Genomic DNA, 57,671 nt, shown 5'->3' with positions numbered 1-57,671 from the left:
AAACACCCAAAAGCCAGCCGGGAGATCATGCGCGAGTACAAAAATGCGCTCAACGCTACCGGACTGGAAATCTCCTCGTTTATCACCGTCTATCGCTGGTCGGGACCGGATGAGCTGCGGCGCCAGGCGGCGGTGAAAAACTGGAAGCGAATGATTGAGATTGCCGTGGAGATGGGCGTGCAGGTGATCAATACCGAACTCTCCGGTAACCCGAACGAGCCCGAAATCTGCGAAGAGATGTTCTATCGCTCAATGGACGAGCTGCTGCCGATTTTCGAGCGAGAGGGGGTACGCGTGGAAATTCAGGCGCATCCGTGGGATTTCTGCGAAGAGAGCAATGAAACGGCCGATATCGTCAAGTCGTTCCGCAGCGACAACGTCAAATACATCTACAGCGCACCGCATACGTTCTACTATGACAAGGGCAAAGGCGACGTGAAGAGCATGCTGCATTACGCTGGCGACGATCTGTCGCACATGCTGATTGCCGATACCATGAACCACACCAAACACTGTCGTTACATCGTTAACCCACCGGGCGTCGATGCCACCATCCACCAGCACGTGGCCGTTGGCGAAGGTGAGGTGAATTTCGACGCGCTGTTCGAAGCGCTACGCGAGATGGATTTCGCTAACCGCCACTATAAAGTGGGCGGCGAGTCGATTATCTCCGCCGCGCTGTTTGGCTATCCGGAGAAGATGAAGTATCAGGCGGTGGAAACCCGCGAGCTGATTGAGCGCGAGCTGCTGAATCTGTAAATCGCCCGCCCTTAGCCCCTCTCCCGCCAATGACAGATGAGCGCACTATCAGCCCCCTCTCCCGCCTGCGGGAGAGGGTTGGGGTGAGGGCAAACGCCATCGCCCATTCCCCATCAAACCGTCACCCACTCCACCTCCACAAACTCGCCGCGCGTCAGCGACAGCTGCGCCGCTTCCGCGATGGCCTGCGCGCGCAGCCCGTCAATCAGCCCCGGCAGACCGGCCACTTTCTCGCCGCCAAGATGGCGCACAAACGCATCGAGATGGCTGTAATAGGTCTCCTGTACCCGGCTGAACCAGTCCGCATACAGCCCCGGCTGGCGGATGTGCTGCCCCTGATACAGAGTCGCACCGCGCACCGCCTGGCTTTCCGACGCCAGCATGCCCAGACTGCCCATCACGCTGATGCGCTCGTCATAACCGTAAGCGGTACGACGGGCATTATCGAGCTGTGCCAGCGCGCCCTGCTGCAGGCGCATAATCAGCACTGACGTATCGACGTCAATGTCGCGGATCGCCGGCATCGCCAGCGCGGCACCGAGCGCGCCCACGGTGACCACTTCATCCTCAGTTAGCCAGCGCAGCAGATCGAAAAAGTGGATGGCCTGGTCGCGCATCTGTCCGCCGGACGCCTGCAGATAGCTCAGCGGCGGCAGTTCAGAGGCGCGGCACACCATCTGGATAAGCTCGCTGCGCCCAATCACGCCCTGCTGCAGCTGGGCTTTCAGTTGTGCATGGCTGCGATCAAAACGCCGATTAAACCCTACCGTCACCGGCACCTGCAGCGGGGAGATGCTGGCTACTACTTCCCGGGCGCGCGACAGCGACAAATCGATCGGTTTTTCACAGTACACCGCTTTGCCCGCCAGCACCGCCTGCTCCAGTAGCGGAGCGTGGGTCGGCGTCGCACTGGCAATCAGCACCGCATCAATGGCCTTACTGCTCAGCGCCTGCGGCACGCTGGCGGCCCGCGCCCCAAACTGCTCTGCCAGCGCGGCGGCGCGCGCGGCGTCGATATCGCACACCAGCGCCAGCTCAACGCCGGGATGGCGCGCCAGGTTTGCGGCATGCACCTGGCCAATAAATCCACAGCCAATCAAGGCAAAACGTTGCGCACTGCGCATGATAACGCTCCTGTTGCTCACACTTCGGCATCGTCGGTCTTGTCAAAATATCGCTTTCTGGCAGGCTGTCTGAACGCGGTTTTTGATGGAATTCACTCAGATGAAAACAATGACGCTGGCCGAACTGGCTAAGCGGGTGGGTGTGGGCGTCGCCACGGTAGATCGGGTGCTGAACGACCGGGGCGGCGTGTCGCCCGCGATGACGAAAAAGATTTTACTGGCGGCGCGCGAAGCGGGTTTGAAACGCATCCTGCCGGAGGAACACCGCCACGCGTGGCAGATAGAAGTGCTGCTGAGCGGTAACGGTTCCTTCTTTTTTCAACAGCTGGCGCAGGATTTTGCCCGGCTGGCGGATGAGCTCGGCTATCGTCGCCTGCGGCTGCACCGCACGCTGATTCCGGAGCATGCGCCCGAAAAGCTGGCGGCGCATATCGAAGCCAGCAGCACAAAGATGGACGGGCTGATTGTTTTCGCCCATGAAAATCCGCTGATTTACACGGCGCTTGAGGCCTGTAAAGCGCGTGGCGTACCGGTCATTACGCTGGTGGCCGATCTGCCTGATGCGCCGCGCCTGTGTCATGTCGGTGTTGATCAGCTGAAGGCGGGACGCACTGCCGCACTGATGCTCGGCAGCATGCTGCCCGTGGCGGGAGATGTGGTGCTGGTTAGCGGTCGCGCTGATTACGCCGCGCACCGTCTGCGCATCGAAGGATTTCAGGCGGTGCTGGCGGAGCGTTTCCCGCATCTGCGGCTGCGGGAGATCATCGCAGGCCAGGACGAGCGCGAGCGCATCAGCCGGCTGCTGGAGAAAACGCTGGCCGCATCGCAGCACATTGTCGGCTTGTACAATACCGGCATGGGCAACACGCAGATTCACGAAGCGCTGGCGCGCCACCGGCTGTGCGGCAAGGTGGTGTATGTTACGCACGAACTTTACCAAACCACCCGTGAGCTGCTGGCCAAACGCGTGCTGACGCTGACGCTCGACCAAAACACCCTGCGTCACGCACAACTGGCGCTGACGCTGCTGCTGCGACATCTGGAAGAGGGTGAGCAACCAGAGACCTATCAGCCCGGCAAAGTCGACTTTATGCTGTTTACGCAAGAGAATTTTGCCTGATTCCACTTTGTCTTTTATCGCCAGCGCGGTTAAATCGGCGTGATAGGGTGCTGCTACACTCAGTAGCAGCAAAAATCTTCTCACAACAAGGCGAACGCATTATGTCGGAAAATCAGTATCAGCCCGCGAAAGTCTGGACCTGGGACCCGGAAGCCAAAGGTAACGGGGCGAAGACTAACCGTCCAACCGCCGGGCCGACGCATGAGCAAACGCTGCCGGTCGGTAAGCATCCGCTGCAGCTCTATTCGCTGGGGACGCCAAACGGCCAGAAAGTGACCATTCTGCTGGAAGAGCTGCTGGCGCTCGGCGTGCAGGAAGCGGAGTATGACGCCTGGCTGATCCGCATCGGCGATGGCGACCAGTTCTCCAGCGGCTTCGTTGAGGTTAACCCCAACTCAAAAATTCCGGCGCTGCGCGACCACTCGATCACGCCGCCACTGCGCGTGTTTGAATCCGGCAATATCCTGCTCTATCTGGCAGATAAATTCGGCCACTTTATTCCCTCTGACGTGGCGGGCCGCACTGAAACCCTGAACTGGCTGTTCTGGCTGCAGGGATCCGCGCCCTACCTTGGCGGCGGTTTCGGCCACTTCTATCACTACGCGCCAGAAAAAATTGAATACGCCATTAACCGCTTCACGCTGGAAGCCAAACGTCAGCTTGATGTGCTGGATCGCCAGCTGGCGGACCACCGTTTCCTCGCCGGCGACGAATATACCATTGCCGATATCGCAACCTGGCCGTGGTACGGCAATCTGGTTCTGAATAACCAGTACGGCGGCGGCGAATTCCTCGATGTGCAGTCGTACAAAAATGTGGTGCGCTGGGCAAAAGAGATTGCCGACCGTCCGGCGGTGATCCGCGGACGTAAAGTAAACCGGGCATTTGGCGCCGAGCCGCAGGATCAGCTGCTGGAACGGCACGATGCGAGCGATTTTGATACCAATACTGAAGACAAGCGTCAGGCGCGAGGCGAACAATAATGGCCGCATATGTCGTTATGATTAAAGACGAAACGCTGGACAAAGACGAGCTGGCCACCTATTCGCAGAAAGCCGGCGCGGCGCGTGGCGATCACCACATCACGCCACTGGCGTTTTACGGCGATCTGGAGGTACTGGAAGGGCGCGATGCTGAAGGCGTGGTGGTGCTGCAGTTTGAAGATGCCGAGGCCGCCAAAGCCTGGTACTTCAGCCCGGCCTACCAGGAAGCCAAAGCGCATCGCCTGAAAGGCGCCAACTACCGCGTACTGCTGGTGAACGGCGTGGCGTAATGGATGACGTAACCCGTTGCTAAGCACGGGTTATCCGCGGCGCGATCCCTCGCGCCGCGATTAAATCCAGCGCGGTTAATCCAGCGTAATCCGCACCACGCTATCCGGCCCTTGCGGCGAGCGATCTTTATTAAGTCCCTGCTTCACCGTCACGTACAGCGTCTGACCATCTGGCGACACCAGCAGGCTGTTAGGGTGGGTCGGCAGCGTCCAGCTATTTTTCACTGCGTAGGTCGTCGCGTCCAGCTGCAGCACTTTGCCGCCGAGTCGCTGGCTGATGTAAATCTCGTTGCGCTTCGCATTGAATTTGATGCCAAGCGAATCGCCGACATCCAGGCGTTTGATCACCTTACCGCTGCGCTCATCGAACACCAGCGTGGTTTTGCCCTTAGAATTGTCAGTGACGTACAGGCGGCCATTGGCGGCATCTTCGGCCAGATTTAACAGCAGATACTCTTTGCCATCGCCTGGCGTCCAGCGCTGCTCAATTTTGTGACTGCGCGGATTGATCACCAGCACTTCGCCGCTGCCGTTCGCCGCGTAAATACGGTCGGTTGACGCCGAATAGAGCAACCCGGTCACCCACTTACCGGCGTTTTTGATGGTGGTTTTCAGCCGCAGCGTATTCGCATCGACCACCCAAATCATCGCCGGATTCTCAATCGCACCGATGTAGAGCAAGCCGTCATGCAGCAGGATTTCACGCGCGCCAACCGGATTGCCTTTGTCGTTTTTCAGGCCAAACAGCAGACGCTGCAGCACTTTACCGCTTCTGGCGTCCACTTTTGTCACGCCACCGTCCAGCGTGTTGGTAATGTACAGCACGCTGCCGTCCGGTGAAGCCGTCATGCCAAAGTTTTTCAGATCGGTGTGGGTTTCGCCCAGCGTCGCCAGCGTGCGGGCATCCAGGCGATACAGCACGCCACCGTTGACGGTTTTAAATGCCTGCGCGCTGGCCACATACAGCGCAGCCGGATCGCCCGGCACATAGGCCATTTCATACAGGCCGTCGCCCAGTTCACGCTGCTGTACCTTCTCCGCTGCCGCTGGCTTAGCCGCGGCGGCAGGCGCTACTGATTTTTTAGCCGGCGCCTGACAGGCGCTCAGGCTCATGGCTGCCAGCAGCGCCAGAACCAGCGCGGTGGCGCGCGGGCGTAATGATGAAGTCATTGCTGTCTCCGGTAAGGACCGATGGGTTACCTGCGCGAGCAGGAAGTATAAAAAGGAATGAGAATCATACGCATTATTGTATCAGTCGTAAATGTGCCTGATCGGCGACAGCAGGCGCAGGGCTGCGCTGCGTCAATGCCCTCCCCTCAAATTGCCACTTGTAGTATGCTTGACGGCATTCCTGCCTCAGATGTTGACTTAAAAAATGATGGTTCCTGACTATTTAATCAGTGTGTTGCTAACGGCCCATAACAGTGAAAAATTTTTGCCTGACACGCTGGCGAGTTTAGAAAAGGCCTGTCATGGTGTTGAGCAGTATATTGAATTTATTCTTATCAATGACGCATCCGTCGACAACACAGCAGCGTTACTCGATGATTTTTCCCGGCGGCATCCGCAGGCGAAAGTATTTAATATTGATTACCGCAACATTGGCCGGGTGCGTAATTTTGGCGTTCAGCAGTGCAGCGGTGAATATATTACGATGCTGGATGGCGACGATCAGTTGCTGGCCGACGCCCTCGCCGATATTGTCCGCTACCTGAAAAGCCATCGTCCGGACGCACTGTTCACGGCGCTTAATGAGGTATATGAATCCCGGCCTGAGCACATCACGTGGCAGGGCCTGCAGGCGGAAACACTGTCACGGCATCAGGCCATTGAAAAATTCCTGATCCATCGCGATTTGCAGGCACACTTTATCGGTCAGTTTATTAAGCGCACCATGCTGCTGGCACATCCCTTCCCGGATTATACCTGCTACGAGGACGCCTGGCTTTTCCCGGAAATCCTGGTCAGCAGTGATGCAATCGCTTATAGCCGCCAGAGCCCTTATCTCTATTTTAAACGCGGCAACAGCTTATCCAGCCAGCTGGATAAACACAAAATTTCACTCTTAGTGAGCGCAACGCAGCATATGGATGAGGTGTTGCAGGAGCGCTATCGCAATCTGCTATCCTGCCACTGGATTAATATTGCACATAAACATCGGCAAGCCCTGGATAATCCTGACGACAGAAAGCAGGTTATTGAGGCGATCACTAAAATCAGGCCGCTGTCTTTTCTTTTCGATAGTAAAATCAGAACCAGCTTTAAAAAGAAATATCTGGCTCTGAAGTTAAACAAACCGCTGTAACTACCGGGCGCTATGGCAGCGCCGGTTTATCAGGACGATGCTTTCTCAGGCGGATGAATCATGGCATAGCTGATGATAATCGCCATCACCAGGATTAGCACCGAACCACTCTGAATTAACACCGTGTCGGTCAGCCCAAAGATGATAATTGACAGCGGCAGCAGCGTTAATCCGGCGACGCCGCGGCGTGCGGCTACTATCAGTAGCACCAGGTAAAAAATCAGCAGGGAAAGTGCGCCAGCGATCCCCTGCAGCGAAAGCGTTTCAAGGAGATCATCGTGCAGGTGATACATGACGTTTTTATACGCTTCGGGATTGTGGCGCTCATGCTGCGTGATGTATTCCCGCGCTTTTGCCGTGCGCTGATCCGGACTTTGCCCCAGCAGCGACCACGAAACGCTGTGCCAGCCGCCTTTCCAGATAGAGAAACGGGCACCAATCGAGGTGTTGTTGTTGGTTTGATAAGTATCGACTTCATTGTGGATGCTGTCTAAGCGCTGCCAGACGCTGCCCGGCATAAATAAAGCGCCCACGATAATAAACAGCGCTAACACCACCAGCGAAATTTTACCCGCCCAGCGATGGGTAAAATAAAACCAGGCCAGATAAATCAGTGGCAGGGTTAATACGCCGGCGCGTGACTCGGTCAGAATCATCAGCATCATATTCACGACAAAAACCGCACTGAATAAGATCATTTGTCCGCCGCGATGGGTGATGACCTGGTGGCCGGTATACAAAGTACAGAGCGCCAGCGCGGTAATCAGATAAGAGACGGTACCGGCGGAGTCGGTCAGCAATCTGATGCGGGTCAGCGTTTTTGCGTGTTCACTGATAGCGAAACCTAACGTCACCAGCAGCCCGACAAACAAGATGGCGCTGCAGGTTATCAGGAGTGGACGGCTAAGATAGTGGCGCCAGGCGACGATAAAATAGCTGAGAAAAGCCGCGATAATAAACAGCTTACCGCCCTGGAAGTAGTTATTCACCACATCACTGAATTCAGCGTGGGAAAACATCTTTGCCCAGATGAGCCTGACCAGCCCAATGAACAGCAGCGGAAGCGCTACCGTTATGGCCGTTTTATCTGTTAGCCACTGTTTTTTCACCGCCAGAATTACTAAATACAGAGCCACCAGATAACTGGAAAAATAGAATATTTTGCGCGGTAAGGCTTCAACCACCAGTGACGACGCCAGCGCGATACTCAGCAGCATAAAACAGAGCTGGTAAATATTTTTTCCCGTCATCAGCTGGCGAAAAGCGTGAGCTTGCACTTAACAATACCTCATCTTGATATGTTTCAGGCGCCACAGCATGGCCTGCCACCATCTTTTTTGACGAAAAAGCGACTTATACATTCTTTTTGCCTGCTGCGCATTGGCTGGCTGGTCAAACGCCATGGTGGACAGCGGTGAATCCTGATAAATATCGCGATAATGGTGAACCACAAACTGTTGATTCCATACCTGCCAGGGCTTATCCGCACCGGCATAATGAATCAGGCAGGTTTCCGCCGGCACGTCGAGCGTATAACCACGATCGTCATGGGCCAGCATGGTCAGGGTATTGAAGCGAGGAGAAATAAAGGTCACTTTATCTTCCAGTAAAATATTCAACGCATCCTGGTCGAGATACTGGAAGTTTCGCCCGTGTTCGGACAGTAAAGTAAACGCGCGTTCGCTAATATTGTCAGCGCGCCATTGCGCTACATCAATCAGCATCATGCCGGCGTTAAAATAGCGCTCGCCGCGCAAGCCGGCATTCTTCGCCAGCACCGGCTGCAGCGAGGCAATTTCACCGACCACCAGCGCAACCGCCTCGGGGCCGGTCGGGATCTGCCACAGTTCATTGAGCGGATTAATGCACACCATATCGGCATCAAGATAGAGCAGTTTTTCCGCCTGCGGCAAAATCAGCGGTGCCAGAAAGCGATAGTAGGTCGCACGGGTAAAAAGTTCGGTGACCGGCAGCGTGGCAAATAGTTGATCCGGCAGATGATGCAGCGTCACGCCGTGGCGCGATCCCTGAAACAGCCTGGCGAGTCGGGGGTTATCGGCCGGTGTCAGTTCTGACGAGATCAGATGGAAATGATACACGCGGTCTCCGGCGTGTTTCATGATCGACAGAATCGTGATTAGCGCATGCGCTTTAAACTTTCCGTCAACGCCAAAAACAATATGTTGATCGCTCTGTACCGGAAAAAGTGGTTCGGCGTTTATTTCCTGAAGAACATCATGATTCATTGCGCGCTTCTCTGCTGCGGAGCGCTACACTCCGTAACCACTTAATATGTAGACAATAAAATTGGGTTTACCAAAACGGTGAAAAGATTACCATTTTGGTAAACCCAAAGAAAGCGTAGCACGATAAGCCAGGAGTTTTCGCAGACGAGACATAATCAGCCTCTCCCAGCCTGTTTTTTACGATGGGAGAAGCACGCTGGAGAATAAAACTACAGCGACGCGCCGCCGCAAATTACCAGCTCCTGTCCGGTAATGGCAGCGGCAGCCGGCGACAGCACAAAACCAGCCAGCGCGGCCACCTCTTCGGGATGGATATAGCGTCCGATAGGCGGCAGTTTCGGCGGCGAGCTGGCGCGGTCCGGCTGCAGCAGCATCGGCGTGGCGGTGGCACCGGGAGCGATCACATTGACCGTAATGCCCTGCGGAGCCAGTTCGGCGGCCCAGCTGCGCGCCATGCCAACCATCGCCGCCTTGGTGCTGACATACTGGCTGCGATTCGCCGCGCCGCGTGATGTACGGCTGCCGAGCAGCAGGATACGATCGCCGTGGCCCATCTGCGGCAGCAAGGTGTTGGCCATGATTTGCGCCACCTGCACGTGCAGATACCACAGCCGCGCCCCCTGCTCTTCCTCCAGCTCACCCAGCGGCGCGGCCAGCATCATGCCTGCCGCGTGCACCAGTGCATCCACTTTCGCCAGCCCGGCCAAAGCCCGTTTCAGCTGACCGGCGTCAAACAGGTCGACGCTGACGGAGGTAAACGCCGAATGATCTTTCTCCACCGGCGTACGGCTAAAACCGGTGACCTGCCAGCCCTGCGTCAGCAGCTCATCGGCAATGGCCGCACCAATGCCGGAACTGACACCGGTCACCAGCGCGTGGCGGCTCATGCTTTGTCCCTCACCCAGCTCTCCTCCACGCGCACGTACTTGATGGCCTGGCGAAAATAGGTGTAGGCAATGTGCAGTGCGCCGTCCGCGCTCTGCTTAATGCTGGGATAGGAGAACTCGCGGTTCAGTTTCTGCTGTGAATTGTTGGTCATGCAGTAGCCATCCCCCTCATCCAGATTACGCTGCCACGGCCAGCTCACCCCGCCATCGGCAGAAATAGCCAGCGTCATCGGTGCGCGCGGAGCCCCCCAGAAGGCGGTGCGTGCGCCCTGAACCACCGGCTGCGCCGCCACGTCCACCGCAGCGTCATCTTCGTCTTCGATTTCGTCGTACAGTGACAGGCGACGCTCGCTGGCATCACGTGCGCTCATGGCATTAAACACCAGCGCCAGATGGCCGTTGTGCAGCGTAGTCACCTGAATCGATGAGTTATTATTTGGCAGATCGGTTGCCTGCGGCGTGCTCCAGCTTTCACCGCCGTCGTCCGAACGGCTCTGGTAGATATAATCAGCCCAGCGGCTGCGATACAGCGCCAGCAGGCTGCCATCCTGCAGCAGCGTAATGTTCATGTGCACGCAGCCGAGGCTGTCCGGCACCGCCACATCGCGCCAGCTCTGGCCTTTGTCACTGGAGATTTTTACCGCACTGATGTCATCGTTGCCCACCCATTTCACTCCCGGCTGGGTGCGACAATAGAACACCGGCAGCAGCCAGTTACCGTTCGGCAGCACCACCAGCGGCTGGCGGATAAACGTGCCCGGCTGATCGAGCAGCGTATCGATGGCACTCCAGCTGTGACCCAAATCGTGTGACTGGCGATAGCGCACAATCGCCGTGTCCTGATTACCGGACTTCTGCGCGGTCCACAGCAGCCACAGCACGCCCTCGGGATCGAGGAACAGCACCGGATTCTGTTCCGATCGCGCCGGATCGTCGGATAACTGCAAGGGATCGCTCCACTGCGCGCTGCCCTGCGCCAGCCGTGAGCACCACACTGAAATATCCGCGATGCCTTCCTGCGTGCCGCCAAACCATACGCACAGCAGATCACCGTTCGGTAACGGCAGCAGATTAGCGGCGTGGTTCTGCGGACAAACCGAAGGCAGCATCGCCGTGAGCTGCTGCGCGTCCTGCGCGTGCGGATGAAGCTTACCGTTACGTTCGACGGTAATGGTTGAGTCGGTCATGTCAGGCTCCACTGTTTTGCATTGATGAATCAGGTGCATTTTTGCGCTGCGGCTGGCGTGACGGGATCAGGCGGTCAATCAGCATGATCACCGCCGGTGTGACCAGCGCGACGTACATATTGTTGATGCCGAACGGATCGCCCAGCAGATACCACAGCGAGGTCATGACGCAGGCACCAATCAGGCCGGCGTTCGCGCCGCGCGTACTTTTATAAAACGGCAGGTAGAAAGCGATGATCGCCACCACCGAAATTGACAGACGGATGGCGCGGGTAAAGAACGACAGCTTCAGCACTTCCGGTACGAACAGCACGAAGATCAGCGGCAGGAAACCGATCAGCAGTGACAGCCAGCGCGTCATGCGAAATTCGCGTTCCGGCGTCGGATTACGGTACGGCACATAAAAGTCCTTTACCACCAGCGAAGCGATGGCCAGCGCCACGGTGCTGACGCTGACAAAAATCGATGCCACCAGCGAGGTGGTGACAATCCCTGCCAGCCACGGGCTCATGTCCTGCAGGAACACCGGCAGCGCGTACAGGCTGTTAATCTCCGGATGCAGATACTTTGCCGCCACGCCAATCAGCGCAATGGCGATGGCAATCGGCATACAGAAGAAGAAGGCGACCCAGGTGGCGCGCTTCGCAGACGCCGCACTTTTGGTCGAGGCAATGGCCTGAATCACAAACTGGGTGCAGAAGATCGACCCGATGGTGCCAATCATCCAGGCAAAAATGGTGCTGGCGCCCACGTTACCGTCCCAGGTCCAGTAAAAGTGCGGCATCTCTTTGATCATCGGGCTGACGCCGCCGGTCATGTGCAGCGCCACGCCGAGAATGACCAGAATACCGATATATTTCAGGCCGCTGTGCAGCAGCGTCACCCAGGCGATGCCTTTCATGCCGCCGAACATAAAATAGAAGGTACTGACCAGCGCGGTGATCACCGCCGCCGTGGTGAGATCAAGGTTCAGTACCGTAGAGATCGCCGCCGCACCGCTGACATAGTTACCGACGTTCACCAGCAGCAGCGCGTAGATCATGATGATGGAAATAATATTTTTGGTGGAGTTGCCATAGCGCTCGGCAATCGCGCCGGAAATGGTAATTTTGCCGGTGTTGTAGATGCGTTTGACCAGCAGAATACCAAACAGCGGAAAGCCGATGGCGGCACCGATCACCGACCAGGACGCGGCAAAGCCATCCTCAAAAGCCGCCTGCGCCGTACCGATGGTTGACTTGGCGCCAATGTATTCAGACATCAGCATCACGCCGACCACAAACGCTGGCATCACGTTTGAACCCGCCATAAAGTCGCCGCTGTTTTTACTGCGCAACCGCCAGGTCAGCCAGGTAGTGAACAGGATGTAGGCAATGACAATCCCGACAATAATCACCATCCCTTCTGCAGAGAACTGTTTCATATTCGCCTCATTGATAACGTAGGGTCTTGGTGCGTGCCGGGCTTCACACGCACCGTTAATGAGGCGGCCATGATTATTGTTGTTGCGTCGCTGCGCTGGCTACCCCGCACCGTGCAAAATGATTTACTTCACTCAAAAATGAATAAATTTACGCACAGGCAGGGCAATTTATAGATTAACTGGCGCTTAATTAGTTTGATCATGCTCACAAACAGTCAAATGTGATTAATAATAATCAAACCTGGCTGTGTGAGATAGCGAGGCAGACTGCGTACCTGGTCACGGCCACCGCGCCGGGCAGCCGCGAACGTCAGGCGAGACTGTCGTTTTCCAGTTTCTGCCGTTTGCGCAGATGAGGGAACAGCGCCATCCACAGCGCCACGACCACCAGGGTGCCGACACCGCCAATCGCCGCTGCGGGCACCGCACCGAACCAAGCGGCCAACAGGCCGGATTCGAACTCCCCCAGCTGGTTAGAGGTATTAATGAAGATGGCGTTGACCGCATTGACGCGCCCGCGCATCTCATCCGGCGTGTCCAGCTGTACCAGCGCGCCGCGAATCACCATGCTCACCATATCGAAGCCGCCGAGTGCCGCCAGCGCCAGCAGCGAGAGCCACAGCTGCGTCGACAGCGCAAATACCAGCGTAGCCAGACCAAAACCGGCGACCGAGCCAAACATGATCATGCCCACGTGCTTTTCCAGCTTGTGACGGCTGAGCCACACCCCAACCAGCAGCGCCCCGACCGACGGGGCACCGCGCAGCATGCCCAGCCCCCACGGACCGGTATGCAGAATATCCTGGGCGAAGATCGGCAGCAGCGCCGTGGCGCCGCCCAGCAGCACGGCAAACAGATCGAGCGAGATCACCCCAAGCACATCTTTGCGCTCGCGGATGAAGCGGACACCGGCAAACATGGTGCTGAGGCTGGCCGGAATACGTGCCTGCGGCGGTCGTTCGTAGCGCAATCGGCTGACCAGCACAATCGACAACAGATAGAACAGCGCCGAAACACCGTACACCACCTCCGGCCCGGCCACATACAGTAAGCCGCCCAGCGTCGGACCGACAATCACCGCCGCCTGACCGCCCACCGAGCTGGCCGCCATGGCGCGCGCGAGAATGGGCGGCGGTACCAACGCTGGCAGCATTGAGGTGATTGCCGGCCACTCCAGCGCTTTGGCCAGCGAAATCAGGAATACCAGTCCCCAGATTTCAATCCGGCCCGCCCAGTGCAGCAGCGTCAGCGCCACCAGCCCGAGCAGCGCCAGCCACTCAATCAGCTGCCCCAGCAGCACGATGCGGCGACGGTCATACTGATCCGCAAGGTGGCCCGCCGGCAGCGCCAGCAATACTGAAGGTAAAAATTGCATCAGACCGATCATGCCCAGCGCCATAGCACTGTGGGTAAGCGCATAGATTTGCCAGCTGACGGCCACGGAGAACATCTGAAAACCAAACGATGAACAGGTACGCGCCAGCCAGAAGGCGACGAACGACCTGTGTCGCAGCAGCGAATCTTCCGCTGCGGTGACCGGTGAACCCATAGTTTTATCCCATCCTGAAGCAGAACCGGCCGGCGTCATGGCACCTGCCTGGTGAAAAGCCACCATCGGCTTTCCTTATGTTTTTCACGTCATAGAGTGCGATAACTGACCGGGGCAGGCAATGGCTGGATGTGCGCTGTAAAAACAGGTGCTTATCCGGATTGACAGTTAAACATGGCGTTCTGAATATTAGCAGACTGATTGTTTTACTTTGAAAATAGCCGAATCATTCCAGATAATTCAGTAAAGCGTTAATTAATGCCTGGCCAATCCTTTTTATCTCTTTATCAGAAACAGCTAAAAAAGGTGATCTTTGCCGGCGAATCGATCTATATTGCCCCCTGTGATAATCACAGCAGTCTTCCCGTCCTTATAATAATTAAGACGCTATCGTTCATTAATTTATTCATAGAGATAAATGGAAAACAATTCATACCATCCTTATGTCACTGAGCGTGTCTGTCGCTTCGACGGCACACCTGTCGGCGCATGTTATTCAGCGTCCTTAATGCATTGCGTGCCGGAGCGTGATGCATTACTTCATGAAGGCGAGATAATTACCCAACATTATCAGTCAGCGGATGCTGCGGGATTAATAATTATTCCACTGGCGGGAAATAGTGTGATGTCCTTTTTGCATGACGTTGATAATTATTCCAGCCTGCAACATGAGAATGTAAGGCTGGCGATCAACTATGCCACTTTACGTCAGGCAGGATCCGCCTTACGCGCTGTGGCGTCTCGTTTTTCCTTCTGGCTTTACGATCTCGCGCCGCCGGGAACCGAGTGGAAAAATATTACCGATTTTCCCTTCAGCGGTATTGTTCTGAGCGATGACTTCTTCCGCGAAAATTATCTCAAGTTCAGCTTTCCTTTTCTGCTCGCTTCGCTGCGGGAAACACAAGCAGAGGTAATATTACGTACGCCTCAGCTTCAATTACCGGCCGAAGATTACCTGCATTTACAGCTAAGCGGCTGGCAAACGCAGCGGAGCTGTCATCCGCTCTTCCCGGGGTAAACGTTTACACAAAATTCTGCGCGTCGGCGTTATCACCCGATTACGCCGGACAGGATGGCGCAATATCCTCATAAAATGTCGTGTCACTGCCTGATAAAAAGAGCAAAGCGCTAAAAAAATCAAACCTGTTAACGTTTTTAAGATAAAATTTAACGCAAAGGGATCATCCTGCTTAACGGAAAAGCACTGACAGAACACCTTAAGTCACTTCGTACTCTATGTCGGGATACAGCCTAATCGGTTGTTTCCTTTGATTTTATGGCAAAGAAAGAGGTCAATATTATGGGGAAAGCTTCCTCATCTTTTGGCGTAATTCGCTTCCTGACGGTGCTGTTTGCACTGCTGACGGGCGCATTTATGCTGATTGGCGGCGTTTGGTTAGCCGCCATTGGAGGTTCCTGGTACTACGTTATTGGCGGTGTGATTATGCTGATCACCGCTGTTCTGCTGTGGCGCCGTAGCGGTTCCGCACTGCTGCTGTATGCACTGTTGTTGCTGGCAACGCTGGTGTGGGGCGTATGGGAAGTCGGCTTCGACTTCTGGGCGCTGGCCCCACGTACCGACGTGCTGGTGATCTTCGGTATCTGGCTGATTCTGCCGTTTGTGTATCGCGGCCTGAATCATGCGGGTAAAGGTGCGCTGGGTGCGATGGCCGTTGCGTTGGTAGCCAGCGTACTGGTGCTGGCGTGGGCAGTATTCCACGATCCGCAGGAGCTGAATGGCAACCTGCCGGAAGCCGCTAACGTCCCGCAGGCCCAGCCGCTGAGTAACATCAACGATGCTGACTGGCCAGCCTACGCGCGTGACCAGCAGGGCACCCGCTTCTCGCCGCTGAAGCAGATCAACACCAGCAACGTGAAAGAGTTGCAGGTTGCCTGGCAGTTCCAGACCGGCGATCTCAAAACCGCCAACGATCCGGGTGAAATCACTGACGAAGTGACGCCGATTAAAATCCGCGACACGCTGTACCTTTGCTCGCCACACCAGATTCTGTTTGCGCTGGATGCGACGACCGGTAAGCAGAAGTGGAAATTCGATCCGGGCCTGAAGCCGAATCCTACCTTCCAGCACGTGACCTGCCGCGGTGTTTCATACCATGAAGTGCCTGCTGCTGCCGATGCCACCAATAGCCAGCCTGCGCTGTGCTCACGCCGCATCTATCTGCCAGTGAACGACGGTCGTCTGTTCGCGCTGGATGCCGATACCGGTGCCCGTTGCCCATCCTTTGGTAACAACGGTGAGCTGGATCTGCAGCACAAGCAGCCGGTACAGACGCCAGGCCAGTATGAGCCTACGTCACCGCCGGTTATCACTGACACCACCATCGTCATTGCTGGTGCGGTCACCGATAACTACTCCACCCGTGAGCCGTCTGGTGCCATCCGTGGCTTCGACGTCAACACCGGTAAACTGCTGTGGGTGTTCGACCCGGGCGCGAAAGATCCTAACGCGATTCCGGCTGATGAACACACCTTCACCATGAACTCGCCGAACTCGTGGGCGCCGGCGGTATACGATCCAAAACTGGATACCGTTTACCTGCCAATGGGCGTTTCCACCCCGGATATCTGGGGCGGTAACCGCACACCAGAGCAGGAGCGCTACGCGAGCAGCGTTCTGGCGCTGAACGCCACCACCGGTAAGCTGGTGTGGTCGTATCAGACCGTGCACCACGATCTGTGGGATATGGACCTGCCGTCACAGCCGACGCTGGCCGATATCACGGACAAAGACGGCAACACCGTACCGGTGATTTATGCCCCGGCGAAAACCGGTAACATCTTTGTGCTGGATCGTCGTACCGGTAAGCCAGTCGTGCCTGCACCGGAGACGCCGGTACCGCAGGGCGCGGCGAAAGGTGACCACGTGGCACCGACCCAGCCGTACTCCGAACTGACCTTCCGTCCGAAGCAGAACCTGACGGACAAGGACATGTGGGGCGCGACGATGTATGACCAGCTGGTGTGCCGCGTGATCTTCAAGCGTCTGCGCTACGAAGGTCCGTTCACGCCGCCGTCTGAGCAGGGTACGCTGGTGTTCCCGGGCAACCTTGGTATGTTCGAGTGGGGCGGCATCGCGGTTGATCCCCATCGTCAGATCGCGATTGCTAACCCAATGGCGCTGCCGTTTGTGTCTAAGCTGATTCCGCGCGGTCCGGGCAACCCGATTGAACCACCGCAGGGCGCAGAAGGCGGTTCCGGTACCGAAACCGGCATTCAGCCGCAGTACGGTGTGCCGTTTGGCGTCGAGCTGAACCCGTTCCTGTCGCCGTTTGGTCTGCCGTGTAAACAGCCGGCCTGGGGTTACGTTTCAGCGATCGACCTGAAGACCAACGAAACCGTGTGGAAGAAACGTATCGGTACCGTTCGCGATAGCGCACCGGTTCCGCTGCCGTTCAAAATGGGTATGCCAATGCTGGGTGGCCCAATCACCACCGCCGGTAACGTGTTCTTCATCGGCGCGACCGCAGATAACTACCTGCGTGCGTTCGATACCAACACCGGTGAGATGCTGTGGCAGGCGCGTCTGCCAGCGGGTGGCCAGGCTACGCCGATGACCTATGAAGTGAATGGCAAACAGTACGTTGTCATCGCGGCCGGTGGTCACGGTTCGTTTGGTACCAAGCTGGGCGATTACGTGATTGCCTATGCGCTGCCAGATGCGAAGTAATTTTTCGCACTGAAGTAAAAAAGCGGGCAATGCCCGCTTTTTTTTCACGCCGGTCAGGCATTACGCTCGATCCTGCGGTTAAGCTTTACGCAACACCCGCGCATTCAATAGCGCGCACAGCGCCATAATCACACAGGTGGCGAGAAACACCGGGCGCATGCCAAACGCGCCGCCGATAAAGCCACCGAACAGCGGGCCGCTCACCTGGCCGACATACTGGGCTGAGGTCGCATAGCCCAGCATTTTCCCGACCTGCCGCTGCGGCACATTATGACGAATCAACGCCGTCACGCAGGGCATCAGGCCGCCCAGCGCCATCCCCATCAGGAAACGCAGCACCACCAGCTGCCACGCCGCGCTAATAAACGCCTGCGGAATCAGCAGCAGCGCGCAGACCAGCAGGCCATAAATCAGCACGCGCGCATGTCCGATGCGGTCGGCCAGCCGGCCAAGGCGCGGCGCGGAGAGAATGCTGCCCAGCGCAGCGGCCGCCATCACCAGTCCGGCCGTCACCGTCACCGCGTGATCGCCGTGAACAAACTGCGCGATATACAGCGTGATAATCGGTTCAATCGACATATTGGCAAAAATCAGCAGCATGCCCGACAGCCACATCAGCCGCACCACTGGCCGGTTGATCGACGCCTCCGGCTCATCACCCTCCCCGGCTGCGGCTTTCTTCGCCGCACGTGGCGCTTCTTTCAGCAGAAAAGTGGTGGCGAGAAACGCGAGAAAAATCACCGCACCGGTGAGCCAGAAAGTGTGGCGGATACCGATCAGCGGCGGCAGCACGCCGCCCAGCAGCGGGCCGACCACGTTACCGGCCATGATGCCGGAGGACAGCACGCCCAGCGCCCAGCCGGTCTGCGCTTTCGGCGTTTGCGCCGCCACCAGTATGGTGGAACCCGACGCATAGCCGCCGAGCAGGCCGGCCAGCAGGCGCAGCGCCACCAGCTGCCACGGCGCGGTGGCCATACCAATCAGCGACATGGCGACGGCCATTCCGAGGCTGGCGCGGATCAGCATCAGCTTGCGGCCATAGCGATCCGCCAGTTTGCCCCACAGCGGTGCCGTCAGCGCCGCGCTAAGAAAGGTGGCACCGTAGGCGGCGCCTGACCAGCGCGCAATCGCGGCCGGTTCCTGCACGCCCAGCTGCTGCACATAGAGGGGCAGAAAGGGCAGCAACAGGGTCATGGCGACGATAGTGCTGAACGAGCCCAGCACGCAAACCCACAAATTGCGCCGCCAGTGTTGCTGCTCAGGCGCTAACGCGATAGAAGAATGCGACATAGTGATATCCCTGTTTTTGGCTTTTTTAGCAGGCTATCAGCGGTAGCACACAGAAAACAGGGAGAAGCGGATATTTGCCAGCCAGCGCGTTATTGTTGCCAGAAAACAACAATCACGGCGCACCCAGCGTAGTGATCAGCGCGTCGCAGAGCAAGGTGACCGGTGACGAGGGCTGCGGCTGCTCTTTCAGCAGCAGGTAACTGTGCAGGCGATCCATCTGCCATTCCGGCAGCACCTGCTGAATCTCGCCGCGCGCCAGCGCCTCCTGCGTCATATAGGCCGGCAGATACGCCACGCCGGTTCCGGCCAAGGCCGCATTGAGCAGCGCCATGCTGTTATTCGCGCGAAAGCGGCTGTGCACCTCCAGCGCCAGGCGCTGCTTATCACGGCGAAACGGCAACGCCGCCGTGTGTGCCGGGCCGTGAAACAGCAGCAGATCGTGGCGCATCAGACGTTCGGGATGATCGATGGCCGGATGCGCGGCCAGATACGCTGGCGACGCATATAGTCCCCAGTCAATGCTGCTCAGCTCGCGGTAGTTCGCCACCTCCGGCGCACGTGCGCGGATCACAATCGCCACGTCCGCACTGGGCTGCGGATCGTCGCTGGTGGTCAGTTCGAGATCGACGTTGATGTGAATATGACGGCGGATAAAGGTGTTCAGCGTCGGCACCACGCACTGACAGCCGAAGGTAATCGGCGCCTGCAGCCGCACGTTGCCGGCAGGCTGCTGATGCACCTGCTGCACAAACGCGTCGGCGCGATGCATCTCTTCCAGCATGCGGGTGCAGAACGGATAGTAAGCCTGGCCCAGCTCGGTCAGCGCCACTTTGCGCGTGGTGCGCTGCAGCAGTTTGATACCCAGCCGCACCTCCAGCCGGGCGATTTCGCGGCTGACGTGCGATTTTGATACCCCCAGCGTACGGGCCGCTTCGCTGAAACTTTGCCGCTCAACGACGCGCGCAAACAGCATCATGGCGGTGAGATTATCGCTGTTGTCCATGTTCTCTGGCTGATTTGAAAGAGTGAGAACCGCAGCTTAAAAGCAAACACGCGAATGCGCACCCGATTTCCCGTTACGCAGCGGCCACGGGAAATCGGGCGAGGGATGTCACACCGCCACCGCTAGCGGAAACAGCAGGCGGTCCGGCTCGACGCGACGCTGACGTCGCAGCTGGCCTGGCGTGACGCGAAAATAATTTTTAAAGGTGCGGGTGTAAGCCTGCTGGGTATCAAAGCCGTAGCTCATCGCCACCTGCAGAATCGCCTCGTCACTGTTGATCAGCGTGAGCGCTGACTCAGTCAGCCGGCGCTGGCGAATGTATTCTGCCAGTGAAAAACCGGTGTGCTGACGGAACAGACGTTGCAGATGCCAGCGGGAATATCCCGAGCGGCGTGCTACTTCATCCAGATGCAGATCGTGCCCTAAATTTTTTTCAATCCACTCCAGCAAACTACGGATAAATTCGCGCTGATTCATGACTTCCTCCGGCGTCGGTAAAATGTCCAGTGACGTCACTGTAGCGCGTTAAATTTATCCCTTAATTAGCAGAAAATTAGCGCAGAATTAGCAAGCAAAAAAACGGCTTTCCCGACGAAACAGCGCGCCAGGTTAATTCTGCGCTAATTATCGGGCGCTACACTGCGACAAGTTATTCAGGAGGGCATCATGCGTGTGCTGCTGGTAGAAGATGATGAAATGATCGGCGCCAACCTGCAGCAGGCGCTGGAGGCCGCCGGCTGGTCGGTGGACTGGGTGCGTGACGGCGTATTTGCCAGCAACGCCTGGCAGGAAGGCGGTTACACCTGCGTCCTGCTCGATCTCGGTTTACCGCGTGAAGATGGCATCAATGTGCTGCGCCGTGCGCGCACGCGCGGTGACATGACGCCAGTGCTGGTGCTGACCGCGCGTGATACCGTGCAGCAGCGCATCCAGGGCCTGGACAGTGGCGCCGATGACTACTTACTCAAACCCTTTGATCTTCAAGAGGTTCTGGCGCGTATGCGAGCCATCACCCGACGCCGCCACGGTGCGGCGGACTCCCTGCTGGGCAACGGCGACGTGCAGCTCGATATGATGACGCGTGAAGTGCTGTACAAAGGCCAGCGCGAGCAGCTGACCGCACGTGAATACGCCCTGCTCTATGCGCTGCTGGAACGCCCGGGCGCGATCCTGTCGCGTGAGCAGTTAGAAAACCGCATCTACGGCTGGGGCGAAGAGGTCACCAGCAACGCCGTGGACGTGCTGATTCACGGCATGCGGCGCAAACTCGATAACGAAGTGATTCGCAACGTACGCGGTCTGGGCTGGCGGGTACCGGCAATATGAGATCCTTTACGTTTATGCGGTCGCTGCGCAACAAACTGCTGGCCACGCTGGTGCTGCTGCATCTGGCGATGATCGGCGGTGTCACCTGGTATTTCTACCACTGCTATGGCGACATGATGGGCACCATGAAGGACGACCAGCTCGCCAAAATTGCCGATGCCTGGTCAAGCAGCCAGCGCATGCCGGCACTGATGCCGATGGTGATGCAGCAGGAGAAGCTGAAAAGTACCTATATCGTTCAGCTCTGGGACACCAATAATCATCTGCGCGCCAGTTCCTGGCCGGCGCTGCATGCGCCCCTGCAGAGCAAAAAAGGCTGGTCAGATTTAAAAGTTGGCGACTGCGGCGATGACTGCCAGTGGCGCGTTTACACCCGTCCCGGCGAGCTGGGCAGCGAGATCGGCAATATTCAGGTGCTGCACAACGTCGGCTACATGAAGAGCCTGATGGTGAAACGCGTACTCTCCGCCATCATTCCGCTCATCCTGATGATGCCGCTGTCGCTGCTGGTGATCTGGCTGGTGGTACGGGCCATTACGCGCGATCTGCGCGTAGCGTCGCGCCAGATTGCGGCGCAGGAAACCCTGCATCCGCACAGCGTGTCGCCGGACGGTCTGCCGGACGAAGTGCTGCCGCTGGTCGATGCCTATAACTCGCTACTGGATAAACTACGCGCGGCCTGGTCGTCACAGCGCCAGTTCCTTGAGGATGCCGCGCATGAACTGCGCACGCCGGTCACCGCCGTCACGTTACAGCTGGAGAACCTGCGTCAGCACATCCTGCCGGGCGAAGCCAGCCGCCAGTTTGATCAGCTGGAAGCGGGCGTCACGCGCACGCGCCATCTGGTGACGCAGTTGCTGAATATCTCACGCCAGGAGGATCAGTCCGTGGTCGCCAGCGTCGAGACCATTGAGCTTGATGACCTGCTGAAGGAGAGCATTGAGCAACTGATGGTGGTGGCGGACAAGCGCGGCATTGATATCGGCTTCAACGGCACCGCGCACTATCGTCTGCACGCCAGCCGATCCGATCTGCGCAGCCTGTTCGATAACCTGATCGGCAACGCCATGCTGCACACGCCGGAGGGCAGCCTGGTGGATGTGCTGCTGCATCGCGTCGGTCATCATACGGTAGTGGATATTGTCGATAACGGCCCCGGCATGCCGGAGTCGTTTATCGAGCGCGCCTTCGATCGCTTTACCCGCTCGCCGGATGTCCAGGCGCAGGGCAGCGGCCTGGGATTATCGATCGTGCGCAGCGTGGCGCAAAAGCATCAGATGCAGGTGGCTCTGTCGAATTGCCTGAACCCGCAGGGTGAAGTGTGTGGCCTGCAGGTGCGCGTTACCCTTCCCTGACGTCTTTCCTCCTCCGGCGCGTTAATCCGCGCCGGCTATTTTCTTCTCCTGCCAGTTCTCTGCGTATCCCGACAACGTAAACGGTTGCGGGGTTCCGTTCGTTACACGACCTTTATGTGATCAAGCTCACATATTTACTGAATCGAAATGCAACACTTTTTGACAAACGTGATCAAAATCTATTTTCTATCGCTCTGTTACAGGCACATTACGCGGGCCTGAAAATCCGGCGCGTCAGACCGGCGACAACAGCACACTGCCCATCCCCTGGGATCGATTTCACCCGATCGCAGCATTTGCGCGGCGATCACGAGCAAGTGGTTAAAAAATAATGAAATTTAAAACGTTGATAGCAGGGGCCTTACTGGCCAGTAGCTGGACCGGCGCCGCACAGGCGGCGGAAAGCGATCCGCAGTACCTTTCTGACTGGTGGCATCAGAGCGTGAACGTGGTAGGCAGTTATCACACCCGCTTCGGACCTCAGTTCAACAATGATGTGTATCTCGAATACGAAGCCTTTACTAAAAAGGACTGGTTTGATTTCTACGGCTACCTTGACCTGACCAACTTCTTTGGCGTGGGTAATAGCAATGCCAACGGTATTTTTGACCACGGTTCGCCGATGTTCATGGAAATTGAGCCACGCTTCTCCATTGATAAGCTGACCGGCACCAGCCTGGCGTTCGGACCGTTCAAAGAGTGGTACTTCGCTAACAACTACATCTACGACATGGGTCGCAACAGCGACAGCCGTCAGAACACCTGGTATATGGGTCTGGGTACTGACATTGATACCCATAGCGATATCGGCCTGTCACTGAACGTGTACGCGAAATATCAGTGGGAAAACTACGGCGCGGCGAACGAAAACAGCTGGGATGGTTATCGCTTCAAGGTGAAATACTTTGTGCCGATCACTGACCTGTGGGGCGGCAAGCTGAGCTATATCGGCTTCACCAACTTTGACTGGGGCTCCGATCTGCGTGACAAGTCTGACCGCTCGCGCACCAGCAACTCAATTGCCTCCAGCCACATTCTGTCGCTGAACTACGATCACTGGCATGTCTCTACCGTGGCGCGTTACTTCCACAACGGCGGCCAGTGGGCTGATGGCCAGGAGCTGAACTTCGGCAACGGTCCGTTTGAAGTGAAATCAACCGGCTGGGGTTACTACCTGGTGGTGGGTTACAACTTCTAAACCGCTTCCGGCGTGGCCGCTCACCATCGCGGCCACGCCAGTCTGTTACGCCTGTGGCTTCACCACGTTGATGCGCCATGGGATGCCAAACTTATCGATAAACATCCCGAAGCCGTTCGACCAGAAGGTTTTCTGCCATTCAGTGGTCACTTTGCCGCCCGCAGAGAGCTTATCAAACCAGGCTTTACCCTCCGCTTCATCTGGCGTGGCCAGGCTCACCGCATAACCGGCATGTTCGGACGCCGGTGGCTGGGCGGTATTGCCATCACTCAGCATCAGCTCGCCCTGACCAATGCGCAGATGCGCATGCATAATCTTTTCCGGCGGCAGCGGCGGCGCCGACTGATCGCCCACCTGCTCGCCCTGCTCCGGCATATCGCCAAACGTCATTTTTTGCAGAATTTCGCCGCCGGTGGCCTCCAGATAGAAGGCAATGGCTTCTTCACAGCGGCCGTAGAGAAATAAATAAGGACTCACCTGCATCGTAACCTCCGTTGAGAGTGCGTTAACGCGTGTCGTACACCTAAAGTGTAGACGATGCAGTTTTTCACCCGTCACGGCTGGCAGTAGCGGCGGAACAGCTGCGCCATGTAAGCGCTCATCGGCGTCAGCGCAGTGTCTTTACGCTGAATCAGATAGAAGGTGGCTTTCGGCAGCGGATCGTCGAGATCCAGCGCGATCAGCTGCCCGCCGTGCGTAGGGTCTTCAATCACGTCGCGCGCAATGATGCTGACAAAATCACTCTTTGCCACCAGGCTGGTGCAGGCCATAAAGGTCTCGCAGGTCACCGCGATTTTGGGTGCCATGCCGCGCTCACCGAACAGGTCATGCAGCAGTCGGTAATAACTGCCCTGCGGCGTCGGCATGGTCCAGTCGCAGTGTTGCAACTCGGCCAGCGAGCGCGCATGCGCCATCGGATGCCCTTTACGCATCACCACCTGATACTCGCGCTGCATCAGCCGCTCGAAAATCAGCTCCTGATCGAAGTGATGCCGGTCGTAGGTATTGATGGTGAAATCCAGCGCGCCCTGACGCAGTTCATGCACCATCGACACCAGCTGACCCTCAACGATACGCACTTTCACCAGTGGATACTCACGATGAAACTGGGTTATCACCTGCGGCATCACGGTACGCGCAATGCTGCCGCCCACCCCAATATTGACCTTGCCACCGGCCAGACCGAGCCGCTGCTGGATATCCTCCTGCGCCACGCGCAGTTCCTCCAGCACCAGACAGGCATGACGAAAAAAGGTTTCACCGACATCGGTCAGCATCACGCCCTGCTGACGACGCTCGAACAGGCGCGCGCCCAGCGCCAGCTCCAGTTCCTGAATCGCTTTGGTTAATGCCGGCTGCGACGGGCCCGACAGCCGACTGGCGGCGCGAATACTGCCCTGGCGCGCCACGTCAACAAAGGCGCGCAGCTGATGAAGTTTGAGATTGGCCGCCATGATCAGGTGATAACCATTATCTATCGGTCACAAGATATTCGCATCTTATGCGCCCTAATACCATTGTGTAGATTCGGTTGAATGCATAAAAAACCAACACTAAGGAACAGCCGATGAACACCCTTTCCGACCTCGTCAACGCGCGGATACCGCAGATGCAGACATGGCGCCGCGACCTGCACCATTATGCTGAATCCGGCTGGCTGGAGTTCCGCACCGCCACGCTGGTAGCGGAAGAGCTGCATCGTCTTGGTTATCAGCTGCAGCTGGGCCGTGAGGTGATTGATGCCGATGCGCGCATGGGTCTGCCGTCTGCTGAAGTGCTGGCGCAGCAGGAAGCGCGTGCGCTGCAGCAGGGCGCGCTGCCACAGTGGCTGCCCCACTTCTCCGGCGGTTTCTGCGGCGTGGTGGCAACGCTGGACACCGGACGTCCCGGTCCGGTGATGGGCTTTCGTGTTGATATGGACGCGCTCGACCAGACGGAGAGCGCCACCGCCGATCACCTGCCGACGCGCGAAGGCTTCGCCTCGTGCAATCCCGGCATGATGCACGCCTGCGGCCACGATGGTCACACCACCATAGGTCTGGCGCTGGCGGGCGTGCTGATGGCGATGAAGCACCAACTGAGCGGTCGCATAAAACTCATTTTTCAGCCGGCGGAAGAAGGCGTACGCGGTGCCAAAGCCATGGTGGCCGCGGGCGTGCTTGATGATGTCGATCTGTTCACCGCCATTCACCTTGGCACCGGCGTGCCGCCGGGCGAGATCGTCTGCGGCAGCGACAGCTTTCTCGCCACGACCAAACTGGACGTGCGTTTTACCGGGGTCGGCGCGCATGCCGGTGGCAAACCGGAAGAGGGACGCAACGCGTTGCTGGCGGCGGCGCAGGCCACGCTGGCGCTGCACACTCTGCCGCAGCACAGCGGCGGCGTGGCGCGCGTTAACGTTGGTGTCTTACAGGCCGGCAGCGGACGCAACGTAGTGCCGGATGTTGCGCTAATGAAGGTGGAAACGCGCGGCGCGAGTAATCAGGTCAACGACGATATTTATCAGCAGGCGCTGCGCGTGATTGCCGGTGCCGCGGCGATGTACGGTGTTGAGCACGAGGTCACGCTGATGGGCGGTGCACGCAGCTGCACGCCGAGCCCGGCGTGGGTCAGTTTTATCCATCAGCAGGCCGAAGCGCTGGGTCTGTTCAGTTCGGTGATAGACAGCAAACAGCAGGCGGCCGGTTCCGAAGATGCCACCTACATGATGGAGCGCGTGCAGCAGCGCGGCGGCCAGGCGTCTTACGTCATCTTCGGCTGCGAGCTGGCGGCGGGCCACCACAATGCGCGGTTCGATTTTGATGAAGCGGTGATGGCTACTGCCGTGCAGATGCTGGCTACGCTGGCGCTTAACCAGGCGCAGTTCGGCGGTGCCCGATGAGCGCACACGACTATATCGATCGCTACATCGACCAGCATCAGGCGCGCTTCAGTGCCCTCAGCGATGCCATCTGGGACGTGCCGGAAACCCGTTTCGAAGAGACGCAATCGTCTGCGCTGCTGGCCGATGCGCTGGCGCAGGAGGGGTTTGAGGTCGAGCGCGGCGTTGGCGGTCTCGACACTGCGTTTATCGCCTCAATCGGCCACGGCCAGCCGGTGATCGCCATCCTCGGCGAGTTTGATGCGTTGGCCGGTCTGAGCCAGCAGGCGGGCTGCGCCACGCCGAGCCCGCTGGTGGAAAACGGCAACGGTCACGGCTGCGGCCACAACCTGCTCGGTACCGCCGGCCTGGCCGCCGCTTTCGCCATCAAAGCCTGGTGGGCAGAACAGGGCGGACGCGGCACGCTGCGCTTTTACGGCTGCCCTGGCGAGGAGGGCGGCTCGGGTAAAACCTTTATGGTGCGCGAGGGGCTGTTTGATGATGTCGATGCTGCCGTGACCTGGCACCCGGAAGGCTTCAGCGGCATGTTCAACCTCAGCACCCTCGCCAATATTCAGGCGGCGTTTCACTTCAAAGGCGTGGCAGCGCATGCCGCTAACTCGCCGCATCTCGGGCGCAGCGCGCTGGACGCGGTGACGCTGATGAACACCGGCGCGAATTTTCTGCGCGAGCACATCGTGCAGGAGGCGCGCCTGCACTATGCGGTCACCCAAACCGGCGGCGTATCGCCCAACGTGGTGCAGGCCGATGCCGAAGTGCTGTACCTGATTCGCGCGCCGCAGCTCGACCAGGCCCAGGATATCTACCAGCGCGTGATCAACATCGCCAAAGGCGCAGCGCTGATGACCGATACGCAGATGACGGTACGTTTTGATAAAGCCTGCTCCAACTATGTGCCCAACCGCGCGCTGGAAGCGGTGATGGAACGTAATTTGCACCATTTCGGTCTGCCGCACTACAGCGCGCAGGAACAGGCATTTGCGGCAGCGATCCGCGCCACGCTGAGCAAAGACGATCTGCGTAACGCGCGACTGAATGCGGCGCGCACCGGCGGCGAAGCGGGCATCGCCTGGGCTGAGGCGCTGGGGGATAAAGTACTGATGGATGAGGTAGCGCCGTATGCGGTCACGCGCGAGCTGCTGTACGGCTCAACCGACGTTGGGGATGTGAGCTGGGTAACGCCGACGGCGCAGTGTTTTGCCCCCTGCTTTGCCTTCGGCACGCCGCTGCACACCTGGCAGCTGGTGGCACAGGGCCGCACGCCGATTGCCCACAAAGGGATGTGCCTTGCCGCCAAAGTGCTGGCCGCCACCGCGCTGACGCTGTTGCACGATGATGGCGCGCTGGCGCGCTGTCGTGAAGAGTTTGACCGCGTGCGCCGCGAGCAGCCGTACGTGTGCCCGATTCCGGCCGGCGTGCAGCCATCGACATTATAAAGCGAAGCGCACTGGCCCGTAGCGGCGCGATTTATCGCGCGGGTTTAACAAGACGCGCAATAAATTGCGCCGCTACAGGCTGGTGTGAAAGGTCACTCCGCAACACATGCGGAAGCAGTAAATAAAAAAATAAAAAATAACAGCCCTTCCGGGCATGCAAATACAACATGACGAGGATCTACCGATGGAAGTGATGACTGAAAATCGCAGCCCCGGCAAGCTGTTCAGCTGGATTGAGCGGGTCGGCAACAAAGTGCCGAACCCGTTCTTACTGTTTGTCTACCTGATCGTGGTGCTGATGATCGCCACCGCGCTTCTCAGCAGCCTTGATGTGGCCGTTAAAAATCCGGCCAATGGCGAACTGGTGCGGGTCAATAACCTGCTCAGCGTGGCGGGCATTCAGTGGATCCTGCCCAACATCATCAAAAACTTCAGCGGTTTCACCCCACTGGGCTCCATTCTGGCGCTGGTGATCGGGGCCGGGCTGGCGGAAAAAGTCGGGCTGCTGCAGTCGCTGATGGTGAAGATGGCGTCGCGTGTCAGCCGTCGCTACGCCAGCTATATGGTGCTGTTTATCGCGTTCTTCAGCCATATCTCTTCCGATGCCGCACTGGTGGTGATGCCGCCGCTCGGCGCGCTGATCTTCCTTGCCGTCGGGCGTCATCCGGTGGCGGGCCTGCTGGCGGCGATTGCCGGCGTCGCGTCGGGTTTTACCGCGAATCTGCTGATCGTCACCACCGACGTACTGCTCTCCGGCATCAGTACAGAGGCCGCCAAAGCGGTCAGCGACACGGTCCACGTCAGCGTGATCGATAACTGGTTCTTCATGGCCAGCTCGGTCATCGTACTGACCGTGGCCGGCGCGCTGCTGACCGATAAATTTGTCGAGCCGCGCCTGCCCGTCTGGAACAGCGGCCACCACGATCGCCTGCCACCACTGACGGCGCAGGAGAATCGCGGCCTGAAGGCGGCCGGTCTCGCCGCGCTGGTGTTTATCGGCGTGATGGCGCTGCTGGTGGTGCCGGAGCATGCGCCGCTGCGCAACCCGAAAACCGGCGGCATCATCCCTTCGCCGTTTATTCAGGGCATCGTGCCGATCATCATCCTGTTCTTCTTTGTGGTGGCGATTGCCTATGGCGCGGTGACACAGCAGATTCGCCGCGCTGACGACATCCCCCGACTGCTGGTGGATCCGATGAAGAGCATGGCCGGCTTTATCGTCATGGTGTTTCCGCTGTCGCAGTTCGTGGCGTTCTTCAACTGGAGCAACATGGGCAAGTTTATGGCCATCGGCCTGACCGATATGCTGGAGAGCGCCGGCATCAGCGGTGCGCCGGCCTTTCTCGGCCTGATGTTCCTCTCGGCATTTCTGTGCATGTTTATCGCCAGCGGCTCGGCGATCTGGTCGATCCTCGCGCCGGTGTTTGTGCCGATGTTTATGCTGCTCGGCTTTCATCCGGCGTTTGCCCAGATGATTTTCCGCATCGCCGATTCCGCCGTGCTGCCGCTGGCGCCGATGTCGCCGTTTCTGCCGCTGTTCCTCGGTTTCCTGCAGCGCTATCAAAAAGACGCGCAGCTCGGCACCTACTACGTGCTGATCTTCCCGTATCCGCTGGTGTTCTTTGTGACGTGGATCGCGCTGCTGCTGGTGTGGTATCTGCTGGGCCTGCCCATCGGTCCGGGCGTTTATCCGCATCTGCCCTGACCTGGCGCCATGGACGGCGTACCGCTTTCTGTGAACTGCAACGCACGTTGCCAAAATGTCACCGCTGCGCCTCTCGGCAACCCCGGACGAATTGATTATTCTGCTATTTCTTCGCTTGCTAACGGTTAATGATTTCTGACAAACCACCACCGGGCGGATCCTGCAAACACCGAGGTAACAATCATAATGACAACCACCTATTCGACAGGGGTGGCGACCGATCGCATCGCGACCGAACGCCAGACGCTGGCCGGGCGCATCGACGCTCTGCCCTCTTCCGCCGGGCTGTGGCGCTTTATTACGCTGCTGGCGCTCGGCGGCTTCTTCGAGCTGTACGATCTGTTTGAAACCGGCTACATCAGCGCCGGGCTGGTCGCCGCAGGCGTGTTCCACACCGGCGCCGCGGGCGTGTTTGGTATCGCCGATCAGGCGGCGTTCGCCTCGGCGACCTTTCTCGGCCTGTTTGTCGGTGCCAGCCTGCTGACGCCCTATGCCGACCGCTTCGGCCGTCGCCTGACCTTTATGTGCGCGCTGGCGTGGTACGGTGCGTTCTCACTGCTGATGGCGTTCCAGCACAGCGCGGAGATGATTATTCTGTGCCGCTTCCTGGTCGGAATCGGTCTGGGCGTCGAGCTGGTGACCATCGATACCTATCTGTCGGAGTGGGTGCCGGCCCATCTGCGCAGCCGCGCATTTGCCTTCTCTTTTTTCATTCAGTTCCTGTCGGTGCCGACGGTAGCGCTGATGTCATGGTGGCTGGTACCGCAAACCCTGCTCGGCCTCGAAGGCTGGCGCTGGGTCGTGATCGCCGGTGCGCTGTGCTCGCTGGTGATCTGGTTTATCCGGAAAAACCTGCCGGAGTCGGCGCGCTGGCTGGCACAGCAGGGGCGGCATCAGGACGCGCACCGGGTGCTGAGCGAGATGGAAAAACGCTGCGGCATTGCGCCGGGAGACGATTTCTCTCAGCGCGATGCGGCGGCACAGCTGCCGAAAAAAGGGCGTTTTAGCGAGATCTGGGCACCGGCTTATCGCCAGCGTACGCTGATGCTGGTGGTGATGAACTTCTTCCAGGCGATTGGCTTCTTCGGCTTCGGTAACTGGCTGCCGGCGCTGCTGTCCGGCAAGGGGGCCACCGTCACCCACAGCCTGCTGTACGCCTTTTTCATCACGCTGGCCTATCCGCTCGGCTCGCTGATCTGCAGCCGCTACGCCGACCGGCTGGAAAACAAATGGCAGATCGTTTTTTCATCGCTGATGACGGTGGTGTTCGGCACGCTGTTCGCGCTGACCAGCAACCCGCTGCTGATGGTGGTGTGCGGTTTCCTGATCACCTACAGCAACGCCTGGCTCACCTTCAGCTATCACGCTTATCAGACTGAGATCTTCCCGACGCACATTCGTGCGCGCGCCGTTGGCTTCTGCTATTCATTCAGTCGGCTGTCGACCGCTTTCAGCAGTATTCTGATTGGCCTGATTCTGCAGTATGCCGGCAGTCAGGGGGTGATCGTGTTTATCGTGCTGAGCATGCTGATGGTGATGCTGTCGGTCGGGATTTACGGGCCGAAGACGCGGGGACTGGATCTGGAGAACATTTAAACCGGATGGGCGCAGGGTGGGCGGCGGCCGGTTCAGCCCGGCAATGCGCACCCTTTGGAGCGGCACGATTCATCGCGCGATAAATTGCGCCGCTACGTCTTGGTGCAAACTTTTGGGGGCGTTTCCGCCCCCGCCAGATTTACACCAGTTCGGTTTTCACCCCTTCCTGGATCAGCACGTCGGCATCGACGCCGCTGTGGCTGTAAACCTGATACTTCACGCCAGCCACCGTGGTGCTGCCCTGCTGTTTCACCCAATCGCCCACGTCACCGCCGTCGCCGAGGATGTCATCCAGTTTTACCACGTCCTGCGCATCGCCTTTGAACAGCAGCTGGGTTTTGCCGTCTTTCACGAACAGATCCTGACTTCCAACCTGCAGGATATCGTCAACCGCTACGCTCAGGACGTTTTTGCCGTGACCCGTCATATCGATGGTGCTGCCCTGCTTGCCCTGCGCCAGCACATCGCTCAGGGAAACGGCGAATTCATCGCCCAGGGTGATGACGGCAGGAACATCAAAGGCGGTGATACCGACATGATCATCATGCATGCCCCATTCAACGTCACTGATGCGCACGCCGCCCGGATTGTTCACCGAATCCACTTCAGCCGGATTGACGCGCACCACGGCTGAACCGATCAGCTTACCGGCCGGGGCGTGGTACTCGACAATGTCGCTTCGCAGGGTGCCAGGATGCGCCTTCAGCTCATAGCTGTGCAGCAATTTACCTTGCGTGTCATAGAAATCGATGTAATTGCCTTTGCTGTGCACATAATCCGATTTCAGCACCACTTTCTCCGCCACGCCGTCGAAATCCAGCTTCATCTGGCCGCCACGGCCAACAATGATTTCGCCATGCTTCAGCGTTTTTTGCTCGCCGCCAATATTCGGTCCTTTAATCAGCGTCATTTTCAGACTGTCGTCGATGGTATAACTGACCCCGGTTTTAAAATCGATATAGCGCGGATGACCGTTAGCATCTTTCACCAGATCAGGTTGTCCATGAACCCGGCTGATTTCTTTAACCCCGATGTTATCGATAGCGAAATCGTTGCCGTTACCGTTATTAACCTCATTGGTTACCGCCACGCGAACCACTTCTGTTTTGCTGGCGGTATACAGTCCGCTGAAATGATTCCAGGCAGCATCCAGGCCCATGTTGGGAATCACTTTCTGTCCATTAACGTCCAGACCGATTTTCGGTTTCAGGCTACCGCCAGGAATACGGTAGCCATCAAAATCGAACTGGTAGGTTTTACCCGCTTCGACCTGAATATAGCGATAAACCACTTCTCCTTTGAAGCCGTTGGTGTTTGAACCGTTGGTCATGGAACCCAACTCATAAGAGGAATTGCCTGCGCTCCAGCGCTTAACCGCGATGTTGTCATTTTTATGATACAGACCGCTGGCGATCCAGCCCTGCTGGGTGCCGTCGTTGAAATTCCACACTAGCCCCTTGTGATCGACCTTCGGCGGATCGACATTGATCTCCAGCAGAAAGGTTGGCGCATTCACATCACGAATGGCGCTATCACTGACCTGAAATTGCGTCAGTCCTTTCCACGGCGAGCGATCGTAAGACTGATAGCTCCAGTTACCCGTAGCATCCGCTGTGACCGAGTCCATTAATACCCAGTGGCCCTCAATATGGCAGCCGAAGATATAAACCACCTTATTGGGTGCGGACGTGCCTTTCAGGGTTGGCGTCATATCATCGGTGATATCACCGCTTTTCAGCTGGCCCTGCTTTGGTCCACTATCATCCCACGCAGAAATAATCTCCGTCTTGCCGGAGATAATCGTCAGGTCGAAAACGTCGGCGGCGGCGTCACGCACCGGGCTGTCTGAGACCTGGAACTCGTATTTGCCAAAGCCGCCGCGTAACGCACGCACTTCGCTTTGCCAGTGACCATGAGCATCCGCAACGGCGCTGCCGAGCGTCACCCACACCCCGTTCACGTGGCGGGCATAGATATAAACCACGCTGTTTGCTGCAGCATGGCCTTTCAGCGTTGGCGTCAGGTCATCAGTGACATCGCCCTGATGCAGCACGCCGGTCTGCGCGCCAAAATTATCCCAGGCAGAAACGATGCCGGGTTTTTCCGGCACCATGTTGAGACTGAACACCTCGGCGCTGGTGTCGCGATCGGGGGTTTTGGCAGCCTGAAACTCATAAGTGCCGTATCCCCCGCGCAGCGCGCGCACTTCCGTTATCCAGTTGCCCCAGGCATCGGCCTTAACACTGCCTAACACCACCCAATGGCCATCAATATGCCGCGCATGGATATACACCATGCTGTTGGCTTCAGCTTTGCCCTGCAGCGTCGGCGCCATGTCATCGGTGGTGGCGCCGTTGATTAATTTGCCCTGCTCGGGCCCGACATTATCGTGCGCCACGTTGATGATGGGCTTCAGGCGGGTGCCGTTGTCTGACACATACAGGTCGAACAGCGGCGCAGCGGGATCGCGCGTCGGGCTGTTACTGGCCTGGAAGTGATACGGGCCGGCACCGCCATCCAGTCGGGCGATTTCCACCTGCCAGTGGCCAAAGGCATCCGCCTGGGTGCTGCCTTTCAGCCACCAGCTGCCGTTTTCGCGCGTGGCATACACATAGACGATACTGTTGGCTTCCGCCGTGCCTTTGAGCGTGGGGGTGAAGTCATCGGTCATCGCGCCGTTTTCCAGTTTGCCCTGTGCCGGGCCAAAATTATCAAGCGCATACTCAATCTTCACCGGCGCGGTGGGCACCACCGTATAGGTAAACGGCTCGCTCGCATGGCTCAACTCACCACGGTTATTTTGCGCACGGGTGGTAATGGTGTTTTCACCGTAGCCCAGCAGATCAACGTTACTCTCCCAGCGCCATTGCCCGTCAATCACCGGTGCCACGCCGACGCGTACCCCGTTGACGTAGATGATGACGTTTTCGGCATCCAGCGGCGCGTTGCCGCTCAGGCGCGGGCTGCGATCGTCGCTTGCGCTACCGGCTTTGATCACACCGGTGTTCACCCCTTCATTATCAAACACTTCCAGCAGCTGCGGCTTGTCGATGCGCGGCGAGTTGACGAACAGCGTATAGACCGGGGAATCGACACTCACCTGACCAAATTTGTCGGTGGCGGTAACGGACAGGCGCTGTTCACCGTCACTCAGTTCCGGCGTAATGGTCCACTGACCATTTTTCGCCGCCTGCACGCTGCCAGTCAGCACGCCGTTGCTGTACAGGCGGACAATGCTGTCCGGCTCGGCATAACCGGAAATGGCTGGCGTTTTATCATCGGTAAAGCCTTTGTTGCCAACCGGGCCCTGCACCGGTCCAAAATCATCCAGTACGCGCATAATCGCCGGCATATCGGGCGGGCTGAGATCGACTTCCAGCCGCGTCTGGAACGGAATCCCGGCGTTGCCGGCCCGGTCGAAAAAGCGGATGGTGAGATTGTGGCTCCCCTCTTCCAGCCGCAGCGGCAGCTGATACTCCCAGCTGCCGTCCGCGTTTACCTGCGTAGTAAACAGCTGGCCGTTAATGGCAAATTCGATATAGCTGACGCTCTTATCCTCAATCACCCCTTTCCAGTACTGATAAGGTGAATTGACGTAGTTCTCTTGCCCCGGTTTGGTCGGGTCGTAATAGCCTACAGACATATGGTCATCCTTTTCGCCAGAGTTAATATCGTTAAAGTAACGCTTAATAAGCGGCAGGGATTTTTAAACGCAGGGGAAGGAATCTCTTACAAGAAACGTCTGAAAGGAAAATCTAAGGTAATGAATTTAAGTGGGATTTTTCGCACTCTTCAGGCCATGAACCGCGTCATGACCTGAAGGAAATGCTTAAGACAGACTTACTGCTTTTCCAGCACCCGGATATCCGCGCTGCCCTGTTTTGGCTGCACGCTGTCATCCTGGCGCAGTTTCGCCACCTGTTTCGCCGTGACTTTGGTCTGCACGCCGTTGCCCCAGCTGCTGCGGATGAAGTTCACCACATCTGCCACCTGGCTGTCGTTCAGACGCCAGCCAAACGCCGGCATGGTGATCGCGGTCGGTGCGCCTTGCACGCCCGGCAGCGTGCCGCCGACCAGTACGATGTGAATCAGCGACGTCGGATCCTCTGCCATCACCACCGGATTCCCGCGCAGTGCCGGATAGAAGCGTTGATAGCCGCTGCCGTCGGTTTTATGACACGCCGCACAGCTATCGACATACACGCCGGCACCCGGCTGGCTGTCGTCACCTTTCCACAGCGCACGGGCCACTGCGTCATCCTCACGGAACACCGCCTGAGACGGATCTTTCGCGCCGAGCGATTTCAGGTAACGGGCAATCGCGCTGATATCCGCATCGCTGAGATACTGCAGGCTGTGCTGCACCACTTCGGTCATGCCACCAAACGCCGCCGTGTGATCGTTACGGCCATAGCGCAGGAACTGCTGCAGATCCGCTTCGCTCCAGCGCCCCAGGCCATCGCGGTTGTCACCGCGCAGGTTGCTGGCGGTCCAGCCGTCAATCGGCGCGCTGCTGCCGGCAAGGTAATCATTGCCCTGGCCGTTATTCAGCGCCTTCTCCTGCATAGTGAAGCTGCGCGGTGTGTGGCAGGCACCGCAGTGGCCCAGTCCTTCCACCAGATAGCGACCACGCGCAAGCGCCGGATCTTCCTGCGCTGCCGGCTGGAACGCCTTCACATCTGGCGCAAACAGGCCGCGCCAGATCGCCAGCGGCCAGCGCATCGACAGCGGCCACGGAATGTCGCTCTCTTTGTTAGCCTGCGCCACCGGCGCCACGCCGTGCATGAAGTAGGCATACAGCGCCTTCATGTCGTCATCGCTGACCACCGCATAAGACGGATAGGGCATCGCCGGATAGAGCGTGTCGCCGTTTTTCGCCACGCCATGACGCACCGCTTTCTGGAAGTCATCATAGCTGTAGTCACCAATTCCGGTTGCCTTATCCGGCGTGATATTGGTGGAGTAGATGGTGCCAATCGGCGTCGCCATCGGCAGACCGCCGGCAAACGGTTTGCCGCCTGCGGTGCTGTGGCAGGCGACGCAGTCACCGGCGCGCGCCAGATACTCACCGCGCTGCACCAGCGCATCGGCGGCGGTGTCCTCCGCCAGCGCGGCGAACGACAGGGTGCCCAGCAACAGGGCTGTTAAACTTTTGATCATCGCCATGTTCCTTATGCCTGTACCAGCGGGCCGGGGTTCTTCAGATACTGTTCACGAATCGCTTTAGCGGACCAGTAGCTCAGGGCCGCCACCATGCCGGTGGGGTTGTAGCCCAGTCCCTGCGGGAAGGCAGAAGCGCCGGCGACAAATACGTTCGGCACATCCCAGCTTTGCAGATAGCGGTTCACCGCGCTGGTTTTAGGATCTTCGCCCATGATGGCGCCGCCGCTCATGTGTGTGGTCTGGTACACGGTGGTATCGAAATGGGCACCCGGCCCTTTCGCGCCGCCAATGATCATCTTCGGATTCATCGCTTCGGTGATTTTGCGCATCTTGCCGATCATGAACTGCGCCATTTTGATGTCGTTGTCCTGCCAGTCAAAGGTCATACGCAGCAGCGGCTGGCCGTAAGCATCTTTGTAGTTGGGATCGAGATCGAGGTAGTTAGCGCGATACGACTGATGCGCGCCGTGCGCATCCATCGACACGTGATGGTTATAGGTATCCGCCACCGCCGCTTTCCACTGGCTACCCCAGTTCGGCGTGCCTGTTGGCGTCGGCAGGCCGGAAATCGGCTTGGTGCCCGCCTGGTTGACCCAGAATGGTGAACCGCCGACAAAGCCGTACGGACCATGGTCAAAGTTATCGGCGTTGTAATCATCCACCGCCACGCCCGCGCCACCGGCACCGATGAACGGATTGGTGGTGGTGTTTTTATCAAACAGCGCCTTCAGCGTGGAGATGTTCTGGTAGGCAAAGTTACGGCCGACCACGCCCTCGTTGCTGATAGGGTTGTAAGGCTTGCCGATGCCGGACAGCAGCATCAGATGCACGTTGTGGAACTGGAAGGCGGAGAGGATCACCAGATCCGCCGGCTGCTCCACTTCACGTCCCTGACCGTCCAGATAGGTGACGCCGGTCGCGCGTTTTTTATCGTCGGTCAGATTGACGCGCAGCACATACGCGTTGTTGCGCAGCTCAAACTTCGGCTCCTGGCGCAGCGCGGGCAGAATGTTAACGTTCGGCGACGCTTTGGAGTACATATAGCAGGCGTAGCCGCTACAGTAGCCGCAGAAATTGCACGGCCCCATCTGCGCGCCGTAAGTATTGGTGTAAGGACCGGAGGTGTTGGCCGATGGCATATCGTAAGGGTGATAGCCCACCGATTCCGCCGCCTGGGCAAACAGCTGTGCCGACCAGGTGCGCTTCTGCGCGGGCAGCGGGAAGTCGCTGGAGCGATCCGGCGCATACGGGTTGCCGCCTTTCTCTTTGCCCACCACTTTGCCCTTGATTGACCAGGCGCTGCCGGAGGTGCCGAACACTTTTTCCGCCTGATCGAAGAACGGTTCCAGCTCGTCATAGCTGACGCCGAAATCCTGAATGGTCATGCCTTCCGGGATAAAGTTTTTGCCGTAACGCTGCTCGTAGTGACTGCGCAGGTTCAGCTCGACCGGGTCGACGCGGAAGTGCACGCCCGACCAGTGCAGGCCGGCGCCGCCGGTGCCGGTGCCCGGCAGGAATGCCGCCAGCTGACGATACGGTACGGCGGTTTGTGAGGCATCGTGACGGATAGTTACGGTGCTTTTTGACAGATCCTGGAACAGCTTTTTGCGGATGTTATAAGTCAGTTCATCAATGGACTGTGGATAGGATCCATCCGGATAGGTATCGCGATGCGGCCCGCGCTCCAGCGCCACCACATGCAGACCGGCCTCGGTCAGCTCTTTCGCCATGATCGCCCCGGCCCAGCCGAAACCGACGATCGCCACATCCACTTTTTTTAACGCATTTGCCACGGTTACGCCCTCTCGCCGCGAATATCAACTGACGGGAACGGATAACGTTCGCCGCGCTCTACCCAATCCATAAAGTCGGCGCGTGCGCCAGGGAAGCCGATCAGCTTCCAGCCCACCATGCCCTGATTGCCGCCGTGGATCGGATCGCTGAAGTAGCCCTCGCGGGTGTTTTGCAACAGAAAGGCAAAGAAGGTTTTGGCCGGCACCTGCGGGAATTGCGCGCTGCCGTTTTCGAAGGCGCTCAGTAGCGCGTCCTGCTGCGTGGGCGTCAGCTCAGCAAATACCTTGCCGTGCTGCTGTTTGCTCCAGCCATCGGCATCGGCCAGGCCGAGACGGTAGATCTGCTGCGGCACCAGCGGCAGCTGATAGCCGAGTTCTTTCGGCAGATCCGGATTGAACGGTCCCTGCATATACCAGTTGCTGCCGGTGGCATACGGCGTATTCATCTGGCGATCGATAAACTCCGGTACGCCGGCTTCCAGCGCGCCAGGACCGCGTTCATCGTTGGGGATCAGGCGCGCCACGGCGGCTTTGATGAAGGCAAACTCTTCGGCGGTAAACCACACCGGTTGATATTCGCGCGCCTGCTGCGGCGCAGCGGCTGTAGACGCTGCCGCACCGGCGGCCATTGGCGCGACCAGTGCGCCCATCGCCGTACTGCCTACCGCCATTGCCGGCGCCAGGGTAATGGTTCTCAGCAGGAAATCCCGGCGAGTGTGACCCTTTTTTTCTTCTGACATGACATTGCCTCATTACCGCATATAATGCGGCATGAAAGTTAAGTAGTTGCGTTGTAATGATTTTTATTGGCGTTTTAAGGGATACAGCAAGACTGTTACCGGTAACAGTTGGCATAGTGTAACACCATCGCCGTTAATAATTTAGTTTCCCGAAACAAATGAGCACAAAAAACTTAACAACTAACTCTGCCGCTTTACATAAATGCGGCGATGCTGTCATCGTCGGATACAACCGACAACAGACAGATAAATGCCGGAAGCGGTATAAAGAGTACACACAACAGCGGAGTGCCTATGTTTAAGTCCTATTTTCCGCGGCCGGCGCTGTTTTTCAGCTCGGCCGCGATTTGGAGCCTGATTGCCATTTTTGCCTGGTTTGGCTTTTTCAATGATTTTCCGGCGCGCTTTCCCGCTTTGCAGGCGGCGATGCAGCAGCCGCTGCCGACCAACGCCAGCCGCTTTATCCACGCCAGCCAGCTGTGGTTTTATGCCTATTACTGGATCATGGGCGGCGCCTTTGCGCTGGTGTGGCGCATCATCGACAACCATCCGTGGCAGCGCTGGTCGGTATGGGGATCGTTACTGATTATCTTTGTCACCTGGTTTGGCGTGCAGGTAGGCGTCGGCGTTAACGCCTGGTATGGTCCGTTTTACGACATGATTCAGCAGGCGCTGACCAAAGCCGGCTCGGTGAGCATCAATCAGTTCTATGTGCAGGTGCTGGCGTTTCTCGGCATTGCGCTGATCGCGGTAGTGATCGGCGTGATGAACTCGTTTTTCGTCAGCCACTGGGTGTTCCGCTGGCGTACCGCGATGAACAACTACTACATGCATAACTGGCAGCGCCTGCGTCTGGTAGAAGGTGCCGCACAGCGTGTGCAGGAAGACACCATGCGCTTCGCCAGTACGCTGCAGGACTGGGGCATCAGCTTTATCCAGGCCATCATGACGCTGGTGGCGTTTCTGCCGGTACTGGTGACGCTATCGCATCATGTGAAAGAAGTGCCGATCCTCGGCAATATCCCTTATGCGCTGGTGATCGCCGCGCTGCTGTGGTCGCTGTTTGGTACCGCGCTGCTGGCGCTGGTGGGGATTAAACTGCCGGGGCTGGAGTTCCGCAATCAGCGGGTGGAAGCCGCGTACCGTAAAGAGCTGGTGTACGGCGAGGACGATCCGCAGCGCGCCGCGCCGCCTACGGTGCAGGAGCTGTTCAGCCGCGTGCGTCACAACTATTTCCGCCTCTATTTCCACTATCTCTATTTCAACATCACGCGCATTCTCTATCTGCAGGTGGACAATGTGTTCGGGCTGTTCGTGCTGTTCCCCTCGATTGTTGCGGGCACCATCACGCTGGGGCTGCTTAACCAGATCACCAACGTGTTCGACCAGGTGCGCTCCTCATTCCAGTATCTGATCACCTCGTGGTCCACGCTGATTACGCTGATGTCGATCTATAAACGTCTGCGCAGCTTCGAGCAAATTCTGCAGGATATTCCGCACGACGAGATGCTGCGCGAAGCCTCGGAGTAAGCGGAAAAAGCTGGGCGGCAGGAGCGCGCGCTATACTCCGACATCGCTCCGGACAGTCCCCTCTCCCGCCCGCGGGAGAGGGTTAGGGTGAGGGCGAACCCCGCACCCACCCGTCCCATTCTCAGCCCGCCAGCACCGCAAACACCTTCTCGATAGCGTACGCGCCCGGATCCTTCACGCCATCCAGACTCTGCTGATTGAGATAAGCCGAACGACCTGCCTTCGCACTCTGCATCTGCGCCGTCGCGTCGGCACCCTGTTGCGCAGCGGCCGCCGCCGCAGCCAGCGACTCTCCGGCCGCTAACGCCTCCAGTGCCGGCTGCAGCGCATCCACCAGGGTGCGATGTCCCGGCTGCGCGCCGCCGTAGTGCTTCATCCGTTCCAGCCCGTGCATCAGCGCCTGCGGCAGCGTGCTGCCCTCCTCCAGCTGCTGTCCGGCCGAAGTAAACAGAATCGACATCAGCACGCCGCTTGATCCGCCCATCACCGTCGCCAGCTGTTCGCCTACCAGCGCCAGCAGCGTAGGCAGCTCATCCAGCGGCAACTGCTGTTCACGCAGGCCGCGCTGGATTTTCTTCGCGCCGGCGGCAAAGGTCGAGCCGGTATCGCCATCGCCGACTTTGGCATCCAGCGCATTCAGCTCGCTCTCCAGATCGATCAGCGTCTGCGTCACGCGCTCAACCACCTGCGCCACTTCAGCGTTATCGGAAGGATCGAAATCCAGCACGCTGCCGATGCGTTCAGCGCGCTGCAGGCTGATGGGCGCAAAGTCGTACATTGGCGTCCAGCCCAGCACCTGCACCGGCGCATGCAGCGCCTCGAAAAACGCCTCTTCCAGCGCCAGCAGCGTCAGCGAAAACCCTTTCATATCCAGCGCGCTGACCAGCGTTGCCGGGCCAATTAAATGGGTGATGCGTGCCGCCAGCGGCGACTGCAGTACCTCGCGCGTGAGCAGCGCCAGCTCCAGCTGGGAAAAGCCGCCGAGATTGTTGATCATCAACAGCGCCTGTTTGCCGTCGGGCAGCGCCTGCGCCAGCTGATCGGTCATGATGCTGGTAATTTTGCGGCTGTTTTGCGTATCCAGCGTGATCACGCCCGGCTCACCGTGAATGCCCATCCCCAGCTCGCTGTGGCCCGCTGCCACGCGATCGTCGCGCTTTTCACCCGGAATGTGACAGGTGGCAAACGCCAGGCCGATGGAGGACGTGGCGTCGATGGTGCGCTGCGCCAGCGCTTTAACCTCGTCAAGCGATTGGCCGTGCTCCGCGGCGAAGCCGGCGATTTTGTGCACCAGCACGGTGCCGGCAATGCCGCGTGGCTGCGGGTTCTCCGGCAGTGCGATATCGTCCTGCACCATCACCAGCTCCACCTTGTAACCAAGATTTTTCGCCTTCTCCGCGGCGAGGCCAAAGTTGAGGCGGTCACCGGTGTAATTCTTCACAATCAGCAGACAGCCCGCCTCACCGGTGACGTTAACGATGGCGTTCAGCACCGCATCAACGCTCGGCGAGGCGAAGATATCGCCGCACACCGCAGCGGTCAGCATCCCTTTGCCGACAAAGCCCGCGTGCGCCGGTTCGTGGCCGGAGCCACCGCCGGAAATCAGTGCGACTTTGCTTTTATCCCAGTCCGAACGCACCACCACGCGAATCTCATCGCCCAGATCGAGACGGGTCAGGTTGTGCCACGGTGTGCTGAGTAACACGCCTTCGATCGCTTCGTTCACCAGATCGTTTTTTTCATGCATAAAAAACTGGCTCATTGCACTCTCCCCTTAGGTGTTGTCGTCCTAAAGGTAGCGTAAGCCGGGCGGGAAAGGGGGGATCAAGGCCGGAAATGCAAAGGGCGACACACGTCGCCCCTGAGTTTCGGATAATTACGCCCTACAGCGCGATGCGTAACACGCTGTCCGGGTTTTTTGGCGGTTCCTTGCGTGAGCCCGGCTGCTTGATACTGACGAACAGCGTGTTGCCATCGGCGGAGAGCGCCAGGCTGTTCGGCAGGCCCGGCGCTTTCACCGTGCGTTTCACTTTATAGCGGCTGGCATCAATGATGCTGATCTCACCGGCTTTACGGTGCGTGACATACAGCTCGTCACGGTCAGCATTGAACAGCACCGCCAGCGATTCCGGTACCTCAATACGCTGAATCACCTGCTGCGTGCGGGTATCCAGCACCAGTACCTGCGGCTGCTTCGCATCGCTGAGGAAAGCGCGGTGGCCTTTGCTATCCAGCGCAATATTCAGGAAAAAGTGCTCTTTATCACCGTCAATTTTCTGGCGCTTTTCAATCGCGTTCAGGCGGGTATTGATGGTGACCAGCTCGCCATCGGCATTGGTGACATACAGTTTCTGCGCGGCGGCATCCAGTGCCAGTCCGGTGCCCATTTTACCAGTATTCGGGATAGTGCTGATGAGCTGTAGCGTTTTGCCATCCACTACCCACACCACGCTTTGCGCGCCGAGACCGGTGATGTACACGCGATTGGTTAGCGCATCCGCGACCAGTTCACGCGGCTGCAGCGGACGAACCGTGTCACCGCGCTTGCGGCCATCCAGCACCAGCGTGTTGATCACCTTACCGCTGCTGGCATCCACTGCCGTCAGCGCGCCGTTGACCGTGTTGCCAAAGTACAGCACGTTGGTGTGCTGATTGATGGCGGCGCCAAAGGTCTTCAGCTCAGTGCTGATGGTTTGTTTCACCGCCAGATTCTGCGGATCGAGACGGTACACGTTACCGCCCTGCGGATTGCCGGCGTTTTGCGCCGTGGCGAGGAACAGCGCGTTGTCGCTGTTACTGAAGGCCAGTTCGTAGGCACCTTTGGCGATCGGCTGATTGAGCGGCTGCGTTTCCGCCGCCTGCAGCGCGCTGCAGGACAGCAGCGCCGTGGCCACCAGTAGCGGACGCAGCGCCCACTGCATTGTTTTATTCGCTTTCATAACTTCTCCATAGCAAAACCACCGCCGTGCGGCAGTGAAATGAAAGCCCGACATTGCAACCAATAGGAAATTCAGCCCGAGGCGAGCCGATAAGGATGTTAGTTTTTGCGAATAATAATCATTTATGCGGAAAAGGGACAGGATTTTATGGCGTTAGCAACGCCGCCAGGGCGCCCTAAGGCACCCTGTCAGCACAGAGGGTAAGGCGAACTTATTGGGTCAGTTCTGCGGTCATGTGAACGCCGTTGTTGAAGTTGGCTTCAGTCACTTTATAGGAAGCACCAAGTTCCTGCGCTTTAGCAGCGATTTGCGCTTCAGCACCGTCAAGCGTAGAGGCGGTAGCGGTCACGCTTTGCGCGAAGCTGGCAAATGGCAGAACAGAGAGAGCGATAACAGCAGCAAAAGTTTTGATGGTTTTCATGGTCATTTCCTTAATGATGTTTGATTAAATAAGGCGGCATCGCCTTGATGAGAGATATAGTAGGCCGGCAACCGATCAAAAAAAAGCGCAGAGATTTGCCTAAGTCATTCGAATATTTTGACCATAAAAAGCACGTTTAGCGCAACCTGTGCGCAAAGGGTTAAAAAACCACGATTTGATTAAAAGGCAGGATTTATTGCTGTGATTGGTGAGACCAGGCATACGCGGCAAAAGCGGCACCGCGACACACCCTGAAGCGAGTCGCGGCGCGCCTGATGGCGGTAAACGGGTTTAACCGTGATGCCGCACGCGGGTAAAGATGGTGATGGCGGCCAGCAGCATCAGCACGCCGCTGGCAAGGAAGACGCCGCCCGCGCCCTGCAGATCGAACATCCAGCCACCGGCTGCCGCACCGGCAGTGATCGCTAGCTGAATAGTGGCCACCAGCAGACCGCCGCCCGATTCGGCGTCGTCCGGCACCGCGCGCGACAGCCAGGTTGACCAGCCAGTCGGCATTGAACCAAACGCCAGCCCCCACAGCGCGACGCCGCTCGCCACCAGCCAGGAGACGTGGCCAAAGCTCACCAGCAGCACCGCCGTCACGCTCATCACCAGCGCCATGCCGGTCAGCGTCAGCGACACGCTGCGCGTCACCAGCCACGCGGCCAGCGAGGTGCCGAAGAAGTTCGCCACGCCGAACGCCAGCAGCACCAGCGACAGCTGATTCACATTCAGCTGCGCGCTGGTTTCCAGGAACGGGCGCAGATAGGTAAAGAAGGCGAAATGGCCGGTAAACATCATGATCACCGCCAGCATGCCCCAGCGCATCACGCTCTGACGCAGCAGGTCCAGCACGCCGCCGCTGCGCGCTTTGTTCTCCGGCGGCATCGACGGCAGGGTGAAGAACTGCCAGAACAGCGCCAGCACGCCCAAAACACCGGTCAGCAGGAAGATATTACGCCAGCCAATCAGCCCGCCAAGATAGCTGCCCAGCGGCGCGGCAATGATGGTGGCCAGCGAAATACCGCTGAACACAATCGACAGCGCGCGCGGCACCTGATCGGCGGGCACCAGCCGCATGGTAATGGCGGTCGACAGCGTCCAGAAGCCGCCAATCGCCATGCCGAGCAGCACGCGCGCCAGTAAAATCATCGGCAGATTTTCGGCAAACGCCACCAGTAGCGCCGAGGCGATGAGCAGCAACGTGAACGCCAGCATCACCAGGCGGCGGTCGAGGCGGCGCGTGACGTTACCAATCACCAGGCTGGTCAGCAGCGCCACCAGCGCGGTAACCGTGACCGTCTGGCCCGCCTGCCCTTCGCTGACGCGCAGCGAGTCGGCAATCGGTGTCAGCAAGCTCACCGGCAGAAATTCTGCGGTGATCAGGCCGAAGACGCCAAACGCCATGGCGAACACCGCGCCCCATGCGGGTTTCTCTACCGCAATGCTTGTTTCCACTACTTCAGTATCCAGACTCATCTGCGATCCCCATCACAAAATATCAGGCTGTAAGCATAGAGAGACGACGCAAGACGATCTATGATACAGAAACTTTGTTTTTTGATAATTCGTCTGGATTGTATGAGCCGCTATGAAGATTTGACCAGCGAACTGCTGATGGGCATGCGCCTGTACGGCGTCAAATATCAGCGCATCGCGCTGCATGCGCCGTTTGGCCTGCAATATGATGACGCGCCGGGCAAGGCACAGCTGCATTTTGTTGGCCGCGGCTCGCTGCTGATTCGCTCCGCTTCCGGCACCGTCTATCCACTGCAGGCGGGCGATGCACTGCTGATTCCGCACGGTAAGCCGCACGCGCTGATCTCCGGCGAAGATGCGGTGTGCGTGCCGATCGCTACCTTTAACAGCAAACCCATCTGCGACAGCGTGTGCGCCATCAACGATGCGCCGGACGCGGATGCCTGCCCGGACGACAGCGATGTGATTTTATTCAGCGCCTGCATGGCGTTTGAGCTGGGCGGCATGCAGCCGCTGGTGCACACCATGCCGGATGTGATGCTGGTCAGCACACTGCTGGCGCAATACCCGGAAATCCAGCCGATTCTGGATGCCATGGAGCGTGAAACACGTCAGCGCAAAGCGGGCTTTGCCGGCATTTTGTCGCGGCTGGCCGATGTGGTGGCGGCGCAAATTGTGCGGGGCTGGGTGGAGAATGGCTGTGGTCAGGGCAGCGGGCTGGTGCAGGCCCTGCGCGATCCGCGCCTCAGCCTGGCGATGGCGGCCATGCACCGCGCGCCCGGCGAAAACTGGACGGTGGAGCGGCTGGCGCGCGAATCCGGCAGCTCACGCTCGGTGTTTGCCGCGCGCTTTCAAAACGCCACCGGCATGACGCCGCTGCGCTACCTCACTGAACTGCGCATGCGTCTGGCGGTTGAGCGTATTGTTAACGATGGCGAAGCGGTGGAGAGCGTGGCGTTCCACCTCGGTTACGGTTCACTGGCCGCCTTCAGTCGCGCCTTCAAACGCATTGTCGGCACACCGCCCGGCGCGCTGCGCGCCGGACGTGAAGCGTCGTGAAACTTAGCGAAACACGCTGATCGCTTCAACCAGCCGGTTGGCCTGATGCGCCATTCGGCCGGAGGCTTCTGCACCTTCCGCCACGCGCGCCGCGTTCTGATGGGTGATGTCGTCGAGATCCTCCACCGCGCTACTGACTTCGCTCAGCGCGATGGATTGTTCGGCCGTCGCCGCGCTGATTTGCGCGATCAGGGCGGTGACATTCTGCACCTGATCGACAATCGCCTGCATCGTGTGGCCGGCCGCATCGGCGTGATCGCTGCCCGACTGCACGCGGCCGGCGCTGGTTTCCACCAGGTTTTTGATCTCGCTGGCGGCTTTGGCGCTGCGCTGTGCCAGACTGCGCACCTCGCCCGCCACCACCGCAAAGCCTTTGCCCTGCTCACCGGCACGTGCCGCTTCCACCGCCGCGTTCAGCGCCAGAATATTGGTCTGGAAAGCGATGCCGTCGATCACGCTGGTGATGTTGGCGATACGCTTCGAGCTGTCGGCAATTTCCGCCATCATGCCGACCATCTCCTGCATCACTTCACCGCCTTTGATCGCCGCTGCGCTGGTGCTGGCCGACAGCGTATTCACTTCGCTGGCGGTTTCCGTGTTGCTTTTGACCGTGGCGGTCATTTCGTTCATGGTCGCCGCCGTTTGCTGCACGTTCGCCGCCGCCTGCTCGGTGCGACGGCTCAGTTCATCATTGCTGCGCGCGATGGCGTCGCTGGCACTCAGGACATTGATCGCCTGGCCGCTGACGTCATCCACCAGCCAGCGGAACATCAGGCCCAGCTGGCCGATAGCGCGCTGCGTCATGCCGATCTCATCCACCCGATCGATGTGCTCGACTTTGTGGCTGGCGCCGGTGGCCACGCTCAGCGCCTGGCGGCACATGCGCTCCATCGGGCGCGAAATCTGCTGCTCCAGCCACAGACTGGCCAGCAGCAGCAGCCCGGCCATGCCGCCGCTGAAGCAGCCGATCGCCAGCGGTGCCATGCCCAGCAGCCAGACGCTCAGCACCGACAACGGCAGCAGCGCGATCAGCGTACTGCGGATGCGCCAGCGCAGCGGCAGCGTTTTCAGCACTGAGGTCAGCCGCCGCCAGCCGCTGCCAACAATCAGTCCCTTATGAAAGCGACGCCCTTTGGCACGCCCTTCACGAAAATCACGGTACAGCGCCTCGCACTGACGGACCTCCTCCGCCGACGGTTTGGTGCGTACCGACATATAGCCCTGCAGCTTGCCCTCGCGCACCACCGGAATGGCATTGGCGCGCACCCAGTAGTGATCGCCATTCTTGCGCCGGTTCTTGACCAGCGCGGTCCAGGGTTCGCCCTGCTTCAGCGTGCTCCACATATCGGCGAACGCTTCCGGCGGCATATCCGGATGACGCACCATGTTGTGTGGCTGGCCGTTGACCTCTTCCGGGCTGAATCCGCTGACCTCAATAAAGGCGTCGTTGGCGTAGGTAATGTGGCTGTTGAGATCGGTGGTCGACATCAGCGTGGCGCGATCGTCGAAGACGAATTCACGCTGGGTGATGGGCTGGTTATTACGCATGTGTGAGTCCTTGCAAAACGCAGGCTGAAGAGAAATCGATAATACTTTTTTACCTTTTCGGCAGCACAATGGCCTGGCTTTAGCGCGGCTATTTAATTTTTGTTCTTAATAAAGCCGGAGTGCGCGGCGCTTCACAGTTCTGGCCGCGGGCGGGATCGATAAAAAATCATTTAGGGTAAATGAGATCGAGCTTTGGCTGAGTACAATAAGTTTGTCAGTTGAACCTCAAACTGTTCGACAATCGTTGCACATTTGGTAGCGGCGCAATTTATTGCGCGATAAATCGCGCCGCTACAAATTTTGTGCGATTTGCGGCTGCCCTGACCGGTCGGCATTACACCGTTCACGGCGACCGCGTCATGTGCACGTACTGTCAGAACTGCCAGCGCACGCCGAGGTTGTAACGCCAGCCTCTGGCGCCGTTGCCGTCGATCTCCTTGCGGTAATCCGCTTCGGCGTACAGCGACACATCCTGCTGCAGCGTCACCGTGCCGCCGGCACCCACTTCCCACATCTGGCCAAAATTACCGCTGCTGAAGCTGGCGCCGAGCGCCGGGTTATCGGCTGCCGACACCGACGCCTGCGCCGTACCGCCCCAGCCTTTGTAATAATTCGCGCGCAGATAAGGCGTGTACTGGCGGTTGCTGTCATCGGTCCAGCTGCGGTCGAGACGCGCGCCGAGACGGCCAATCGTCTGGTGATAATCGCCATAGCGCACCTGGTTATTGTCCTCGTCCGTGAAATCATTCATGTTCAGTTTCAGGTACATCAGCTGCGCCTGCGGCTCCAGCTTGTAGCCCTCGCCGAGTTCAAACGGATAGCCGCTCTCCAGCGAGGCGGTCCAGCCGTGGCCCTTCAGCTTTGCCTCGCGCTGCTGGCGCGCAATGTCGGTTTCACCACGATGCCAGTCAAACGACAGCACGCCGTCAAGGTAAAAGCCGCTCTGGCGCTGCCAGGTGCCGTACAGCGCCAGGCTGTCGCTATCAAAGCTGGTGCTGCTGTAACCGTCTGCCGCCTGCGGACGAATGCGCGTATTGCCGCGCGTGTAGGCCACGCCGCCACGCAGACTGTCCTGCTCACCGTCGAGACGCAGCAGGTTGCCGCCAAGCTGCACCGCGCTGTAATCGAGATCAAACCCGTAGCCGTAATCGCTAAAGCTGCGGTCGCTTTTGTATTTCAGATTCGAGCCGATGTAGCGCAGGAACATCTCACCGCCGTTACCCGCCGGGCGCGTCTGCTCGTGACGCAGTTCGCCGAGACGCTTGTGCAGGTCATCAATAATCGCGGCGGTGTAATAGGCGAGGCCAACCGGTGCCGAAATGTACGAGGGCACCTGCGGCACCACCGCCGGACGCGCATCGTAGCGCTGTGGCGTGCCAAATCCGCTGGTCACCAGCGCCGGCTGGCAGCTATCGCTGTCCTCGCACACGTAGTAGTTTGCCAGCCGGTAGTCCCAGTAATTGTTGCCGCTGCCGCTCAGCAGGCGCTGCGCCGGATCGCTGCTGCCCGGCGCGAAGCTGTACAGCCGGTACTGCCACGGTCCGGCGCCGAGATAGCCATCCCTGAGCGCAAAGCTGTTCTGGCCGGCGTTGCCGCCCACCTGCGCCAGCGAAATGCCTTCGTTGCCCTCAATGCCGCCGTTGCGGTTGCGATCGGTGAGCGCCGCGCTGCTTGCCGCATCGAGCCTGACGTTGAGCAGCGTGGTGCCGCTGGCATTACCGCTGACGTTGATGTGGTCGGTAAACTGGTTGCTCAGCGTGCCGCCCTCATTCAGGCGCGTCACCAGATTCGCCTGACCGCCCATCGACGCCAGCGAGCCGTTGATGTCCAGCGTATTGCCCGGCGAACCGCTGCCATTGGTGAGATCCAGCGTGCCGCTGTTATTTACCTGCAGCGAATCCGCTGTGCCGCCCGCCAGCGTGGGATGCACGTTGTCACCGGCATACAGCGTTGAGCGCCCATCAATGTTAATGGTGCTGTGCGCCAGCTGCAGATTGTCGGTCAGCGTCCAGCGGCTATCCGCGAAGTTAATGATGCTCCAGCCGCTGCCGAGGTTAACGCCTTTGCTCAGGTCATCCGCGCTGAAGCTGCCGCCGCGCGCCGTAATCTGGTCAAAGGTCAGGCTGTTACCGGTGCCGTTGCCGCTGGTGAGATGGTAAGTAGTGCTGAGATCGACGCCGCTGACGTCGGCGATATTGTTGTTGTCTGCGCCCATGGTCAGGCTGCCGTTGAGCGTGCCGCCGGTCCAGCGGAACGTGTCACTGCCGCCGCCAGGATTGATGTCGCCCAGCACGTCACCCTGGGTCAGCAAAATCACATCGTCGGCGTTACTGCCCGCCACCGCCACGCTTTGCGCCGTGGCCGTCACGATAGTACCGAGATTCTCAAACACCGTTTTGCCACCGCGCAGATCGACCACCGGTGCCGTCAGGCTGCTGGAGCGCAGCGTGCCGCGGTTGACGATGGTGCCGGCGGTGCTGGAGACCAGCGCCGAACCGCCTGCCGCATTAGTGATATTGACGCTGGCAGCGGTGACGATATTTCCCGTGGTGTTGGCGCGAATCCCGGTGCCGCCGGCGCCGGTAACATTGAAAACGTAACCCGAACCCAGCGTCAGATCGCCGCCGGTGGTCGATCCATCGGCGTTGGCGATAGTCAGGCCGTTACCGCTGCCGGTTACATTGGTGGTCACGGTGGAGGCAGGATCGAACGCGACGGCAGTGCGGATGCCGTTGCCATCGCCGACGTTAAGCGTCAGGTTGCTCAGGCTAACGTTGTCCAGCTCCGCGCGGTTTTCGATGCCATTGCCGCTGCCCAGTACGTTGATGGTGGCGTCGCGCGCGCTGAGCGCCGCCGCGCCGCTGTCGAGCAAAATGCCATGCGCCGTGCCGCGCGTGGTGATCAGCGTATCGCTGCCAGTCAGCGCCAGCTGTGCGCCGTCGCTGATGCGCACGCCGGCCACGCCGTTATCAACATTGATGCTGCCGCCCTGCGCCAGCGTGGTGCCGCTGCCGCCGACGTCTAACCCGGTGCCGCTGCTGACGTTAACCACGCCATTGTTGGTCAGCGTGCTGCCGGCGCGCGATCGCATGCCGACGCTGTTGCTGCCGGTCAGCGTCAGTGCGCCATTGTTCTCCAGTGCCGCGCCGTTGGTCAGGTCAAAGCCAACGGCACCGTTGCCAGCGCCGCTGATGCGGGCGTTGCTGGTGACGCGGGTGGCGGCAGCGCTGCCGTCCAGCGCATTACTGAGATCGCTGCGCAGCGTATTCACCAGCACGCCCACCGCGTTGTTGCCGCTGAGCGTGATGGTGCTGCTGCCGTCGAGCGTCGCCGCTGCGCCGCCCTCGACGCGCACGGCGGTGCTCTCCTCGCCGCTGGCGGTCAGATTGAGGTTGGCGCTGTTGAGGCTGCTGCCGCTGCCAGAGACAATTACGCCGGTGCTGCTGGCGGCGCTGGCGCTCAGGCTGTTCGGCGTGCTGAAGCTCAGCGCCGCGCCGTCGTCAAGGCGGTAGCCGGTCGAACCACGCGTGCTGACATCCAGCGCGCTGGTGGCGGCGCGAATGCGCGATCCGTTACCCGCAGCGTGATAGGCGATCTGGTCGCTATTGTTAAAGATCGGCGTCGATCCGGCGGCGATATTCACCAGCGCACCGTCCAGCGCTTCGGCGCCGATGGCACCACTCCCGTTGAGCGTGAGCGTGCCGCCGTTGAGGTTCGCCACCGCCTGGCTACCGCTGGCGCTGACGCCGCGCGTACGGCGGGAGCTGCTGCCGCCATTGACGTCGATGTTGCCGCTGTTGCTGGCGGTGGTAGCGAAGGTGCTGCCCGCGCTGTTCACCGCGATACCGGTGCCGCCGTCGCTGATGCTGATGTTGCCGCTGTTGCTGCCGGTCGCCCCGCTCTCCACGCGCAGGCCGGTGGTATTGGCCCCGCTGAAGTTGATGTTGCCGCTGTTGCTGAGCTGCGCGCGGTTGCGCGCCAGATAGCCGGTGATGCCGTTCTGCGCCGAATTGAGTTCTGCGGCGGAGGTCAGCCGCGTGCTGGCGACCGGCGCACGGCTGTTAGCACCGGTCAGCGTATGTTTCTGCCCGTCGGCAATCGCGCCCGTGGCGTTGCTGCCACTGAGGGTAATGGTGGTCGCCGCGTCAATATTGCCCTGCGCACCGCCCTCGATATTGACGCCGGTGGCACCGGTGCCGCTGACGTTAATCGTGGCGTTGTTGGTCTTCACCAATGTTCCGCCACCGCCGGTGCCGTTCACCGCCACCGCACCCGCGCCGGAGGCGGTCAGCGTGGTATTAGTCCCGTCAAACGTCGCGCCCTGTTCGATGCGGAAGAGCGTCGAGTTAGTGGTGGTGACGTCAAACGCGTTGTTGTCGTCCACGTTGATCAGCGCATTCGGGCCATAGGCAAAAAAACCAATTTGATTGCTGCCGGTGCTGAAACGGGGAATGGCATTCTGCGTGACGTTAACCGTGGCGTTGCCGCGCGCGTGCACGCCAATCGCGCCGTTGCCGGTGAGGTTAATCGGCCCGTCCACGTTCGCTGCGGCAGTGCCGCTACCCTGACCTTCCACCCACACGCCAAAGTTGCGTGTGCCGCTGGCCGGATCGGCTCCGCCCGCCACATTGATGGTCCCGGTGGAGCTGGCGGCGGCGCTGTTACCACTGGTGGCCAGCACTTTCAGGCCGGTGCCGTTAACGCCGTTGAGGTTGATGGTGCCGCGATTCTCCAGCGTACCGTTGCTGTTAGTGACCAGCATGCCGACGTTCTCGCGCGGCACGCGCGCAGCGCTGCCGTTGACGTCGATGGTGCCGCTGTTGATCAGCGTGGCATTGCTGGCACCGCTGACCGACATCCCGGCGGCGTTCTGTACGCGCGAGCCAATCACAATCGCCCCGTCGTTGGTGGCGCTGCCGTTGGCCAGCAGCGCAATGCCGCTGGTCAGCCCGCTCTGGTTCAGGGCTGTCTCCGCCACGTTGTCGCTCAGGCTGTTCTGCGCGCCTCGCCCGAGGTAAATCGTGCCGCCGCTGTTGTTGGTAAATCGGCTGCTGTCGCTGGTGAGCAGCACGCCGGAAGTGGTGCCACGCGCGCTGGAACCGTTGACGCCCACGTTGATATTGCCGCTGTTAGCGGCCTGCGCATTGGCATCAAGGCGGATGCCCGCCACGCCGTTGGTCAGATTGCTGCCGGTGGTACCGAGGTTAAGCACGCCATTGTTAGTGAAATCACCGCCGTTTTGCACCGTTACCGCCGTGGCGTTGTTGCTGGCCGCGCCGACGCCGGTGCCATCAATACGGTTGAGGAAACCGCCGTTGATGACGCCGCTGCTGCTGTTGGTAGCCGTCGCGCCATCCAGCGCCAGCGCGGTGCCGCGGCTCGCCAGTTTCCCGTCGATGGTAGCATTGGCCCCATTGGCCACGCGTACCGCGCCATCGCTGGCCCCTACCACTTCCAGCGTTTTACCGGCGGCGATAGTGACCTGCGAACCGGCGCCTTCGGCATTGATCACCACGCGGCTACCTATCGGCTGCGTCACTTCATCCGGCGCAGTGGCGCTGACGTTATAGACAATATCGCCGTTGGTGATAGTGACCGCCTGATTGAACGCGCTGAGGTAGCTGGCCGGCGCGAGATTGCCGGCCTGCAGCTGGCTCACCAGCCAGTTATTGTAGCTTTGCAGCTGGCTGGCATTGGTGACGTTGAAGGCGGTGGTTTTGCCGTCCAGCGTCTGCACGCTAAAGCTGCCGTTATAGGTCGCAAGGTTTTGTACCGCCAGGCTGTCGGTCACCTGGCCGCCGGAGACGTTGGCCGCAGAACCGTTGAAGGTGATGCGGTTGTTGTTGTTCCAGTTGAGGGCGCCGCCGTTACTGACCTGAAACAGCGTGGTGTTTTTGGCCGCCATGGTCCAGGCGTTGGTGCTGGCGCTGCTGTTGGCGTTAGCCTGACCAATGCTGACATCCAGCGAACTGCCGCTGCCGCTGACGTCGGCGATACGCGCGTCGATATACTGATTGTCATTCACGTTTTGCAGATCCGGCACCACCGTGCTGGCGGTAACCGGTGCCTGCGCCACCAGGCTGGCGGAATCAAACACCTGAAAGGTGGTGTTGCCGCCGGTAGTGGGATCCGGCACGGTGATGGCGAGGTTTTGCGGACCGGGATCGAGACGTGCCTGATTGAGATATTGTGCGCCCGCCGCGATGGTCACCTGGCCGAGCGTGGTGTTGACCGCCCCGTCAATGCCCGGCTCAAACGCCTGATTACCGGTTAAGGTTGCGCTGCCGCCGTTAACGATCAGCGCGCCGCTCTGCTGGTCGTTATCGCGCGGATTATACGCGCCCAGTGTTGCCGCTTCCCCCACGCCGGGGAAATAAAACACCGCCTGCGCAGCGACGATCCCTAACGCAATGGGATTCCGGGTGAATCTCATACAACCTCCAGTAACAAGCAATCAGCGACGCTGTGAAAGCACAGCGAAAAAAGAACAAAGGGGCAGATGGGCGAACTCTATTTTCACAAAACGAATCAAGTGGTTAATTATGGGCACAGAGGGTGCCGCTGATGCGTGAAAATCAGGAGAAAGCTGTTGCTTATATAGACTTTATGGCTGCACAGATCAAAAGCGAGCCCGGAGATATTTATCGGAATGAAATAAGAATTTCGCAGAAAATGAAAGGCTATAACCCTGGTTTAAATAAGGCTTATAGTGATAACGCATTAATATTATGTGATTTATCTTCAGCCACTCCAGTAAAGTCTGGATGGGTGATAATTCTCACGCTCAATAATAAGCAGCGCTAACGAAATGCTGCAATTGTGAGCCAACCCACAATTGCAGCAAAATCATCCATTTAATGACATCGGACCTCTTGACGGTCTACTGGTGCGGGCTTTTCTAGCTTAAATCGACGTTTTTGGTGCCGCCCCACCAGGTAAAGACGAAGCCGCCGATCCACGCCACGATCAGCCCCACCAGATAGACCGCCATACCGGCAAAGATGCCCTGCGAAGAGGTCATCAGCGGCAGCGTCACCAGTCCTGACGGGCCAAACACCGTGTTCATGCCCACCGGCAGGCCGAGCCACGCCACCAGTCCGATAAAGAAGCCGCCCAGCGCACCGCCGAAGCAGGCGGTGATAAACGGTTTAAGACGCGGCAGCGTCACGCCATAGATGAGCGGCTCACCGACGCCCAGCAGACCTGGCACGATAGCGCCTTTAATCTGGCTGCGCAGCAGCGAATGCTTGTCGGCTTTGCACCACAGCGCCAGCGAAGCGCCGACCTGACCGGCTCCGGCCATGGCGAGTATCGGGAACAGCGAATTGAAACCCTGGGTTTCCATCAGCGCAAAATAGACCGGAATAAAGCCCTGATGAATGCCGAACATCACCGCGATAAGGAATAAGCCGGCCAGAATGGCACAGCCGAACGGGTTATTGTTCAGATGGATAAACAGCCACGACATGCCTTTAAACAGCTCGCCGCCAATCGGCATGATCACCAGGAACGTCACCGCGCCGGTAATTACTAGCGTCAGCAGCGAGGTGAGGATCATATCGAGATTATCCGGGATAATTTTGCGCAGCTGTTTCTCCAGCCAGGCACCAAATATCGCCGCCAGCAGCACGCCAATAATATTGCCGCGCGGATCGATGGTCAGGCCAAAGAAATCCTGCATGCCGCTGTAATAGCCAACGGTCGCGTTCGGGACATACCCCAGCACAAACAGCGAGGCGATGATCGCGCCGTTCACGCCGGTGCCGCCAAACGCTTTCTGCGCGTTATAGCCGATTAAGATGCTGAGGAAAGTGAACAACCCTTTACCGAACACCTTCATATAAGCCACGGTATCCAGCAGCCAGCGGGCGTGTTCCCCGGGCTGATTAAGATGGCACACCTGCTCAATCAGCGTGGCAAACCCCAGCAGCAATCCGGCACCGATAAAGCCCGGGATCAGCGGGGTAAAAATGGTGGCAAAGCAGGAGAGAAAACGGTGCAGCGCGCTGGTTTGCTTCGCTTTCATCTGCTGCTTCTGCGCGCTGGCGATGCTGTGCAGATCGCCCGGCGCCTCTGGCGTGGCGCTGTTCAGCATCGCCTGCATTTTTTCCGCTGCGGTTTGCGCTTTGCCAGGACCGAGCACAATCTGTAGCTGGGCATCGCTGTCAATCACGCCCAGCACGCCGGGCAGCGTTTTCAGCCGGGCGCTGTCGACCCGCGCGGCATCGGCCAGCGTCAGACGCAGACGCGTCATGCAGTTACCGCAGTGCACGACGTTGCCAGCGCCGCCGACTGCCTGCAGGATATCGCGCAATAAGCTTTCAGTGATCGCCGCCATCATTGCGCTCCTGCGTGGTGTAATGCCTGGCGGATAAAGCCGTGGTTCTGCGCCAGCAGCGCCTGCGCTTCATCGGCGTTCAGGTCCGCCAGTATCATCACAATGGCGGTTTTACAGTGGCCGCCACACGCTGCCAGCGCCTGCTGCGCGCGGGCATCGTCACATTCGGTGGCCTGCTTAACGATGTTGATTTGCCGCTGCACCAGTTTCTGATTGGTGGCTTCTACGTCGACCATCAGGTTGCCGTACACTTTGCCGCTGCGGATCATGGCGCCGGTGGTCAGCATATTGAGCACCAGCTTCTGCGCGGTGCCGGCTTTCATGCGTGACGAGCCGGTGACCACTTCCGGGCCTACCACCGGCGTCAGGGCGACGTCCGCCGCCTGCGACATGGCGCTGTTGGGATTACAGGTCAGCGCGGCGGTGAAGGCGCCCTGCTGCTTCGCCCAGGCCAGCGCGCCGAGCACATAAGGTGTGCGGCCGCTGGCAGCAATGCCGACCAGCACATCGCGCGCCGAAAAGTCGATATCTTTTAAATCCTGCGCGCCCTGCTCGCGGTTGTCCTCGGCATTTTCCACCGCTTGTAAAATGGCGGTATGGCCGCCGGCGATCAGCCCGACCACCTGACTGCGCGGCGTGCCGAACGTGGGCGGGCATTCGCTGGCATCGAGAATACCGAGGCGGCCGGAGGTCCCGGCACCGCAGTAAATCAGACGTCCGCCCTGGCTGAACGCCGCCGTGATGGCATCCACCACCTCAGCAATCTGCGGCACGATAGCTTCCACCGCCAGCGCCACCTTTTTGTCTTCATCGTTAATGACGCGCAGCATCGCTTCCGTGTTCAGCTCGTCGATGTTCTGGCTCGCCGGGTTGCGGCCCTCGGTGATCATCTGGCTCAGATCAATGTTCATGTTCGCTCCCTTCAGGAATAATTTATTCTTGAAACTATATATCATATAGAATTGTTAATTCCTCCTGCTCAGGTCAATTTTTTTACCTTTTGCGGCAGCGGGCATAAAAAAACCCGCCAGAAGGCGGGTTCAGTCAGAGAGCGTGTCGCTTAGCTGGCACTTTGCGTGCGCAGCTGCAACTCGTAGGCGGCGGCCTGTTTGGTATCAAACTGGTTTTCCCAGCGGGCGATAACCAGCACCGCCAGCGCGTTGCCGATGACGTTGAGCGCGGTGCGCGCCATGTCCATGATACGGTCGACGCCGGCGATAAACGCCAGACCTTCCAGCGGAATACCGACGCTGCCCAGCGTAGCCAGCAGCACCACAAACGAGACGCCCGGCACACCTGCGATGCCTTTC

The 57,671-nt window shown here is 58.9% G+C and carries 43 protein-coding genes (2 of these 43 cut by a window edge); 17 read left to right on the top strand and 26 right to left on the bottom strand.

Features of this window, described 5'->3' with window-relative positions:
• Positions 1–759 carry the 3' portion of a sugar phosphate isomerase/epimerase family protein gene (locus F3I21_RS13875; protein WP_150059171.1) on the top strand. It extends 126 nt beyond the left edge of the window, so the window shows 759 of its 885 coding nt (coding positions 127–885); its start codon lies off the left edge, out of view; its stop codon occupies positions 757–759.
• A gap of 113 nt (positions 760–872) precedes the next feature.
• On the opposite strand, the gene F3I21_RS13870 is transcribed toward F3I21_RS13875, so the two are convergent.
• Complete coding sequence (locus tag F3I21_RS13870) at positions 873–1,883, bottom strand: Gfo/Idh/MocA family oxidoreductase (RefSeq protein WP_141496182.1); 1,011 nt, start codon at positions 1,881–1,883, stop codon at positions 873–875.
• A 100-nt stretch (positions 1,884–1,983) separates the two neighbouring features.
• On the opposite strand from F3I21_RS13870, the gene F3I21_RS13865 reads away from it, so the two are divergent.
• The 3 genes from F3I21_RS13865 (at position 1,984) to F3I21_RS13855 (ending at position 4,276) form a co-directional block, all read left to right on the top strand.
• Positions 1,984–3,003, top strand: coding sequence for a LacI family DNA-binding transcriptional regulator (locus tag F3I21_RS13865; protein WP_150059170.1), 1,020 nt, complete (start codon positions 1,984–1,986; stop codon positions 3,001–3,003).
• A gap of 101 nt (positions 3,004–3,104) precedes the next feature.
• Positions 3,105–3,986 carry a glutathione-dependent disulfide-bond oxidoreductase gene (gene yghU / locus F3I21_RS13860; RefSeq protein ID WP_021507780.1) on the top strand — a complete coding sequence of 294 codons (882 nt, stop codon included), beginning with the start codon at positions 3,105–3,107 and terminating at the stop codon, positions 3,984–3,986.
• Complete coding sequence (locus F3I21_RS13855) at positions 3,986–4,276, top strand: DUF1330 domain-containing protein (RefSeq protein WP_021507781.1); 291 nt, start codon at positions 3,986–3,988, stop codon at positions 4,274–4,276. Before yghU ends, F3I21_RS13855 begins: the two co-directional genes overlap by 1 nt.
• Before the next feature lie 75 nt (positions 4,277–4,351).
• On the opposite strand, the gene F3I21_RS13850 is transcribed toward F3I21_RS13855, so the two are convergent.
• Positions 4,352–5,446 (bottom strand): YncE family protein, encoded by a 1,095-nt coding sequence (locus tag F3I21_RS13850; RefSeq protein ID WP_127833587.1) that lies wholly within the window; start codon positions 5,444–5,446, stop codon positions 4,352–4,354.
• A gap of 205 nt (positions 5,447–5,651) precedes the next feature.
• Here F3I21_RS13850 and F3I21_RS13845 point away from each other — a divergent pair, with 205 nt between their 5' ends.
• Positions 5,652–6,581 (top strand): glycosyltransferase family 2 protein, encoded by a 930-nt coding sequence (locus tag F3I21_RS13845; RefSeq protein ID WP_058774904.1) that lies wholly within the window; start codon positions 5,652–5,654, stop codon positions 6,579–6,581.
• 29 nt (positions 6,582–6,610) lie between these two features.
• Here the strand turns inward: F3I21_RS13845 and F3I21_RS13840 are convergent, their stop codons facing one another.
• The 6 genes from F3I21_RS13840 to F3I21_RS13815 all read right to left on the bottom strand — a co-directional run bounded on the left by F3I21_RS13840 (position 6,611) and on the right by F3I21_RS13815 (position 13,873).
• On the bottom strand, positions 6,611–7,858 hold the full coding sequence (locus F3I21_RS13840; protein WP_223815699.1) for an O-antigen ligase: 1,248 nt from the start codon (positions 7,856–7,858) through the stop codon (positions 6,611–6,613).
• On the bottom strand, positions 7,859–8,827 hold the full coding sequence (locus F3I21_RS13835; RefSeq protein WP_150059169.1) for a glycosyltransferase family 8 protein: 969 nt from the start codon (positions 8,825–8,827) through the stop codon (positions 7,859–7,861).
• A 209-nt stretch (positions 8,828–9,036) separates the two neighbouring features.
• The gene (locus tag F3I21_RS13830) at positions 9,037–9,714 is read right to left on the bottom strand and encodes an SDR family NAD(P)-dependent oxidoreductase (protein WP_150059168.1); all 678 of its coding nucleotides are present in this window, start codon (positions 9,712–9,714) and stop codon (positions 9,037–9,039) included.
• Entirely contained in the window at positions 9,711–10,901 is a 1,191-nt protein-coding gene (locus tag F3I21_RS13825; RefSeq protein WP_150059167.1) for an exo-alpha-sialidase, read from the bottom strand. Before F3I21_RS13825 ends, F3I21_RS13830 begins: the two co-directional genes overlap by 4 nt.
• Position 10,902: 1 nt before the next feature.
• On the bottom strand, positions 10,903–12,324 hold the full coding sequence (locus tag F3I21_RS13820) for a sodium:solute symporter family protein (RefSeq protein ID WP_058759283.1): 1,422 nt from the start codon (positions 12,322–12,324) through the stop codon (positions 10,903–10,905).
• Between the two features lie 310 nt (positions 12,325–12,634).
• Positions 12,635–13,873, bottom strand: a complete 1,239-nt coding sequence (locus tag F3I21_RS13815) for an MFS transporter (protein ID WP_031279748.1) — start codon at positions 13,871–13,873, stop codon at positions 12,635–12,637.
• Positions 13,874–14,291: 418 nt separating this feature from the next.
• Here F3I21_RS13815 and F3I21_RS13810 point away from each other — a divergent pair, with 418 nt between their 5' ends.
• Positions 14,292–14,891 carry a hypothetical protein gene (locus F3I21_RS13810; RefSeq protein WP_150059166.1) on the top strand — a complete coding sequence of 200 codons (600 nt, stop codon included), beginning with the start codon at positions 14,292–14,294 and terminating at the stop codon, positions 14,889–14,891.
• Between the two features lie 282 nt (positions 14,892–15,173).
• The gene (locus F3I21_RS13805) at positions 15,174–17,561 is read left to right on the top strand and encodes a glucose/quinate/shikimate family membrane-bound PQQ-dependent dehydrogenase (protein WP_150059165.1); all 2,388 of its coding nucleotides are present in this window, start codon (positions 15,174–15,176) and stop codon (positions 17,559–17,561) included.
• Positions 17,562–17,639: 78 nt separating this feature from the next.
• Here the strand turns inward: F3I21_RS13805 and F3I21_RS13800 are convergent, their stop codons facing one another.
• The 3 genes from F3I21_RS13800 to F3I21_RS13790 all read right to left on the bottom strand — a co-directional run bounded on the left by F3I21_RS13800 (position 17,640) and on the right by F3I21_RS13790 (position 20,331).
• Positions 17,640–18,851 (bottom strand): MFS transporter, encoded by a 1,212-nt coding sequence (locus F3I21_RS13800; protein WP_150059164.1) that lies wholly within the window; start codon positions 18,849–18,851, stop codon positions 17,640–17,642.
• 112 nt (positions 18,852–18,963) lie between these two features.
• The gene (locus F3I21_RS13795; protein WP_150059163.1) at positions 18,964–19,854 is read right to left on the bottom strand and encodes a LysR family transcriptional regulator; all 891 of its coding nucleotides are present in this window, start codon (positions 19,852–19,854) and stop codon (positions 18,964–18,966) included.
• A gap of 108 nt (positions 19,855–19,962) precedes the next feature.
• Positions 19,963–20,331 carry a helix-turn-helix domain-containing protein gene (locus F3I21_RS13790; RefSeq protein WP_021507794.1) on the bottom strand — a complete coding sequence of 123 codons (369 nt, stop codon included), beginning with the start codon at positions 20,329–20,331 and terminating at the stop codon, positions 19,963–19,965.
• A 189-nt stretch (positions 20,332–20,520) separates the two neighbouring features.
• On the opposite strand from F3I21_RS13790, the gene F3I21_RS13785 reads away from it, so the two are divergent.
• The 3 genes from F3I21_RS13785 (at position 20,521) to F3I21_RS13775 (ending at position 23,733) form a co-directional block, all read left to right on the top strand.
• The gene (locus tag F3I21_RS13785) at positions 20,521–21,180 is read left to right on the top strand and encodes a response regulator (RefSeq protein ID WP_021507795.1); all 660 of its coding nucleotides are present in this window, start codon (positions 20,521–20,523) and stop codon (positions 21,178–21,180) included.
• Positions 21,177–22,535, top strand: coding sequence for a HAMP domain-containing sensor histidine kinase (locus F3I21_RS13780; protein WP_058759279.1), 1,359 nt, complete (start codon positions 21,177–21,179; stop codon positions 22,533–22,535). The genes F3I21_RS13785 and F3I21_RS13780 overlap by 4 nt, the downstream gene beginning before the upstream one ends.
• Before the next feature lie 331 nt (positions 22,536–22,866).
• Positions 22,867–23,733, top strand: a complete 867-nt coding sequence (locus F3I21_RS13775) for a nucleoside-specific channel-forming protein Tsx (protein WP_021507798.1) — start codon at positions 22,867–22,869, stop codon at positions 23,731–23,733.
• Positions 23,734–23,778: 45 nt separating this feature from the next.
• Here F3I21_RS13775 and yjdN read toward each other — a convergent pair whose 3' ends face one another.
• Positions 23,779–24,216 (bottom strand): VOC family metalloprotein YjdN, encoded by a 438-nt coding sequence (gene yjdN, locus F3I21_RS13770; RefSeq protein ID WP_058770044.1) that lies wholly within the window; start codon positions 24,214–24,216, stop codon positions 23,779–23,781.
• Positions 24,217–24,287: 71 nt separating this feature from the next.
• On the bottom strand, positions 24,288–25,187 hold the full coding sequence (locus F3I21_RS13765) for a LysR family transcriptional regulator (protein ID WP_150059162.1): 900 nt from the start codon (positions 25,185–25,187) through the stop codon (positions 24,288–24,290).
• Between the two features lie 113 nt (positions 25,188–25,300).
• Between F3I21_RS13765 and F3I21_RS13760 the strand changes: the two genes are divergently transcribed.
• From F3I21_RS13760 to F3I21_RS13745, 4 genes are all read left to right on the top strand, one after another.
• Positions 25,301–26,614, top strand: a complete 1,314-nt coding sequence (locus tag F3I21_RS13760) for an amidohydrolase (RefSeq protein WP_150059161.1) — start codon at positions 25,301–25,303, stop codon at positions 26,612–26,614.
• Positions 26,611–28,050 (top strand): M20 family metallopeptidase, encoded by a 1,440-nt coding sequence (locus F3I21_RS13755; RefSeq protein WP_150059160.1) that lies wholly within the window; start codon positions 26,611–26,613, stop codon positions 28,048–28,050. Before F3I21_RS13760 ends, F3I21_RS13755 begins: the two co-directional genes overlap by 4 nt.
• Positions 28,051–28,234: 184 nt before the next feature.
• Complete coding sequence (abgT, locus tag F3I21_RS13750) at positions 28,235–29,755, top strand: p-aminobenzoyl-glutamate transporter (protein WP_058759275.1); 1,521 nt, start codon at positions 28,235–28,237, stop codon at positions 29,753–29,755.
• A gap of 186 nt (positions 29,756–29,941) precedes the next feature.
• On the top strand, positions 29,942–31,351 hold the full coding sequence (locus tag F3I21_RS13745; protein ID WP_058759274.1) for an MFS transporter: 1,410 nt from the start codon (positions 29,942–29,944) through the stop codon (positions 31,349–31,351).
• 139 nt (positions 31,352–31,490) lie between these two features.
• Here F3I21_RS13745 and F3I21_RS13740 read toward each other — a convergent pair whose 3' ends face one another.
• From F3I21_RS13740 to F3I21_RS13725, 4 genes are all read right to left on the bottom strand, one after another.
• Positions 31,491–34,994: an Ig-like domain-containing protein gene (locus F3I21_RS13740; RefSeq protein WP_150059159.1), complete on the bottom strand. Its 3,504-nt coding sequence runs from the start codon at positions 34,992–34,994 to the stop codon at positions 31,491–31,493.
• A 197-nt stretch (positions 34,995–35,191) separates the two neighbouring features.
• Positions 35,192–36,511: a cytochrome c gene (locus F3I21_RS13735; protein ID WP_058774916.1), complete on the bottom strand. Its 1,320-nt coding sequence runs from the start codon at positions 36,509–36,511 to the stop codon at positions 35,192–35,194.
• Between the two features lie 11 nt (positions 36,512–36,522).
• Positions 36,523–38,307, bottom strand: coding sequence for a GMC family oxidoreductase (locus F3I21_RS13730; protein ID WP_021507807.1), 1,785 nt, complete (start codon positions 38,305–38,307; stop codon positions 36,523–36,525).
• Between the two features lie 2 nt (positions 38,308–38,309).
• Entirely contained in the window at positions 38,310–39,047 is a 738-nt protein-coding gene (locus tag F3I21_RS13725) for a gluconate 2-dehydrogenase subunit 3 family protein (protein WP_136545823.1), read from the bottom strand.
• Positions 39,048–39,341: 294 nt separating this feature from the next.
• Here F3I21_RS13725 and sbmA point away from each other — a divergent pair, with 294 nt between their 5' ends.
• Positions 39,342–40,577 carry a peptide antibiotic transporter SbmA gene (gene sbmA, locus F3I21_RS13720; protein ID WP_021507809.1) on the top strand — a complete coding sequence of 412 codons (1,236 nt, stop codon included), beginning with the start codon at positions 39,342–39,344 and terminating at the stop codon, positions 40,575–40,577.
• 121 nt (positions 40,578–40,698) lie between these two features.
• Here the strand turns inward: sbmA and F3I21_RS13715 are convergent, their stop codons facing one another.
• The 4 genes from F3I21_RS13715 to F3I21_RS13700 form a co-directional block, all read right to left on the bottom strand.
• Entirely contained in the window at positions 40,699–42,339 is a 1,641-nt protein-coding gene (locus tag F3I21_RS13715) for a dihydroxyacetone kinase subunit DhaK (protein WP_088517825.1), read from the bottom strand.
• 121 nt (positions 42,340–42,460) lie between these two features.
• Entirely contained in the window at positions 42,461–43,516 is a 1,056-nt protein-coding gene (locus F3I21_RS13710; RefSeq protein ID WP_150059158.1) for a YncE family protein, read from the bottom strand.
• Positions 43,517–43,727: 211 nt separating this feature from the next.
• Positions 43,728–43,937, bottom strand: a complete 210-nt coding sequence (locus F3I21_RS13705) for a DUF1471 domain-containing protein (RefSeq protein ID WP_058757538.1) — start codon at positions 43,935–43,937, stop codon at positions 43,728–43,730.
• Between the two features lie 291 nt (positions 43,938–44,228).
• On the bottom strand, positions 44,229–45,416 hold the full coding sequence (locus F3I21_RS13700) for an MFS transporter (protein WP_058757539.1): 1,188 nt from the start codon (positions 45,414–45,416) through the stop codon (positions 44,229–44,231).
• A 102-nt stretch (positions 45,417–45,518) separates the two neighbouring features.
• Between F3I21_RS13700 and F3I21_RS13695 the strand changes: the two genes are divergently transcribed.
• The gene (locus F3I21_RS13695; RefSeq protein ID WP_021507815.1) at positions 45,519–46,475 is read left to right on the top strand and encodes an AraC family transcriptional regulator; all 957 of its coding nucleotides are present in this window, start codon (positions 45,519–45,521) and stop codon (positions 46,473–46,475) included.
• 3 nt (positions 46,476–46,478) lie between these two features.
• Here the strand turns inward: F3I21_RS13695 and F3I21_RS13690 are convergent, their stop codons facing one another.
• Both F3I21_RS13690 and F3I21_RS13685 read right to left on the bottom strand, forming a co-directional pair.
• Positions 46,479–48,023, bottom strand: a complete 1,545-nt coding sequence (locus tag F3I21_RS13690; protein ID WP_058774921.1) for a PAS domain-containing methyl-accepting chemotaxis protein — start codon at positions 48,021–48,023, stop codon at positions 46,479–46,481.
• A 373-nt stretch (positions 48,024–48,396) separates the two neighbouring features.
• A complete protein-coding gene (locus F3I21_RS13685; RefSeq protein ID WP_150059157.1) occupies positions 48,397–54,456 on the bottom strand; it encodes an autotransporter outer membrane beta-barrel domain-containing protein in 6,060 nt (2,019 codons plus the stop codon).
• A gap of 131 nt (positions 54,457–54,587) precedes the next feature.
• Between F3I21_RS13685 and F3I21_RS13680 the strand changes: the two genes are divergently transcribed.
• Entirely contained in the window at positions 54,588–54,827 is a 240-nt protein-coding gene (locus tag F3I21_RS13680; protein WP_150059156.1) for a hypothetical protein, read from the top strand.
• A 94-nt stretch (positions 54,828–54,921) separates the two neighbouring features.
• On the opposite strand, the gene murP is transcribed toward F3I21_RS13680, so the two are convergent.
• The 3 genes from murP to gltP all read right to left on the bottom strand — a co-directional run.
• Entirely contained in the window at positions 54,922–56,361 is a 1,440-nt protein-coding gene (gene murP / locus F3I21_RS13675) for a PTS N-acetylmuramic acid transporter subunit IIBC (protein WP_150059277.1), read from the bottom strand.
• Positions 56,361–57,272, bottom strand: coding sequence for an N-acetylmuramic acid 6-phosphate etherase (murQ, locus tag F3I21_RS13670; RefSeq protein ID WP_088517831.1), 912 nt, complete (start codon positions 57,270–57,272; stop codon positions 56,361–56,363). Before murQ ends, murP begins: the two co-directional genes overlap by 1 nt.
• Positions 57,273–57,421: 149 nt before the next feature.
• Positions 57,422–57,671: the 3' portion of a glutamate/aspartate:proton symporter GltP gene (gltP, locus tag F3I21_RS13665; protein ID WP_058757544.1), read on the bottom strand. 1,052 nt of this gene lie beyond the right edge of the window; only the last 250 of its 1,302 coding nucleotides appear in the window; its start codon lies off the right edge, out of view — the gene reads right to left on this strand; it ends in the stop codon at positions 57,422–57,424.

Origin of the sequence: Pantoea sp. B_9 (assembly GCF_008632015.1) — a bacterium.
GTDB lineage: Bacteria > Pseudomonadota > Gammaproteobacteria > Enterobacterales > Enterobacteriaceae > Pantoea > Pantoea dispersa.
This window is presented reverse-complemented; position numbering and strand designations above follow the sequence as displayed.

Coding starts and splice junctions, on each gene's coding strand:
- F3I21_RS13870 (WP_141496182.1), bottom strand. CDS start 1,883: ATGCGCAGTGCGCAACGTTTTGCCTTGATTGGCTGTGGATTTATTGGC.
- F3I21_RS13865 (WP_150059170.1), top strand. CDS start 1,984: ATGAAAACAATGACGCTGGCCGAACTGGCTAAGCGGGTGGGTGTGGGC.
- yghU (WP_021507780.1), top strand. CDS start 3,105: ATGTCGGAAAATCAGTATCAGCCCGCGAAAGTCTGGACCTGGGACCCG.
- F3I21_RS13855 (WP_021507781.1), top strand. CDS start 3,986: ATGGCCGCATATGTCGTTATGATTAAAGACGAAACGCTGGACAAAGAC.
- F3I21_RS13850 (WP_127833587.1), bottom strand. CDS start 5,446: ATGACTTCATCATTACGCCCGCGCGCCACCGCGCTGGTTCTGGCGCTG.
- F3I21_RS13845 (WP_058774904.1), top strand. CDS start 5,652: ATGATGGTTCCTGACTATTTAATCAGTGTGTTGCTAACGGCCCATAAC.
- F3I21_RS13835 (WP_150059169.1), bottom strand. CDS start 8,827: ATGAATCATGATGTTCTTCAGGAAATAAACGCCGAACCACTTTTTCCG.
- F3I21_RS13830 (WP_150059168.1), bottom strand. CDS start 9,714: ATGAGCCGCCACGCGCTGGTGACCGGTGTCAGTTCCGGCATTGGTGCG.
- F3I21_RS13825 (WP_150059167.1), bottom strand. CDS start 10,901: ATGACCGACTCAACCATTACCGTCGAACGTAACGGTAAGCTTCATCCG.
- F3I21_RS13820 (WP_058759283.1), bottom strand. CDS start 12,324: ATGAAACAGTTCTCTGCAGAAGGGATGGTGATTATTGTCGGGATTGTC.
- F3I21_RS13815 (WP_031279748.1), bottom strand. CDS start 13,873: ATGGGTTCACCGGTCACCGCAGCGGAAGATTCGCTGCTGCGACACAGG.
- F3I21_RS13810 (WP_150059166.1), top strand. CDS start 14,292: ATGGAAAACAATTCATACCATCCTTATGTCACTGAGCGTGTCTGTCGC.
- F3I21_RS13805 (WP_150059165.1), top strand. CDS start 15,174: ATGGGGAAAGCTTCCTCATCTTTTGGCGTAATTCGCTTCCTGACGGTG.
- F3I21_RS13800 (WP_150059164.1), bottom strand. CDS start 18,851: ATGTCGCATTCTTCTATCGCGTTAGCGCCTGAGCAGCAACACTGGCGG.
- F3I21_RS13795 (WP_150059163.1), bottom strand. CDS start 19,854: ATGGACAACAGCGATAATCTCACCGCCATGATGCTGTTTGCGCGCGTC.
- F3I21_RS13790 (WP_021507794.1), bottom strand. CDS start 20,331: ATGAATCAGCGCGAATTTATCCGTAGTTTGCTGGAGTGGATTGAAAAA.
- F3I21_RS13785 (WP_021507795.1), top strand. CDS start 20,521: ATGCGTGTGCTGCTGGTAGAAGATGATGAAATGATCGGCGCCAACCTG.
- F3I21_RS13780 (WP_058759279.1), top strand. CDS start 21,177: ATGAGATCCTTTACGTTTATGCGGTCGCTGCGCAACAAACTGCTGGCC.
- F3I21_RS13775 (WP_021507798.1), top strand. CDS start 22,867: ATGAAATTTAAAACGTTGATAGCAGGGGCCTTACTGGCCAGTAGCTGG.
- yjdN (WP_058770044.1), bottom strand. CDS start 24,216: ATGCAGGTGAGTCCTTATTTATTTCTCTACGGCCGCTGTGAAGAAGCC.
- F3I21_RS13765 (WP_150059162.1), bottom strand. CDS start 25,187: ATGGCGGCCAATCTCAAACTTCATCAGCTGCGCGCCTTTGTTGACGTG.
- F3I21_RS13760 (WP_150059161.1), top strand. CDS start 25,301: ATGAACACCCTTTCCGACCTCGTCAACGCGCGGATACCGCAGATGCAG.
- F3I21_RS13755 (WP_150059160.1), top strand. CDS start 26,611: ATGAGCGCACACGACTATATCGATCGCTACATCGACCAGCATCAGGCG.
- abgT (WP_058759275.1), top strand. CDS start 28,235: ATGGAAGTGATGACTGAAAATCGCAGCCCCGGCAAGCTGTTCAGCTGG.
- F3I21_RS13745 (WP_058759274.1), top strand. CDS start 29,942: ATGACAACCACCTATTCGACAGGGGTGGCGACCGATCGCATCGCGACC.
- F3I21_RS13740 (WP_150059159.1), bottom strand. CDS start 34,994: ATGTCTGTAGGCTATTACGACCCGACCAAACCGGGGCAAGAGAACTAC.
- F3I21_RS13735 (WP_058774916.1), bottom strand. CDS start 36,511: ATGATCAAAAGTTTAACAGCCCTGTTGCTGGGCACCCTGTCGTTCGCC.
- F3I21_RS13725 (WP_136545823.1), bottom strand. CDS start 39,047: ATGTCAGAAGAAAAAAAGGGTCACACTCGCCGGGATTTCCTGCTGAGA.
- sbmA (WP_021507809.1), top strand. CDS start 39,342: ATGTTTAAGTCCTATTTTCCGCGGCCGGCGCTGTTTTTCAGCTCGGCC.
- F3I21_RS13715 (WP_088517825.1), bottom strand. CDS start 42,339: ATGAGCCAGTTTTTTATGCATGAAAAAAACGATCTGGTGAACGAAGCG.
- F3I21_RS13710 (WP_150059158.1), bottom strand. CDS start 43,516: ATGAAAGCGAATAAAACAATGCAGTGGGCGCTGCGTCCGCTACTGGTG.
- F3I21_RS13705 (WP_058757538.1), bottom strand. CDS start 43,937: ATGAAAACCATCAAAACTTTTGCTGCTGTTATCGCTCTCTCTGTTCTG.
- F3I21_RS13700 (WP_058757539.1), bottom strand. CDS start 45,416: ATGAGTCTGGATACTGAAGTAGTGGAAACAAGCATTGCGGTAGAGAAA.
- F3I21_RS13695 (WP_021507815.1), top strand. CDS start 45,519: ATGAGCCGCTATGAAGATTTGACCAGCGAACTGCTGATGGGCATGCGC.
- F3I21_RS13690 (WP_058774921.1), bottom strand. CDS start 48,023: ATGCGTAATAACCAGCCCATCACCCAGCGTGAATTCGTCTTCGACGAT.
- F3I21_RS13685 (WP_150059157.1), bottom strand. CDS start 54,456: ATGAGATTCACCCGGAATCCCATTGCGTTAGGGATCGTCGCTGCGCAG.
- F3I21_RS13680 (WP_150059156.1), top strand. CDS start 54,588: ATGCGTGAAAATCAGGAGAAAGCTGTTGCTTATATAGACTTTATGGCT.
- murP (WP_150059277.1), bottom strand. CDS start 56,361: ATGGCGGCGATCACTGAAAGCTTATTGCGCGATATCCTGCAGGCAGTC.
- murQ (WP_088517831.1), bottom strand. CDS start 57,272: ATGAACATTGATCTGAGCCAGATGATCACCGAGGGCCGCAACCCGGCG.